Source organism: Pseudomonas sp. PARCl1, assembly GCF_947311875.1.
Lineage (GTDB): Bacteria > Pseudomonadota > Gammaproteobacteria > Pseudomonadales > Pseudomonadaceae > Aquipseudomonas > Aquipseudomonas juntendi.
Genome location: NZ_CAMZMX010000036.1, coordinates 1 through 56,399 on the forward strand (window position 1 = coordinate 1; position 56,399 = coordinate 56,399).

Below are 56,399 nucleotides of genomic sequence, written 5' to 3' on the forward strand. Positions count from 1 at the left end.
AACAGCCAAAATGCAGGACTCGAAGATCACACGGTTCCTGTGGGAGCGGGCGTGCCCGCGAACACCGGCGCAGCCGGTGCCAGACACCGCGTCGCCTGCTTCGCGGGCACGCCCGCTCCCACAATGGATCGCGCAGGCTTTTCACATTTTGAGAAAGACAGTTGCTCCTACAGGCCGTGCAGGCAGGGCATCGCTTGGCCCGTGACTTCAGCTTTTACCCAGTAGCCGGGCCAGCCCCTCGACCATCGGCGTAGCCTGCGGGAATGCAAACCGCGCCAGCAAGCGCTGGTTATCGGCCCGCGAATGACGAATATCACCGGCACGCGCCGCCGCGTAGGTCACCGCTGGCAAGCTGCCCACGACTTTCTGCAGCGCCGCGAGCATTTGGTTGATCGACGTTGCCTGGTTGAGGCCGATGTTCACCGCACCCTCCTCGACCTGCGGCTGCTCCAGCGCCTGCACCATCACTTGCACCAGGTCGCCTACATACAGGAAATCGCGGGTCTGCTCGCCATCCCCGTACACGGTGATCGGCAGGCCCTGCACAGCACGCTCGCAGAAGATGCTGATAACCCCGGAATAGGGCGAGGACGGGTCCTGGCGAGGCCCGAAGATATTGAAGAAGCGGAACACCACCGGCTCCAGCCCATGCTGACGGCGGTAGAAGTCCAGGTATTGCTCACTGGCCAGCTTGTCCACGGCATAGGGCGTCAGCGGTGCCTTGGGCGTATCCTCGGCGATCGACTCGCCCTCGCCATTGTTGCCATACACGGCGGCACTGGAGGCGAACACCACCCGGCGCAGACCGTGCACGCGCATGGCTTCACAAACATTGAGGGTGCCGATGAAATTGCTCTGGTGGGTACGCACCGGATCTTCGACCGAGGCCTGCACCGAAGCCACTGCGGCCAGGTGCACCACGGCACTGCAACCTGCCGCAGCCCGCATGACCAGAGCAGCATCGGCGACATCGCCTTCGATCAGTTCCAGCCGTGGGTGGTCGATCTGCAGGTTGTCCCGCCGGCCAGTGGACAAGTCATCGAGAATGCGTACGGCGTAGCCTTTGTCCAACAACGCATCGCACAGGTGGGAACCAATGAAGCCGGCACCGCCGGTGATCAGGATGGGGGCATCAGCCATGGCGGTAGAAACGGTCCAGTAGGGGCGGCAAGCCGGCGCGCCAGGCACGCGGCTTGATGCCAAAGGTATGAAGGATTTTCTTGCAGGCCAATACGGCATGCTGCGGCTCTTCGCTGGCATCCGGCCGCGCGGCATGCGCTTGCGCCGTGGGTGCCTGCACTGCCAGCTGGCGATATTGGCCGGCCTCGGCCAGGATCGCCTGGCCCAACACCAGCGGCGTGGTCGCCTCGTTGCCGGCGTAATGGTAGGTGCCCCATAGCGGCGCGTTGCAATCGAGTTGCTTGAGCACAGACAGGATCACCCGGGCCGCATCGTCCACAGGTGTGGGGTTGCCGCGCCGGTCATCGGCCAGCAGCAACTCGGCCGGTTGCTCGGCACGGGTGAGGAAACGACCGAGCGAGCCATCGATGCTTTCGTCCAGCAACCAGCCAAAGCGCAGCAGTACATGTTGCGGGCACGCCGCCCGCACGCTCTGCTCGATCCGCCACAAGGCCTGGCCCCGCAGCCCCAGGGGTACGGGCTCGTCCTTCTCGCTGTAGGCAGTGGCCCGCGAGCCATCGAATACCCGGTAGCTGGAAGGCTGCACCAGGGTGATCTGGTGGTGCTGGCACAGCTCTGCCAGCCGCTCGACTGCCCGCTCCTGTTGCGCCAGGCGCGGCTCGCTGACCGACTCGGCCTGGAACCAGTCGAAGTAATAGGCCAGGTTCACCAGGGCATCGGGGCGATGGTCGTCAAGCAACTGGGTCAGGCTCGCCGGCGTCCAGCCGCTCTCGGGCGGGCGCGGCGCCAGGAATGCGATGTCCTCCTCGGCCCCAAGACGAATCAGCGCTTGCCCGAGGGCATTGCCACCACCCAACAGCATTAGGCGCATACGCATAGAGTCAGCAGATCCGGAGAGGTTGATTAAGGAAAGTGGGTCATTTTGCGGTTTCCGGGCGGGGAAGTCCAACCCTGGGGCGGAGGTGGATACGTAGGGCTATTCCTACCACCGCCGAGGACATTCCTCACATGACCAAGGGAGCAGGTCCTGCATCACTGCGTAAGATTCTCTGGCTAAATTAACGGCGAACTCACAAAAAGTTCCACCTCCCCCTACATACAAGGAAAAAAACAATGATAGGGAACGTGCCTCAACGATCGACTGAGGTCATCCAGTTCGAGCTCAATGACCAGCAAGCCAATTTTCTGGACTGCGCAGCCCGCCAAGTCGGTGCGATGGGTGGCCCAGATGTCCCAGCGCCTTGATTCTGACGGCCCGATGGAACCCATCCCAAGAGCCGACAAAATTGATACCGGCACGCAATGTAATTGCAAAACTGAACGGCCTTGAAGCACTGGCGCTTTCATCGAAATCATTCTGTTTCAGTCGCAGTGAATGTTTCGTCAAGGACGACAGCGAGGACATGCTAGAACATTCCATCATCCAGTTCGACCCTCGAGGTGACTTCACCTTGCGCTACAACAGTTATCGGTACTCTGTGCACGAAAAAGCTAGCCAATTGGCGCGCCAAGCCTACTGGTCATTGAAAGATCTATTGAATCAGGCAGATTGTTACTAATTCGTTCTGCAGCCCACCTCTGCGCTGTTAATCAACAACAGCCAGGCCCTGCATGCCCGCGACATAATCAAAGATAACAGGCGACTACTGATCAGGCTGTTTGGGTATTCGCCAGATGCGCGGCCATTAATCCTGCAGCAAGACCCGTTGATAGTACGTGGCTAGTGAAAATGGAGCACAATTGAAAATGGATTCGATCTATATAGCGCTAGCAGCCGTCGCGCTGTTTGCCGGTTTCTTCGATGCAATAGCAGGCGGCGGCGGACTCCTCACTCTTCCCGCTCTATTCATCGCAGGCATCGACCCATTGGCAGCAATGGCCACTAACAAATTTCAAGCTTCCTCAGCCAGTGCGTCAGCCGTCTGGGCGTTTGCTCGAAAACGAATGATCGATTGGCGAGCAGACTGGCCTATGGCCTGCCTATCCTTTACTGGAGGCGTCACTGGCGCCATGTCAATCAGCATGCTCGACAGGTATGTCCTGGAATCTGTCGTTCCCATCATGCTGATCGCGGTCGCCGCCTAATTTGCGTTCACTCCCACGTTGAGTGGTCAGGAGCGCAAGCAACGGCTGTCGAGCGTTGCATTCACACTGGCGGTAGTGCCAGCCATCGGCTTCTATGACGGTATTTTCGGGCCAGGTACCGGTTCATTTTTCATGGTCGCATGCACCCTGCTGCTGGGACAGCCGCTCATGCAAGCAATTTGCAGAAGCAAACTCCTGAATGCTTGCTGCAACCTGGGAGCCCTGACCGTGTTTGCATGCAGTGGGGCGATCGTCTGGCTTTTGGCATTGATAATGGCCGTGTCCGCCATCATTGGTGCGCAGCTGGGCGCGCGGTGTGCGCTCCACTTCGGGCCGCGGCTGGTGAAACCGCTGCTGATCGCCGTGTGCTGCCTGATGGCAACCAAGTTGATGCTCAGTACTGGTCATCCGGTGGCGCAATGGTTGCACCGCCTATGAGTACTCAGCGGGCCTGAATTCAATTCCAGTCATCGGTCAAACCGATAGAGCGGCAGTGGCATGCCGAGTACAGCCATCCTGTCTATTCAATCTCAAACAAACTGTTGCGCAACGGCCCCACACTCAGACGTTCCCTGACGTCATCATCTATACGCGGATCATCCGGGCGGTACAGTTTGACCTGTCGGTAGGCATTGATGCGATTGATCTCCTCACCCAGGTACTCCCACACCACCCGTGTGCAGGCCGGGTTGCGCCGGTCGCCGCTGGAAACCCCGGCCTTCAGGCCGTTCAGGCGGGTGATCCGGCTTTTGAAGCTGGGAATCAGGATGGTCTGGCTCATTTCGTTGAAAGTCAGCGACTCGTAGTCGATGAGGAACACTCGGTCCTGCAACTGAAACGCCGCGCCCAGATAGCGACAACGGACTTCGGCATGCAGGTCCGTGGCGCTGGAGCGCTCCTGCCGCTCCTGGCGCTCGAACAGGAAACGCCCCCGCTCTTCCCACAGGTGCACCAGCGACACCAGGATCGTGCCGGGCACCGACATGCAGTTCGAGTACTCGAAGTAATAACCGCAATAACGCGACAGGTTGCCGGCGTGCTCATGCAGCGGGCGGAACAGTTCACTGATCGGGTCGCTGGGTTGTTCGGCCAGGGTCGAGACGCGGGCACCGATCAGGCGGGCGAACTGCTCGGCAGGCAGGTTCAGCTCGTAATCCTCGACGCCAAAGAAATCACCGATGCGTTTCAGGTTGAAAGCCGTCGGACGGCTCTGCCCGCTGAGGTACTTGTTGAACTGCGCTCGGTTGATCGAGAGCTGGCGGCAAACTTCGGAAATAGAGCGGTAGTGGCTGCAAGCCAGTTTGAGGTTGGTAGCGAAATGCTCACTCATGTGCGGAATCCAGGTGACGCGAATGACGCCATTGTAGCATCAAGTCGCATCAAGTCAGAGCAACCCGCGAAATTGTAACGACTCTTGTCATGGCCAACCATGCGCCCCAACGAATAGCGGTGCGCCTGCCGTCCGCTGATCAATCCACACGAAGAATAAGAATCGAGGTCATTTTCCAATGCTCGAAGCACTCAACGATTTCCTCTCGGGGAAACTCCTCATCGTGCTGATCGTCGGTCTCGGCGGTTACTTCACCATCCGTTCGCGGTTCGTACAGTTCCGCCATTTCGGCCACATGTTCGCCGTGTTCAAGGAATCGCTGCGTGGCCAGGCAGGCCAGTTGAGCTCCTTCCAGGCCCTGATGCTGAGCCTGGCTGGCCGCGTGGGCGCCGGTAACATCGCCGGGGTCGGCATTGCCGTGACCTTGGGCGGCCCTGGCGCGGTGTTCTGGATGTGGGTCACTGCCCTGGTCGGCATGGCCAGCAGTTTCTTCGAATGTACCCTGGCCCAGGTGTACAAGCGCGCCGATGGCGACGGCTTGTACCGTGGCGGCCCGGCCTACTACATTCAGCATGGCCTGAAGCTGAAAAGCATGGCCATCGTGTTCTCGATCCTGCTGCTGGTGACCTACGGCTTCGCCTTCATCGGCCTGCAGTCGTACACCGTTACCCATTCGCTACAAAATGCCTTCGACTTCAAGCCAAGCCACACCGGGCTGGTGCTGGCCGTGCTGTTGGCCATCACCTTCATCGGTGGCATCAAGCGCATCGCGGCGGTCTCGGACCTGCTGGTGCCGGTCAAGACCCTGGCCTACATCGGCGTGACCCTGTACGTGATCGGCACCCAGATCGACCACGTACCCGCCATGCTGGAAACCATCTTCAAGAGCGCTTTCGGCCTTGACCCTGCGTTTGGCGGCCTGCTCGGCAGCGCCATCGTCATGGGCGTGAAGCGGGGCGTGTTCGCCAACGAAGCAGGCTTGGGCAGTGCACCGAACGTTGCGGCCGTGGCGGCAGTGAAACACCCGGGCGCGCAGGGCGTGGTCCAGGCCTTCAGCGTGTTCCTCGACACCTTCGTGATCTGCACCTGCACCGCACTGCTGATCCTGCTGTCGGGCTTCTACACCCCAGGCTTCGAGGGCGACGGCATTGTCCTGACCCAGAACTCGCTGGCCGCGGTGGTGGGTGACTGGGGCCGCGTGTTCGTCAGCGTTGCACTGTCGCTGTTCGTGTTCACCTGCATTCTCTACAACTACTACCTGGGCGAGAACAGCCTGCAGTTCCTCAGCCGCAACCGCGTGGTACTGATGGTGTTCCGTTGCCTGGTACTGGCGCTGGTGGTGTGGGGTTCGATGCAAGACCTGTCGACCGTGTTCGCCTTCGCCGACATCACCATGACCTGCCTGGCCTTCGTCAACCTGATCGCCCTGGCCCTGTTGTTCAAGATTGGCCTGCGGGTGATGCGCGACTACGACGACCAGCGCAAGGCCGGTATCAAGCAGCCAGTGTTCGATTCGACCAAGTTCGCCGACCTGGACCTGGACCGCAACGCCTGGCCAGCCAACCCTCAGCTGGAAACAGCCGCTGACAAAGCAGCCGTCCAGGCCCAGCCACAGCGCTGATACCCTGCCCTGCCAAAGCCGCCCCGTCCGTGGGCGGCTTTTTTCTCCGCTCACCGCCACGGATGCTTTCCATGCGTGCAGTCAAGAATCTTCTCGTTCTCTATACCGGTGGCACCATCGGCATGCTCGAAACCCCGGAGGGCCTGGCACCGGCCGGCGGTTTCGACGGGCGGATGCGTGAACACTTCGCGCAACTGTCCGATGCCCCCCAGCTGCAGTGGACCCTGCAAGAGCTGAACCCGCTGCTGGACAGCGCCAACATGCAACAGCACAACTGGCTGGCCATGCGTGATGCCATCGTCACGGCGGTGGATGCTGGCCATGATGGGGTGCTGGTGCTGCACGGCACCGATAGCCTGGCCTATAGCGCGGCTGCCTTGTCGTTCCTGCTGCTGGGCTTGCCCGTGCCGGTACTGCTGACCGGTTCGATGCTGCCGGCCGGCGCTGCCGACAGCGACGCCTGGCCCAACCTGTGTGGCGCGCTGCGCCTGTTCGAACAAGGGCTGGAAGACGGCGTGCAGTTGTACTTCCATGGGCAGCTGGTGCACGGTTGCCGGGCTACCAAGTTGCGCAGTGAAGCGTTCGATGCGTTCGTTGCCCTGCCGCGGCATCGCGACAGCCAGCGTGCGGCAGCCATCCCGGCCGAGCTGGATTACCGCCAGCCGCGCCAGCCGGTCAACCTGGCGGTCGTGCCTGTGTTCCCCGGGCTGCAGGCCAGCCATCTGCAGGCCTTGTTGGGCAGCGGCGTGCAGGGCTTGCTGCTGGAGTGCTATGGCAGTGGTACCGGGCCGTCGGATGACCTGGCGTTGCTCGAGGTACTGCGCGCAGCGCGCCAGCGCGGTGTGCTGCTGGCGGCAATCAGCCAATGCCCTGAAGGCTCGGTGGTATTCGATACCTATGCGGCAGGCAACCGACTGCGTAGCGCGGGCCTGGTCAGTGGCGGCGGCATGACCCGCGAGGCGGCGCTGGGCAAGATGGTTGCGCTGCTGGGTGCAGGGTTGGATGTGGAGTCAGCAGAACGCTGGTTTGCCCTGGACCTGTGTGGGGAGCGGGCGTAGGCACTACCCGCACTCGCCCGGGCAAGAAAAGAAGATGGCGGAAGGCAGCGGGAGTCGAACCTGCCCGGGAACGGCTGCCGTCCCCAACCGGGTTTGAAGCCCGGCCGCGCCACCGGGCGCGATTGCCTTCCTTGAACTCAGTGCCTGGCGTACTGCTGGGCCAGGGCGCTGTCAGCGCGAATGTGACGCTGCTCGGCCATCCTGCGGGTCAGGCCGATGCGGTCGAAGTATTCCAGAATCTGCACACTGCGCTTGCGACCGATGCCCAACATATCGCGAAATGCAGCAACCTGCACTAATGAAGTGCCAGCCGCCTGCCCCAGCAGCAGCTCTGCCATGCGCTGTAGCGTCGCTGCGGGGTAGAACAGGTCGCGCACCACCTGGTGCACCACGCCCAAACGCGCCAGCTTGCGCAACAACAAACGAACGTCGGCTTCAAGGCAGTTCTCTTCTGCAGCCAATGTCCTAACCCAGGGCGGATCGAACTGCCCCGCCAGCAACCTGGGCTGCAGGCGCGCCCAAAGTGCCTCGTCGGCTTCACTCAACTGGACCTTGTGATCCGGCAAATGCAGCCAGGGCCCACTGGCGGCAATCACCCCTTCCTCTAGCAGTTCCTCAAGCAGGCTGACAAACGCAGGCCGCTCCAACGGCAATGCAGTAAAGCGCCGCAGGCGGTCACGGTCGGGGCCCAGCTGATCGGGTTCTTGCTCGTGGAAGCGGGCAAGTTGCGCCAGCACCTGCCGTTTCAGCGCCTGCCATTGGGCGCTGGCGAACAGCAGCTGGCCCTGCCGCGTGGCCACCACCAACACGTCCGCCGGTAGCTGCCAGGTTTCGCGCAGGCGATTGAACTGTCGCTCCAGGCGCTGCGGGTCGATACCACCGGGCGCGCTGGCGAGCAGTGCCGGCAGTGCCTGCTCCAGGCCCTGGGCATCCCGCAGCGCCTGCAGCTGGCGTAGACGCTCGTGGCTGCGGCGCTGGCGGCTGGGGGCAAACGGATCGAGTACCCTGCCGCCGCCCAAGGTGCGCTGAGCACGCTGGTCACGCAGTACCAGGCGGTCGCCATGCACGGCCTGCAACGGCGCATTGAGCAGTAACTGGGCAAACATGCGCTGGCCGGCGGCCAGGGTTTCACCTTCCAGCAACGCGACACGGGCCGTCACGTCCTGGGTGCCGAGGTGCACATGCACGGCACTGAAGTGCTCGAACGCCCGCAGCTCGCCCGGCAGCAGGTTCAACTCGATATCCACCCGAACACTGGGCGCGTGCAGCCACTGCGGTAGCAGCCAGTCGCCACGGTGAACTTGCTCCGCGCTAAGGCGTTCGGCTGCGATATTGAGCGCTACTCGCTGGCCGGCCTGCGCTACCAGTGCGGACTGGTTTTGTGCATGCAGGCCCCGCACCCGCACCGCCTTGCCGGCCTTGCCCAGGACCAGGGTATCGCCGGCACTCACCCGGCCGGCCAGCGCCGTGCCAGTCACCACCACCCCCGCACCGGTAACAGCGAAGGCGCGGTCGATAGCCAGGCGAAAACCGCCTTGCGCACTGCGTTGCCGCACAGCGGTTTGCGCCTGCAGCAAGGCTTGGCGCAACGCGTCGATGCCCTCCCCGCCAAGGCTCGACACCGGGAACTGCCGCGCCCCGGCATAGGGCCCTGGCGCCAGCAGCTCATTGACCTGCGCCTGCACCTGGGCCAGGCGCGCCGGCTCGACGCGGTCGCACTTGCTGATCGCCACCAGTGCCTGGGGGATACCCAACAGCTCGATGATTGCCAGGTGCTCACGTGTCTGCGGCATGACGCCATCGTCTGCCGCCACCACCAGCAGCACCACGTCTATGCCATGGGCCCCGGCCAGCATGTTGTGGATAAACCGCTCGTGGCCCGGCACATCGATGAAGCCCGTCAGCGCTGCACCTTCGGCCAGCGCCGCGTAGCGGTAACCCAGGTCGATGGTCATGCCCCGCTCACGCTCTTCCTGGCGCAGGTCACCGGCCTGGCCGGTCAGTGCCTTCAGCAGTGCGGTCTTGCCATGGTCAATGTGGCCGGCGGTACCAACGATCACTGCACCGGCCCCAACTGCAACGCCGGCAATTGCGCCAGCCATTGGGCTTCGTCGTCCAGCTGGCGCAGGTCCAGCCATAGCGCGTCGTCGTCGATGCGACCAAGCACCGGCACCGGCAGGCCCCGCAGGGCCCGCTCCAGCACATGCAGGCTGCGCCCGCGCAACTTCTTCGACACCTGCGGGCGCAGGCACAGCGCGGCACTGGGCAGGCGCGCAACCGGCTGGCTGCCACTGCCTATCATGCCCAGCGCAGGTTCTACGCTGACGACCCATTGCGCACCAAGGCGGGCCTGGAGGTCTGGCAGCAGGCGTTCGGCCTGGGCCTGGATATCGGCCTGGCCACGGGTCAACAAGCGCAAACTGGGCAGGCGCTCGGCCAACCGATCCGGGTTGCGGTACAGCGCCAGCACCGCTTCGAGTGCGGCCAGGGTGATCTTGTCGACCCGCAGCGCACGCTTGAGCGGGTTTTTCTTGATCCTGGCGATCAATGCCTTGCGCCCGACGATGATCCCGGCCTGCGGGCCGCCCAGCAGCTTGTCGCCACTGAAGGTCACCAGATCGGCGCCATCAGCCAGGGCCTGGCGCACCGTGGGCTCGGCCGGCAGGCCCCAGCGGGTGAGATCGAGCAAACTACCGCTGCCGAGGTCTTCGAGCAGTGGCAGGTCATGCTGGTGGGCGATTCGCGCCAGCTCGGCGGTGGGCACCTGGGTGGTGAAACCTTGAATGCTGTAGTTGCTGCAGTGCACGCGCATCAGTAACCCGGTTCGCGGGCCAATGGCAGCCTCGTAGTCGCGGGCATGGGTGCGGTTGGTGGTACCGATCTCGTGCAGCTTCACCCCGGCGCGGGCCATGATGTCCGGGATGCGGAAGGCGCCACCGATCTCGATCAGTTCGCCGCGCGAGATAATGCCCTCCTTGCGCGCACCCAGGCTGTTGAGCGCCAGCAGTACCGCCGCGGCATTGTTGTTGACCACGGTAACCGCCTCGGCGCCGGTCAGCTCGCGGATAAGGCCCTCGATCAGGTCGTCGCGGTCACCACGCTTGCCGCTGGCCAGGTCGAACTCCAGGTTGAGCGGGTAGCGGGCGGCGGTCTGCATGGCCTCGATGGCTTCTTCCGGCAGCAGGGCACGGCCGAGGTTGGTATGCAGCACGGTGCCGGTGAGGTTGAACACTCGGCGTACCTGGCTGCGTTGCTGGGCAGCCAGACGTTCGCCGGCGCGGCCCAGAAGGATCTCGAGAGACAGCTCGGCGGCACTGAGTTGGCCGCTGCGCGCGGGCTCCCGCAGGTCGTCCAGCAATTGGCGCAGGGCGCTCAAGACCGCATCGCGGCCGTGGCGGTCGATCAGTGGGAGGCAGGCCGGATGGCGCAGGAGGGTGTCGATGGACGGCAAGCGTGGGGTGTCGCTGGCGAGGCTGTTGGACATGCGGTACTACCTAGGATTGATCCGTCGTCGGTACTGGCCTGTTCGCGGGTGAGCCCGCCCCCACAAAAGCCTGCGCAGGTGTCTGATCCTGTACCAAGTCTTGTGGGAACCGGTTCATCCGCGAAGCAGGCGACTCGGTTTTTCAGTGTAGACACTCACCCACTAACCGGGCGCAAGCATCAGGTTGGGCGCCAGGCGATGAAAACCTTCCTCGTCCAGGCGCATGTCCAGCGCAAGGCTGGCCAGGTCGTCGGCCAAGGGCTCGGCCGCTGCGTCGTTTTCGAGGTAGTTCTGCTTGAGGTAGCTTTCACACCCCGGGCAGCACTCGGCCCGCAGGGGCGCCTTGCCGGGTAGATGGCGGTCATTCTCAAGGCTGGTATAGCGCAAGTCCTTGCTCGACTCGCAGTACACGCACTTGACCCGCACCACATGCCATTCACAGGCGCACAACGCGCACACCAGATAGCGCAGGCCGTTGTGCTTGCCACGGTTGCGTACCACCCCGGCCATCGCCGGCGAGCCGCAGGCCGGGCACTGGGCCAGGCTGCCAGCGGGTTTGAGTTCAGGCGCCGGCAATGCCAGCAGCCAGCTGGACCAGGCCGCCTGCAACGCAGCCCCGAGCAATGGCACCAGTGCGGGCGGCACCGCGTCATACTGCCCTGCCAGCAACGCGCCCCCCCAGCCTTTGCGCTGGTTGTCATCACTGCCACGCAGCACCTGCAAGGCCTCCGCCAACGGACCCTGGGGTTCGTCGCCAAAGTGACCGAGCAAGGCCTGCAGCCAGACCAGCCAAGCCCCGTCACGTACCAGGCTGTCTGCCGCCAGCGGCGGCAAACCATGGCTTATGCACAGGCGCTGGCGCGCCTCAGCCACCGGCAGGGCGCCAGGGGGGTTATCCACAAGCTGCTGCTGCACACGGCACAACCGCGCAACCAGCCTCAGGTAGTCGCCCAGGGCATTGCCCTGGGCCAGCGTGTCCAAACGCGCAGCCCGCACTTCAAACAGGTTGGCCGGCGGCAGGTGCAGAAACGGCGGCATCACCGCCGACGCTTCGATCTGCCCAGGTTCGAGTATCGTGCTCAAGCGCTCATCCTTCTTTTCGTCCGTGATGACTCGGCGGCTTGTCGCCAGTCACCTCGCGGTACCACAGTTCATGGTGCTTGCGTGCCCAGGCGCGGCTTACCCAGCCGTGCAGCATGGCGCCAATCGAGCCTTTGATCCAGATACCGGCGTAGATGTGCACGATAATGCTGAGGATCAGCACGAAGGCCGCCAGTGCATGCAGCAACGCCGACAGGCGAATTACCTCGATGCCGAACCAGTGGCTGAAATACGCTCGCCAGATCACCACACCACTGACCAGCAAGACCAGCATGCACACCAGCAGGGTCCAGAACAGCAGCTTCTGCCCGGCGTTGTACTTGCCGATTGGCGGTACGCCCTCCTCCTGGTTACGCATTACCCGGTCAACCCGCCGCAGCCAGAGGCGATCATTCGCGGTGATGAAGTTGGCCCGCCAGAAGCGCACCACCAGGCCAACGAAAAACACGAACATCGCCACCCCCAGAAACGGGTGCAGGATGCGCGTCCACGGCCCACCGCCAAACAGGTTGCTGAGCCAGAACAGTGCCGGGTGAAACAGCGCCAACCCCGACAGCCCGGCGAGAAAGAACAGGATCGCCACCAGCCAGTGGTTGCTGCGCTCGTTGGCGTTGTAGCGCAAGATGGGTTTGTTGTCGTTCATGGCCGCTGCTCCCCTTGCCCACCGGGCTTGCTCGGATCATAGACATGCACTGCAGGGTCCACTGTCTGCACGCTCGGGTCGGCTGCGGCCGGGTGTTCGTCCTCCTCCACCCGCTGTGGGCCGACCCGCACATAGTGGAAGAACCCGGCCAGCACCGCTGCGCCCATCGCCAACAACGCCAGGGGCTTGGTAAAGCCCTTCCACAACCCTACCAGCGGGCTGATCACTGGCTGGTCCGGCAGGCCGGCATACAGCTTGGGGGTATCGGCATGGTGCAACACGTACATCACGTGGGTACCGCCGACGCCATCCGGGTCATACAACCCGGCGTTGTCGTAGCCACGCGATTTCAGGTCGACGATGCGTTCGGCGGCATGCACCTTCATCTCGTCCTTGGTGCCGAACACAATTGCCCCGGTCGGGCAGGTTTTCACACAGGCCGGCTCCAGGCCCACGGTCACGCGGTCGGAGCACAGGGTGCACTTGTACGCCTTGTGGTCTTTCTGCGAGATGCGCGGAATGTTGAACGGGCAGCCGGTGATGCAATAGCCACAGCCAATACAGTGGTCCTGGTTGAAGTCGACGATACCGTTGGCATGCTTGATGATCGCCCCTGGGCTTGGGCACGCCTTGAGGCAGCCTGGCTCGGCACAATGCATGCAGCCGTCCTTGCGGATCAGCCATTCCAGGTTGCCGTCGTCGCGCTCGTGCTCGGTAAAGCGCATCAGCGTCCAGGTCTCGGCAGTGAGGTCCAGGGGGTTGTCGTAGGTGCCGTGGTTGTGGCCGACCTCGTCACGCAGTTCGTTCCACTCCGAACACGCCACCTGGCAAGCCTTGCAGCCGATGCACTTGGTGGTGTCGATCAGCTTGGCGACTTCCTGCTGCTGGCGTACCGAGGGCGGCACGGTGGTGGTGGCCGAGCGGGCGATGATGTCTTGGCTGGCCATCAGAGTTTCTCCACTTTGACGAGGAACGACTTGGACTCTGGCGTCTGCGTGTTGCCGTCACCCAGGAATGGCACCAGGGTGTTGGTCAGGTAGCCATGCCGGGTTGCGCCGGTGAAGCCCCAGTGCAGCGGAATGCCGATCTGGTGCACGGTCTGGTTGTTGACCTGCAGCGGGCGAATCCGCTTGGTCACGACCGCCACCGCGTCGATGTGGCCACGCTTGCTCGACACCCGCACCCGGTCGCCAGCCTTGATGCCTTTTTCATTGGCCAGCACCTCGCCGATCTCGACGAACTGCTCGGGCTGGGCGATGGCGTTGAGCCGGCAATGCTTGCTCCAGAAGTGGAAGTGCTCGGTCAGCCGGTAGGTGGTCGCCGCGTACGGGAATTCATCGTGCTTGCCGAGGGTGTCCCATACCGAGTCGAAGATGCGCCCGGCCGGGTTGCTGATCGCCTTCTTGTTCTGCGGGTGCAGCGGGTTGATGCCAATCGGTGTTTCGAACGGCTCGTAGTGCTCGGGGAACGGGCCTTCGGCCATCTTGTCGATGGCGAAGAACCGCGCCACGCCCTCGGGGTTCATGATGAACGGGTTCATCCCCGCCTCGGGTGGCGAGTCGACCTTGAAGTCGGGCACGTCGGTCCCGGTCCAGGTCTTGCCGTTCCACCACACCAGGCGTTTCTTTTCCGGATCCCAAGGCTGGCCTTGCGGGTCGCTGGAGGCACGGTTGTAGAGGATGCGGCGGTTGGCCGGCCAAGCCCAGGCCCAGTTCTGCACCTGGTGCATGCCGTACGGGTCGCTGTTGTCGCGGCGAGCCATCTGGTTGCCCTGCTCGGTCCAGCAGCCGGCAAAGATCCAACACCCCGATGCCGTGCTGCCATCGTCCTTGAGTTGACCGAAGCCCGACAATTGCTGGCCAGCCTTGAGGGCTGCACCGGCAGCATCGGTAAGGTCGGTGACCGCCCAGCCGTTCATTTCCTTGGCCAGTTCCTCGGGGGATGGCTCATCAGCAATCTTGTACGGCCAGCTGATGTTCATGATCGCATCAGGGTAGGTACCGCCCTCGGTCTGGTAACGCTGACGCAGGCGCAGGAACAGCTCGCTCATGATCTGCACGTCGGTGCGGGTTTCGCCCGGCCCGTCGGCACCTTTCCAGTGCCACTGCAGCCAGCGGCTGCTGTTGACCAGCGAGCCATCTTCCTCAGCGAAGCAGGTGGTGGGCAGGCGGATCACTTCGGTCTGGATGTTGGCCGTGTCCACGTCGTTGAACGGCCCCATGTTGCGCCAGAACTCCGAGGTTTCGGTGGCGAGCGGGTCCATGACCACCAGCCACTTGAGCTTGGCCAAAGCCGCGGTGACGCGGTTCTTGTCCGGCAGCGCGGCGATGGGGTTGAAGCCTTGGCACATGTAGCCGTTGACCTTGCCCTGGCCCATCATCTCGAACATGCGCAGCACATCGTAAGCCGGCACATCGAGCTTGGGCAGCCAGTCATAGCCCCAGTTGTTTTCAGCCGTGGCGTTGGCACCGTACCAGGCCTTCATCAGGCTGACATGGAACTTGCCGTAGTTCTGCCAGTAAGACAGCTGCCCCGGGCGCAGCGGTTTGGAGGCGCGCTTGTCGATATAGGCGGCGTAATCCTGTTCGGCATCGCCGGCCAGCGTCAGGTAGCCCGGCAGCGAATTGGACAGCAGGCCAAGGTCGGTGAGGCCCTGGATGTTGGAGTGGCCGCGCAACGCGTTGACCCCACCACCGGGCATGCCCACGTTACCGAGCAGCAACTGCACCATGGCGGCACTGCGGATGATTTGCGCACCGATCGAGTGTTGCGTCCAACCCAGGGCGTAGAGAATCGTCATGGTCTTGCCCGGGACCGAGCAGCTGGCGATCTCTTCCCAGACTTTCATCATGGCGTCCTGCGGCATGCCACAGGTCATGCTCGCCAACGCCGGGGTATAGCGGCTGTAGTGCTGCTTCATCAGCTGGAACACGCAGCGCGGGTGCTGCAGTGTCGGGTCGACCTTGGCGTAGCCATCCTCACCCAGCTCATAACCCCAGCCGGACTTGTCGGCATACACGCGCTTGGCCTCGTCGTAGCCGCTGAACAGCCCGTCTTCGAAGCCATAGTTCTCTTTGACGATGAACGACACGTCGGTGTAATTGCGCACGTATTCGTGCTGGATCTTGTCGTTGCTCAGCAGGTAGTTGATCAGCCCACCCATGAAGGCGATGTCGGTACCGGTACGGATTGGCGCGTAGTAGTCGGCCACCGAAGCCGTTCGGGTAAATCGCGGGTCGACCACGATAAGCCGCGCCTTGTTGTGCGCTTTGGCCTCGGTCACCCATTTGAAGCCGCACGGATGCGCTTCTGCTGCGTTGCCACCCATCACCAGGACCAGATTCGCGTTGGCGATATCTGACCAGTGGTTGGTCATGGCGCCACGGCCGTACGTCGGGGCAAGACTTGCCACCGTCGGGCCATGTCAGACACGTGCTTGGTTATCGAACCCCAGCATGCCTGTTGCGCGGATGACCTTGTGGGTCAGGTAGCCCGCCTCGCTGGAGGCGGCGGAGGCAGCGAGAAAACCGGTGGTGAGCCAGCGGTTGACGGTTTGCCCCTGGGCGTTCTTCTCGATGAAGTTGGCGTCACGGTCCTGCTTCATCAGGTCGGCAACGCGGTCCAGAGCCTCGTCCCAGCTGACCCGTACCCATTCCTGGCTGCCTGGCTTGCGCACCTCTGGGTACTGCAGGCGGCTCGGGCTGTGGATAAAGTCCAGCAGGCCGGCACCTTTCGGACAGAGGGTGCCACGGTTGACCGGGTGGTCAGCGTCACCTTCGATATGAATGATGTTCTGTTTGACGTTCTTGCCCGCATCGCCCTGGCTGTACAGGATCAGGCCGCAGCCGACCGAACAGTACGGGCAGGTATTTCGGGTCTCTTTGGTGTGCGCCAGCTTGAAGTGGCGCACCTGCTCGGCAAAGGCTGGCGTGGGGGCCATGCCCAACGCCGCCAGGCTCGAGCCTCCAAGGCCGATAGCGGCGACCTTGAAGAATTGCCGACGGTTCAGGTCCATCGTGCACTCCTGATCAGGTTTGGACGCACGAAACATTGCCGGCGCCTCTTGGTAGTCACGGTGGCGGGCCAAATTCTGCTCGCCAATGGATAAGACTAGTCAAGAATCGAGAAGGTGCGATGACATGTGTCAGGTAGAGAGCACTATGCCGGGTTACTGGGTTCATCACTTTCGGAAATGGACTACATAACTCCGCTCAGTCGTCATCAGCATCATCAGCGGCGCAACGCCGGAGCTGGATGCGCAGTTCACCCGGGTGGCGCTTGAAGAACTGGGTGGTGAAAGCACCCTCTGAGGTGACTGCGCTGGCCTGCCGCATTCATAAAAAAACCCAGGGCCAAGGCCCTGGGTTTCTGGTTTCGCTAGCCGCCTGATGTTCTGATCAGAACGGAATATCGTCATCGAAGCTATCGAAGTCTGCAGCCGGCTGAGGCGCTGGCTGCTGTGGCGCCGGGCGCTGAGGGGCCTGTTGCGGGCGCTGGGCCTGCTGGCGCGGCGGGGCCTGGTTGTACTGCTGTTGACCACCACCCTGGTTGTAGTTGCCGCCACCCTGGTTGTACGGATCACCGCCTTGCTGCTGGCCCTGCGGGCGCCCGCCGAGCAGCTGCATGGTGCCGTTGATGTCGACGATGATCTCGGTGGTGTAACGCTTGATGCCGTCTTTTTCCCACTCGCGGGTCTGCAGCTTGCCTTCGATGTAGCACTGCGAACCTTTACGCAGGTACTCGCCGGCAATTTCGGCAACCTTGCCGAACAGCGACACACGGTGCCACTCGGTACGCTCGACCTTCTGGCCCGACTGCTTGTCAGTCCACTGCTCGCTGGTAGCCAGGCTCAGGTTGGTCACGGCGTTACCGTTGGGCAGGTAGCGGACTTCGGGATCCTGGCCACAAGTGCCGACCAGAATGACTTTGTTAACCCCACGGGCCATAACGTTCTCCTAGGCTTCGCACGCCGAAGAGGCTGGATTCACCAGTCGCTCGAGGGTCGCACGGTCCAAAATTTTCGTATCCAGTTTGATATAGATGGCCGCTTCTTCAGCAACCACCACAGCGTCGGTCACACCCGGCACGGCCATCAGTCGCTCGGTCAGGCCGGCTTCCCGGGCTGCCTCTGGCGTCAGCGGCATGCGCAAGCTGGTCACATACGGCGGCTCGTTCATGGACAACGCGACGATCAGCCAGATTGCACACAACACCGCGCAGCCCAGGAATACCGTGTCCAACCCACCGTGCTGGAACAGCCAGCCACCCAGAATTCCACCCAGTGCCGCACCAAGGAACTGGCTGGTGGAATAAACCCCCATTGCCGTGCCCTTGCCACCGGCAGGCGACACCTTGCTCACCAGCGAAGGCAGCGAGGCCTCCAGCAGGTTGAATGCGGTAAAGAATACCACGGTGCCAATCACCAGTCCGCGCAAACCGTCAGCCCACTCCCAGAAGTATATCTCTGTCAGCAGCAGGACACTGACTGCACCGGCCAACACACGCTTCATCTTGCGCTTTTTTTCGCCGTAGATGATGAACGGCACCATTGCAAAAAATGAGATGAACAGTGCGGTCAGGTAGACCCACCAGTGCTGCTCTTTTGGCAGCCCGCCACGCTCGACGAAGGCCAGGGGCAGCGCGACGAAGCTGGCCATGAGGACGGCATGCAGCACGAAGATGCTCACGTCCAGGCGCAAAAGGTCCGGATGACGCAGGGTCGGGCCGAGTGCTTTGCGCGCCACACCCGACTCGCGGTGCTGCAGAAGGCTGTGGGTACTGGGCACGACGAAGGCGATCAGCAGGATGCCGACCAGGGCAAGCCCGGCAGTGGCAAGGAACAATCCTGACAAACCAAAAGCACTTGTCAGCAGTGGCCCGACGACCATGGCCACGGCAAACGACAGGCCGATGCTCATGCCGATCATGGCCATGGCCTTGGTCCGGTGTTGTTCACGGGTCAGGTCCGAGAGCAGCGCCATGACGGCAGCCGAAATTGCCCCGGCACCTTGCAGGATGCGCCCCGCGATCACCCCCCAGATAGAGTCGGCCTGGGCCGCCAGGACACTGCCCAGGGCAAAGATCACCAACCCCAGGTAGATGATCGGACGCCGCCCGATGCGGTCGGAAATCATCCCGAACGGAATCTGCAATACCGCCTGGGTCAGGCCATAGGCCCCGATGGCCAGGCCAATCAGCGCAGGTGTGGCACCGGCCAGGTCCATGCCGTAGGTGGCCAGTACCGGCAAGACCATGAACATGCCCAGCATACGAAAGGCAAAGACCAGGGCCAGGCCACCAGCAGCGCGGGTTTCGCTGCTGCTCATGCGCTCGTTGTGGGTGTCATGCATGGCGTAACCTCGTGTGAACCGGCGGCGATTCTATCAGTCCGACAGCTTGACGGCATCTACGCGACGCTTTGCCGCGTACTGGCAGGGGGCCGTATAATTCTTTGTTTATGCCCGCCAAGCGAGGCCGCAGTGGACAAGATCCTGATTCGTGGGGCACGTACCCACAACCTGAAGAACATCGACCTGACCTTGCCCCGGGACAAGCTGATCGTGATCACCGGCCTGTCCGGTTCCGGCAAGTCTTCGCTGGCGTTCGATACCCTGTACGCCGAAGGCCAGCGCCGCTACGTGGAATCGTTGTCGGCCTACGCCCGGCAATTCCTGTCGATGATGGAAAAGCCCGACGTCGACACCATCGAAGGTCTGTCCCCGGCAATCTCCATCGAACAGAAATCGACGTCGCATAACCCGCGCTCGACGGTCGGCACCATCACCGAGATCTACGACTACCTGCGCCTGCTGTACGCCCGCGTCGGTACCCCACGCTGCCCGGACCACGACATTCCGCTGGAGGCGCAAACCGTCAGCCAGATGGTCGACCTGGTGCTGGAGCGCCCCGAAGGCAGCAAGCTGATGCTTCTGGCGCCGGTGGTGCGCGAGCGCAAGGGCGAGCACCTGGCAGTGTTCGATGAAATGCGCGCGCAGGGTTTCGTGCGCGCCCGGGTCAACGGCAAGCTCTATGAGCTTGATGAGTTGCCCAAGCTGGACAAGCAGAAGAAGCACAGCATCGATGTGGTAGTAGACCGCTTCAAGGTGCGCGCCGACCTGCAGCAGCGCCTGGCCGAATCGTTCGAAACTGCGCTGAAACTGGCCGACGGGATTGCCCTGGTGGCACCGATGGACGACGAGCAAGGCGAAGAGACGATCTTCTCCGCCCGTTTCGCCTGCCCGGTGTGCGGCCACGCGATCAGCGAGCTGGAGCCCAAGCTGTTTTCCTTCAACAACCCGGCGGGTGCCTGCCCGACTTGCGACGGCCTGGGTGTGAAGCAGTTCTTCGACACCAAGCGCCTGGTCAATGCCGAGCTTACCTTGGCCGAGGGCGCCATCCGCGGCTGGGACCGTCGCAACGTGTACTACTTCCAGATGCTCGGCTCACTGGCGGCACACTACGGCTTCAGCCTGGAAGAGCCGTTTGGCGAGCTGTCTGCCGAACACCAGAAGGTGATCCTGCAAGGCAGCGGCAAGCACAGTGTCGACTTCAAGTACCTCAACGACCGCGGCGATATCGTCAAGCGCTCGCACCCGTTCGAAGGCATTGTGCCGAACCTGGAGCGCCGCTACCGCGAGACCGAATCGGCCACCGTGCGTGAAGAACTGGCCAAGTTCCTCGGCACCCAGCCCTGCCCGGACTGCCGCGGCACCCGCCTGCGTCGCGAAGCGCGCCACGTGTGGGTTGGCGAGAAAACCCTGCCGGCGGTCACCAACCTGCCCATCGGCGATGCCAGCAGCTATTTTGCCGAACTGACCCTAACCGGCCGCCGCGGCGAAATTGCCTCGAAAATCCTCAAGGAAATCTGCGAACGTCTGCAGTTCCTGGTCAACGTCGGCCTCGACTACCTCACCCTGGACCGCAGTGCCGACACCTTGTCGGGGGGCGAGGCCCAGCGTATCCGCCTGGCCAGCCAGATCGGCGCAGGCCTGGTGGGGGTGATGTACATTCTCGACGAACCGTCGATCGGCCTTCATCAACGCGACAACGACCGCCTGCTGGCGACGCTCAATCACCTGCGCGACCTGGGTAACACGGTCATTGTGGTGGAGCATGATGAAGACGCCATCCGCCTGGCGGACTACGTAGTGGACATCGGCCCAGGTGCGGGCGTACATGGCGGGCAGATCGTTGCCGAGGGTTCGCCGCAGGAGGTCATGGACCATCCTGACTCGCTGACGGGCAAATACCTGTCGGGGCGCAAGAAGATCGTCGTGCCCGCCAAGCGCACGCCGCGCAACAAGAAGCTGCAACTCAAGCTGAAGGGGGCACGCGGCAACAACCTGCAGAATGTTGACCTCGAGGTGCCGATTGGCTTGTTGACGTGCGTGACCGGGGTATCTGGCTCGGGCAAGTCGACGCTGATCAACAACACCCTGTACCCGCTGGCAGCGTCCGCCCTGAATGGCGCGAGCAGCATCGAGGCGGCGCCCCACAGCAGCATGGACGGCCTGCAGCACCTGGACAAGGTCGTGGATATCGACCAGAGCCCGATTGGCCGTACCCCGCGTTCGAACCCGGCTACCTACACCGGCATTTTTACTCCGATCCGTGAGCTGTTCTCCGGCGTGCCCGAGTCGCGCTCCCGCGGTTATGGCCCTGGGCGCTTCTCGTTCAACGTCAAGGGCGGCCGCTGCGAGGCCTGCCAGGGCGATGGCTTGATCAAGGTGGAAATGCACTTCCTGCCGGACATCTACGTACCCTGCGACGTGTGCAAGAGCAAGCGCTACAACCGCGAGACCCTGGAGATCAAGTACAAGGGCAAGAACATCCACGAGGTGCTGGAGATGACCATCGAGGATGCCCGCGAGTTCTTCGATGCGGTGCCGGCGTTGGCGCGCAAGCTGCAAACACTGATGGACGTGGGTTTGTCCTACATCAAGCTGGGGCAGTCGGCGACCACCCTTTCCGGTGGTGAGGCGCAACGGGTCAAGCTATCCCGCGAGCTGTCCAAGCGTGACACCGGCAAGACCCTGTATATCCTCGACGAGCCGACCACTGGCCTGCACTTTGCCGATATTCAGCAGTTGCTGGACGTGCTGCACCGCCTGCGCGACCACGGCAACACCGTGGTGGTGATCGAGCACAACCTGGATGTGATCAAGACGGCCGACTGGCTGGTGGACCTGGGGCCAGAGGGTGGCTCCAAGGGTGGGCAGATCATTGCCTGCGGTACGCCGGAAGAACTGAGCGAGATGAAACAGTCGCATACCGGGCATTACTTGAAACCGCTGCTGGAGCGGGATCGGGCCTAAGGCATTTGGGGGCGCTTTGCGCCCCATCGCGACACAAGGCCGCCCCTACAGGCGATCGCATGAACCTTTGGGTTGCGCTCTCGCCTGTAGGGGCGGCCTTGTGTCGCGATGGGCTGCAAAGCAGCCCCCCGGCTACTACATCTGCGATTGCAGGTAGTTCTCCAGGCCAATGGCCTTGATCAGCCCCTGCTGCTTTTCCAGCCAGTAGGTATGATCTTCTTCAGTGTCGGCCAACTGCGCACGCAGAATGTCGCGGCTGACATAGTCCTTGTGCAATTCGCACAACTCGATGCCTTTGCACAACGCAGCGCGCACTTTGTATTCAAGCTTGAGGTCGGCTTCGATCATTTCCGGCACGGTGCTGCCGACTTCCAGGTCGTCTGCACGCATGTCAGGCGTACCTTCCAGCATGAGGATACGACGCATCAGCGCATCAGCGTGTTGCGCCTCTTCTTCCATCTCGTGGTTGATGCGCTCGTAGAGTTTGGACAGGCCCCAGTCTTCGTACATGCGCGAATGAATGAAGTACTGGTCGCGTGCCGCCAGTTCGCCCTTCAGCAGCGTGACGAGGTAGTTGATTACGTCCGGATGGCCTTGCATCGCCCTGTTTCTCCATGTGGAAGCTTCTATGCCGCATAGTGTGAACCAGCTTTTGCCGAAGGTCACTGGAAAAGGCGCAATCCGGGCAAAAAATCGGCTAAACAGTAGTGATATTCATTGAAAAACCGCCCAAATGAGGGCGGTTCTTCTTATCACTTCGAGTTAAGCGAGATTCACGCCCAACGCCTTGGCGATACCTTCGCCATAGGCCGGGTCAGCCATGAAGAAATACTGCAACTGGCGCTGGATGACATCGTCACTGACCCCTGCCATCGCCCCGGCGATGTTGCTGATCAGCAGCGCCTTCTGCTCGTTGCTCATCAAGCGGAACAGCGCGCCGGCGTGGCTGTAGTAGTCGTTGTCCTCACGGTGATCATGGCGGTCCGCTGCACCGGTGAGCGCCAGTGCAGGTTCAGCGTGACGCGGTGACTGCTTGGGAGCGTCGGCGTAGCTGTTAGGCTCGTAATTCGGCGCCGCACCATAACTGCCGGTCGCCATGGAGCCGTCGCGCTGGTAGCTGTTCACAGCGCAGCGCGGTGCATTCACCGGCAGTTGCTGGTGGTTGGTACCGACACGGTAGCGGTGGGCGTCAGCGTAGGCGAATACGCGGCCCTGCAGCATGCGGTCGGGTGACAGACCAACGCCAGGCACCATGTTGCTAGGCCCAAACGCTGCTTGCTCGACTTCAGCGAAATAGTTGAGCGGGTTCCGGTTAAGCTCCAGCACCCCCACCTCGATCAGCGGGTAGTCCTTCTGCGACCAGGTTTTGGTGACGTCGAACGGGTTTTCCTTACGGCTCGCCGCCTCCGCTTCGCTCATGACCTGCATGCACACGGTCCAACGCGGGTAGTCACCACGCTCGATGGCTGCAAACAAGTCGCGCTGCGCATAGTCCGGATCGGTACCGGCCAGGCGTGCCGCTTCTGCGGGGGCGAGGTTCTTGATGCCTTGCTGGGTCTTGAAGTGCCACTTCACCCAGGTGCGCTCGCCTTTCTGGTTGATCAGGCTGTAGGTGTGGCTGCCAAAGCCGTGCATATGGCGATAGCCATCAGGGATGCCTCTATCCGAGAACAGAATGGTGACCTGATGCAGCGCTTCAGGCGAATGCGACCAGAAGTCCCACATCATCTGGGCATTCTTGAGGTTGGTCTGTGGGTGGCGCTTCTGGGTGTGGATAAAGTCCGGAAACTTCAACGGGTCGCGAATGAAGAACACGGGGGTGTTGTTGCCCACAATGTCCCAGTTGCCTTCTTCGGTATAAAACTTTACAGCGAAGCCACGCGGGTCACGCTCGGTATCGGCTGAACCACGCTCGCCACCGACGGTGGAAAAACGCAGGAAGGTTTCGGTTTGCTTGCCGATTGCGCCGAAAAGCTTGGCGCTGGTGTAGGCCGTTATATCGCGGGTGACGGTGAAGGTGCCGTACGCACCCGAACCCTTGGCGTGTACGCGGCGCTCCGGAATGTTCTCGCGATTGAAATGGGCGAGCTTCTCGATGAGGTGGAAGTCGTCGAGCAACAATGGGCCACGTGGGCCGGCGGAGCGGGAGTTCTGGTTGTCGGCTACTGGTGCACCGCTGGCGGTGGTAAGAGTCTTGCTCATGGGCTCTCCTTATCGGTCTTGGAACGCCGGCTGATCGGCTATGGGGAGAGTATCGATGAGCCGGACTACGAGAACAAATTCATTAGATGACTTGTATCAATAGAAATAAACAATAGTTGCAGCCACAAAAAACCGGGCACTAGGCCCGGTTCTTTGTAGCAGACAGAACGTCTTACTCAGCAGCTTCTACAGCACCGCCGACAGGACGATCAACCAGCTCGACGTACGCCATAGGCGCGTTGTCGCCAGCGCGGAAACCGCACTTCAGGATGCGCAGGTAGCCGCCCTGACGGGTGGCGTAGCGCTTGCCCAGGTCGTTGAACAGTTTGCCAACAGCGGACTTCGAACGGGTACGGTCGAAGGCCAGACGACGGTTAGCAACGCTGTCTTCCTTGGCCAGGGTGATCAGCGGCTCGGCAACGCGGCGCAGTTCCTTGGCTTTCGGCAGGGTGGTTTTGATCAGCTCGTGCTCGATCAACGACACTGCCATGTTCTGGAACATAGCCTTGCGGTGAGAGCTGGTACGGCTCAGGTGACGTCCACTTTTACGATGACGCATGATTCATTCCTTACCAAACACTACGTTCGGTGATTACGACGATCAGGCGGTCGCCTTGTCGTCTTTCTTAAGACTTGCAGGCGGCCAGTTGTCGAGGCGCATGCCGAGAGACAGACCACGAGAGGCCAGGACGTCCTTGATTTCAGTCAGGGACTTCTTGCCGAGGTTAGGAGTTTTCAACAGCTCTACTTCGGTACGCTGAATCAGGTCGCCGATGTAGTAGATGTTCTCCGCCTTCAGGCAGTTGGCCGAACGTACAGTCAGTTCCAGGTCGTCAACCGGACGCAGCAGGATCGGATCGATCTCGTCTTCCTGCTCGACTACGACAGGCTCGCTGTCACCTTTGAGGTCGACGAACGCGGCCAGCTGCTGTTGCAGGATGGTCGCAGCGCGGCGGATAGCCTCTTCAGGGTCCAGGGTGCCGTTGGTTTCCAGATCAATGACCAGTTTGTCCAGGTTGGTACGCTGTTCAACACGGGCGTTCTCGACCACATAGGCGATACGACGCACCGGGCTGAACGAAGCGTCCAACTGCAGACGGCCAATGCTACGGCTTTCGTCTTCGTCGGTTTGACGGGAGTCGGCCGGCTCGTAACCACGACCACGAGCTACAGTGAGCTTCATGTTCAGGGCGCCGTTCGACGCCAGGTTCGCGATTACGTGATCGGGGTTGACGATCTCGACATCGTGATCCAGCTGAATATCGGCAGCGGTAACCACCCCCGAACCCTTTTTCGACAAGGTCAGCGTAACTTCGTCACGACCGTGCAGTTTGATAGCCAGGCCTTTCAGGTTCAACAGGATTTCAATGACGTCTTCCTGAACACCTTCGATCGCGGAGTACTCATGGAGTACGCCATCGATCTCGGCCTCGACTACTGCACAGCCAGGCATGGAGGACAACAGGATGCGGCGCAGCGCGTTGCCCAGGGTATGGCCGAAACCACGCTCGAGAGGCTCGAGCGTAATCTTGGCGCGGGTCGGACTGACTACCTGCACATCAATATGGCGGGGAGTCAGGAACTCATTTACCGAAATCTGCATGGATGCACCTATTTTCTAGCCCTTACTTGGAGTAGAGCTCGACAATCAGGTTCTCGTTGATGTCGGCAGACAGGTCGCTGCGAGCAGGAACGTTCTTGAAAACGCCCGACTTTTTGGCAGCATCCACGTCAACCCACTCAACGCGGCCACGCTGGGCGCAGAGTTCAAGGGCTTGAACAATGCGCAGCTGGCTCAGCGACTTCTCGCGAACCGCGACCACGTCACCCGGACGAACTTGGTAGGATGGAATGTTTACAGTCTTACCGTTGACGCTGATCGCTTTGTGCGAAACCAGCTGACGGGACTCGGAACGAGTCGAGCCGAAGCCCATACGGTAAACGACGTTATCCAGACGGCACTCGAGCAGTTGCAGCAGGTTCTCACCGGTTGCGCCTTTTTTCGAGGCAGCAGCTTGGTAGTAACCGCGGAACTGACGCTCCAGAACACCGTAGATACGACGAACTTTTTGTTTCTCACGCAGCTGGGTGCCGTAGTCGGACTGACGGCCACGGCGCTGGCCGTGGATACCTGGGGCTGCTTCGATGTTGCACTTCGATTCCAGAGCGCGAACGCCGCTCTTCAGGAACAGGTCAGTGCCTTCACGACGAGACAGTTTGCATTTTGGACCAATGTAACGTGCCATTCTTCTGTCTCCTGATTACACGCGACGCTTCTTCGGCGGACGGCACCCGTTGTGCGGGATAGGCGTCACGTCGGTGATGCTGGCGATCTTGTAGCCGCAGCTGTTCAATGCACGAACGGCGGACTCACGACCTGGACCTGGACCCTTGACGTTTACGTCGAGGTTTTTCAGACCGTATTCCAGCGCAGCTTGACCAGCACGCTCAGCAGCAATCTGAGCTGCGAACGGGGTGGATTTGCGCGAACCACGGAAACCCGAACCACCGGAGGTCGCCCAGGACAAAGCATTGCCCTGACGGTCGGTGATGGTCACGATGGTGTTGTTGAAAGATGCATGGATGTGGGCGATGCCATCAACCACTGTCTTTTTAACTTTTTTACGAGGACGAGCAGCAGGTTTTGCCATGTCTATATTCCTGGGCGATTACTTGCGGATCGGCTTACGCGGGCCCTTACGGGTGCGTGCGTTGGTCTTGGTGCGCTGACCGCGAACCGGCAGACCTTTACGATGACGCAGGCCGCGGTAGCAACCCAGGTCCATCAAGCGCTTGATCTTCATGTTGACGTCACGACGCAGGTCACCTTCAGTGGTGAACTTCGCGACTTCGCCACGCAGGGTTTCGATTTGCTCGTCGCTCAGATCCTTGATCTTTGCGGCTGGATTTACACCAGCGTCTACACAGATCTTCTGTGCAGTTGTGCGACCGACACCATAGATGTAGGTCAGCGAGATAACAGTATGCTTGTTATCTGGAATGTTGACGCCTGCAATACGGGCCATTCAGTGGGACTCCAATTGACAGCTACCTACGCCCCGGAAGCCAAGAAATAGGGCGCGAGATAATATCGCTGTAGAAACGAATAATCAACCCAGCAGCACACTAGCTGCTGGGTTTGAAGCGCAGATCACACTCAGCCTTGGCGCTGTTTGTGACGCGGTTCCGCGCTGCAGATCACTCGTACGACGCCTTCGCGACGGATGATCTTGCAGTTACGGCACAGCTTTTTCACCGATGCACGAACTTTCATTACCGACTCCTCGAACCTTAGGGGCGTATCAGCGCAGCAGGCCGCTGCCACCGTAGCCTTTCAGGTTGGCTTTCTTCATCAGGGATTCGTACTGGTGCGAAACGAGGTGCGATTGTACTTGGGACATGAAGTCCATCACAACCACTACCACAATCAGCAACGAGGTCCCGCCAAGGTAGAACGGCACATTTGCTGCCACCACCAGGAACTGGGGCAGAAGGCAGACGGCCATCATGTAAAGAGCACCGAACATGGTCAAACGGGTCAGTACGCCATCAATGTAGCGTGCCGACTGCTCACCAGGACGGATACCCGGAATAAAGGCACCGGACTTCTTCAGGTTTTCCGCTACGTCTTTCGGGTTGAACATCAACGCTGTGTAGAAGAAGCAGAAGAAAATGATCCCTGCACTAAACAGCAGAATGTTCAACGGCTGACCAGGAGCGATCGACTGCGAGATGTCCTGCAGCCAGCCCATACCTTCGGACTGACCGAACCAGGCACCCAGCGAAGCCGGGAACAGCAAAATGCTGCTCGCGAAAATGGCCGGGATAACCCCCGCCATGTTCACCTTCAACGGCAAGTGGCTGGTCTGCGCAGCGAAGACCTTGCGGCCCTGCTGACGCTTGGCGTAGTGAACGGCGATACGACGCTGACCACGCTCAATGAACACCACGAAACCGATAATCGCTACTGCCAGCAAACCGATTGCGACCAGGGCGAAAATGTTGATATCGCCTGTGCGTGCAGACTCGAAAGACTGCCCGATTGCTCTCGGAAGACCGGCAACGATACCCGCGAAGATCAACATCGAGATACCGTTGCCCACACCGCGCTCGGTGATCTGCTCGCCCAGCCACATCATGAACATCGCGCCCGCCACGAAGGTGGAGACGGCGACGACATGGAAGCCCAGGCCTACAGAAAACGCCACGCCCTGGTTGGCCAGGCCAATGGACATGCCAATGGCTTGAACCAGTGCCAGGATAACGGTGCCGTAGCGGGTGTACTGGCTGATCTTGCGACGGCCAGCTTCACCTTCCTTCTTCAACTGCTCCAGTTGCGGGCTGACCGCAGTCATCAGCTGCATGATGATCGATGCCGAGATGTACGGCATGATCCCCAGTGCAAAGATGCTCATGCGCTCGAGCGCGCCACCGGAAAACATGTTGAACAAGCTAAGAATGGTCCCCTCATTCTGCCGAAACAGATCCGCCAGACGGTCCGGATTGATGCCAGGCACCGGGATATGTGCGCCTATCCGATAGACGATGATCGCCATGAACAGAAAGCGCAGACGAGCCCAGAGTTCCGACATCCCGCCCTTACCGAGCGAAGAGAGAGCACCTTGCTTAGCCATTTATTCCTCGAATTTGCCGCCAGCTGCTTCGATAGCCGCACGCGCACCCTTGGTGGCTGCGATACCCTTGATGGTGACTGCGCGAGTAACTTCGCCAGACAGCATGATTTTCACACGCTGAATGTGCTGGTTGATCACGTTGGCATCCTTCAGGGATTGCACGGAGATCACGTCGCCTTCCACTTTGGCCAGCTCGGACAGACGCACTTCAGCGCGGTCCATGGCTTTCAGGGAAACGAAGCCGAACTTCGGCAGACGACGGTGCAGCGGCTGTTGACCGCCTTCGAAGCCAGGAGCGATCGAACCACCCGAACGGGAAGTCTGACCTTTGTGGCCACGGCCGCCGGTCTTACCCAGACCGCTACCGATACCACGACCTGGACGATGCTTCTCGCGACGGGAACCCGGCGCTGGACTCAGATCATTGAGTTTCATCGATTAGCCCTCGACCTTCAGCATGTAGTAAGCCTTGTTGATCATCCCGCGGTTCTCGGGAGTATCCTGGACTTCTACAGTGTGACCGATGCGACGCAGACCCAGGCCTTTAACACACAGTTTGTGGTTAGGCAGACGGCCCGAGACGCTCTTGATCAGCGTTACTTTTACGGTTGCCATGATCAGAAGATCTCCTCGACGCTCTTGCCGCGCTTGGCAGCAATGGATTCAGGAGATTGCATGGCTTTCAGACCCTTGAAGGTGGCGTAAACCACGTTCACTGGGTTGGTCGAACCGTAGCACTTGGCCAGAACGTTCTGAACACCAGCAACTTCCAGGACAGCACGCATTGCGCCACCGGCGATGATACCGGTACCTTCCGAAGCAGGCTGCATGTAAACCTTCGAGGCGCCGTGGGCAGCCTTGGTGGCGTACTGCAGGGTAGTGCCCTTCAGGTCAACCTGGATCATGTTGCGACGGGCAGCTTCCATGGCTTTCTGGATCGCGGCTGGCACTTCGCGCGATTTGCCACGGCCGAAGCCGACACGACCTTTACCATCACCTACCACGGTCAACGCGGTGAAGGTGAAGATACGGCCGCCTTTTACGGTTTTGGCAACGCGGTTAACTTGAACCAGCTTCTCGATGTAGCCTTCGTCGCGCTTTTGATCGTTATTTGCCATAACTTAGAACTCCAGCCCGCCTTCACGAGCAGCATCAGCCAGCGCTTTGACGCGGCCATGGTACTTGAAGCCGGAACGGTCAAAGGCAACTTGAGATACACCGGCGGCTTTCGCACGCTCAGCTACCAGCTTGCCAACCTTAGTGGCCGCGTCGATGTTGCCAGTGGCGCCATCACGCAGTTCTTTGTCCAAGGTCGAGGCGCTTGCCAGAACCTTGCTGCCGTCGGCCGAAATGACCTGGGCGTAGATGTGCTGCGAGGAGCGGAACACGCACAGGCGCACGACTTCGAGTTCGTGCATCTTGAGACGTGCTTTGCGAGCGCGACGCAGTCGAATAACTTTTTTGTCGGTCATTTACTAGGCCCTACTTCTTCTTGGCTTCTTTACGACGGACTACTTCGTCCGCGTAACGCACACCTTTACCTTTGTAAGGCTCTGGCGGACGGAAGTCGCGGATTTCAGCGGCCACCTGACCCACCAGCTGCTTGTCGATACCCTTGATCAGGATGTCGGTCTGGCTTGGGGTTTCAGCGGTGATACCGGCTGGCAGTTCGTAGTCCACTGGGTGCGAGAAGCCCAGAGCCAGGTTCAGGACGGTGCCTTTAGCCTGTGCCTTGTAACCAACACCGACCAGCTGGAGCTTGCGCTCGAAGCCTTGGCTTACGCCTTGGACCATGTTGTTCACCAGAGCGCGGGTGGTACCGGCCATGGCGCGAGCTTGCTGGTCACCGTTGCGAGCGACGAAACGCAGCTCGCCAGATTCTTCGGTAACTTCAACAGACGAGTGAACGTTCAGTTCGAGAGTGCCTTTGGCACCCTTCACCGAAAGCTGCTGGCCGGCGAATTTGACTTCGACGCCTGCTGGCAGCTTAACGGGGTTCTTAGCGACGCGAGACATGCCTATCTCCCCTTAGAACACTGTGCACAGAACTTCGCCGCCGACACCGGCAGCGCGCGCAGCGCGATCAGTCATCACACCTTTGTTGGTGGAGACGATAGACACGCCCAGACCGCCACGTACTTTCGGCAGCTCTGCGACGGACTTGTACTGGCGCAGGCCTGGACGGCTGGAGCGTTTCAGTTCTTCGATGACCGGACGGCCTTCGAAATACTTCAGTTCGATCGACAGGGAAGGCTTGGCCTCACCAGTTACCTGGTAGCCAGCGATGTAACCTTCGTCTTTCAGAACTTTGGCAACCGCGACCTTCAGGGTGGAGGAAGGCATGCTTACGACGGACTTTTCAGCCATCTGGGCATTACGGATGCGAGTTAGCATGTCCGCTAACGGGTCCTGCATACTCATGGGCTAGATGCTCCTGATACAAGAATTATTAGCCTTGCGGCTATCACAACCACCCGAACAGGCAGGGGAAAACCCCAGGCTCAGGTGAGCCGGTCATTCTAGACACAAGGTAGAAACGAAACAAGCCCCATGTAGGGGCTTGTTTGATGGCAAGGTCACCGGCGGTCGGAAGATTGCTCCCCTTGCGCCGGGATCTTGCCTGCAGCGATTACCAGGAGGCCTTGACCAGACCTGGTACGTCACCGCGCATTGCAGCTTGACGCAGCATGTTACGGCCCAGGCCGAACTTACGGTATACACCGTGAGGACGACCGGTCAGGCGGCAACGGTTGCGCAGGCGCGAAGCGCTAGCGTCGCGTGGCTGCTTCTGCAGAGCGACTACGGCAGCGAAACGCTCTTCAGGAGAGGCGTTGACGTTGACGATGGTCGCTTTCAGTTCAGCACGCTTCTTAGCGAACTTGGCTACCGTGAGCTGACGCTTCAGCTCGCGGTTTTTCATGCTCTTCTTGGCCATTTTCCTACTCCAATCAGTTGCGGAACGGGAACTTGAAAGCACGCAGCAGAGCGCGGCCTTCGTCGTCCGAACGAGCAGTGGTGGTCAGGGTGATGTCCAAACCGCGCAGAGCATCGATCTTGTCGTAGTCGATTTCCGGGAAGATGATCTGCTCTTTCACGCCCATGCTGTAGTTGCCACGGCCATCGAAGGACTTGGCATTCAGGCCGCGGAAGTCGCGGACCCGAGGCAGGGAGATCGCCAGCAGGCGGTCCAGGAATTCGTACATCTTGTCGCTACGCAGGGTCACCTTGACGCCGATCGGCCAGCCTTCGCGGACTTTGAAGCCAGCGATGGACTTGCGAGCGAAAGTCACAACCGGCTTTTGACCGGTGATCTTTTCCAGGTCGGCAACAGCGTGCTCGATGACTTTCTTGTCGCCGATCGCTTCGCCCAGACCCATGTTCAGGGTGATCTTGGTAACGCGCGGAACTTCCATCACGTTCGACAGCTTAAGTTCTTCCTTAAGCTTAGGAGCGATTTCGTTCCGGTAAATCTCTTTCAGTCGTGCCATGGTCTTCTACCTAGCAGTGTTCAAGCATCAACCGCTTTTTGGGTCGACTTGAAGACACGAATTTTTTTACCGTCTTCTACTTTGAAGCCAACGCGATCAGCCTTGTTGGTTTCACCGTTGAAGATGGCAACGTTGGAAGCGTGCAGAGGCGCTTCTTTCTCGACGATACCGCCCTGTACGCCCGCCATCGGGTTAGGCTTGGTATGACGCTTGACCAGGTTCACGCCACCGATGACCAGACGGTCATCAGCCAGAACCTTCAGCACCTTACCGCGCTTACCTTTGTCTTTGCCGGCGATCACGATGATCTCGTCGTCACGACGAATCTTTTGCATGTCGGATCTCCTTACAGCACTTCAGGGGCGAGCGAGACGATCTTCATGAACTTCTCGGTACGAAGTTCACGGGTCACTGGCCCGAAGATGCGAGTGCCGATCGGCTCTTGCTTGGTGTTCAGCAGAACAGCAGCGTTGCCGTCGAAACGAATGATGGAACCGTCAGCGCGACGTACACCGTGACGGGTACGGACGACAACAGCAGTCATCACCTGGCCTTTTTTGACCTTACCGCGCGGAATTGCTTCCTTGACGGTTACTTTGATGATGTCACCGATGCCGGCGTAACGGCGATGCGAGCCGCCGAGCACCTTGATGCACATGACGCGACGAGCGCCGCTGTTATCGGCCACATCGAGCATGGATTGAGTCTGAATCATAAAATTTCTCCGACCCCTAGCCCTTAGACTTCAACAGCGCGTTCGAGGACTTCAACCAGTGCCCAGGACTTGGTCTTGGCCAGCGGACGGGTTTCGGTAATGGAAACCTTGTCGCCGATTTTGCACTGGTTGGTTTCGTCGTGCGCGTGCAGCTTAGTCGAACGCTTAACGTATTTACCGTAGATCGGGTGCTTGACGCGACGCTCGATCAGAACGGTGATGGTCTTGTCCATTTTGTCGCTGACGACACGGCCAGTCAGCGTACGGACGGTTTTTTCAGCTTCAGCCATGATCACTTACCTGCCTGCTGGTTGAGCACAGTTTTCACGCGAGCGATGTCACGCTTAACTTGCGAGAGCAGGTGCGACTGCCCCAACTGGCCAGTTGCTTTCTGCATACGCAGATTGAACTGGTCGCGCAGCAAGCCGAGCAGTTGCTCGTTCAGTTGCTGTGCCGATTTTTCACGAAGTTCATTCGCTTTCATCACATCACCGTCCGCTTAACAAAGGAGGTGGCGAGAGGCAGCTTTGCAGCAGCCAGGGCGAAAGCTTCGCGCGCCAGCTCTTCAGAAACACCCTCGATCTCGTACAGGACTTTGCCTGGCTGGATCTGGGCAACCCAGTACTCCACGGAACCCTTACCTTTACCCATACGAACCTCGAGAGGCTTCTTGGAGATCGGCTTGTCCGGGAACACACGGATCCAGATCTTGCCGCCACGCTTAACGTGACGGGTCAGCGCACGACGTGCGGACTCGATCTGGCGAGCGGTGAGGCGACCGCGAGCAACAGCTTTCAGGGCGAATTCGCCGAAGCTGACTTTGCTACCGCGCAGTGCCAGACCACGGTTGTGGCCAGTCATCTGCTTGCGGAATTTTGTACGCTTTGGTTGCAACATTTGGCGTACCCCTTACTTAGCAGCTTTTTTACGAGGCGCTGGTGCTTGTGGTTTCAGTTCTTCTTGGCGACCACCAATAACTTCGCCTTTGAAGATCCAAACCTTCACACCGATCACACCGTAAGTGGTGTGAGCTTCGTAGGTGTTGTAGTCGATATCGGCACGCAGGGTGTGCAGTGGCACACGACCTTCGCGATACCACTCGGTACGAGCAATCTCAGCACCGCCGAGACGACCGCTCACCTGGATCTTGATGCCCTTGGCACCAATACGCATGGCGTTCTGTACGGCGCGCTTCATGGCGCGACGGAACATTACGCGGCGTTCCAGCTGCTGAGCTACGCTCTGCGCAACCAGCATAGCGTCGAGTTCCGGCTTGCGGATCTCTTCGATGTTGATGTGCACAGGCACACCCATCTGCTTGGTCAGGTCCTGACGCAGCTTCTCGACATCTTCACCTTTCTTCCCGATAACGATACCTGGACGAGCGGTGTGGATGGTGATGCGTGCAGTTTGAGCCGGACGATGAATATCGATACGGCTTACGGACGCGCTTTTTAGTTTGTCTTGGAGGTACTCACGCGTTTTCAGATCCTTCAACAGGTAATCTGCGTAAGTAGCACCGTCTGCGTACCAGACGGAGGTGTGCTCCTTGACGATTCCCAGGCGAATGCCAGTGGGATGTACTTTCTGACCCATCTGATCGACTCCGTTACTTGTCCGCAACCTTGACAGTGATATGGCAAGACCGCTTGACGATGCGATCAGCACGGCCTTTGGCACGTGGCATGATGCGCTTCAGCGAACGCCCTTCGTTGACGAAGACGGTGGAGACCTTCAGGTCATCAACGTCTGCGCCTTCGTTGTGTTCGGCGTTGGCTACGGCCGACTCGAGGACTTTCTTCATGATTTCAGCAGCTTTTTTGCTGCTGAAGGCCAACAGGTTGAGCGCTTCGCCCACCTTCTTCCCGCGGATCTGGTCGGCGACCAAGCGGGCTTTCTGGGCGGAGATTCGAGCGCCCGACAACTTAGCGGCTACTTCCATTTCCTTACCCCTTAACGCTTGGCTTTCTTGTCAGCCACGTGCCCGCGATAGGTGCGGGTACCGGCGAACTCGCCCAGTTTGTGGCCGACCATGTCTTCGTTCACCAGAACTGGGACATGTTGACGACCGTTGTGTACCGCGATGGTCAGACCGACCATTTGTGGCAGGATCATCGAACGACGCGACCAGGTTTTAACTGGCTTGCGATCATTCTTCTCCACCGCCACTTCGACCTTCTTCAGCAGGTGAAGATCGATAAAAGGACCTTTTTTCAGAGAACGTGGCACTGTCGTATCCCTCTAGTTACTTGCGACGACGGACGATCATGTTGTCGGTACGCTTATTACCACGGGTTTTAGCACCCTTGGTTGGGAAGCCCCATGGCGATACCGGATGACGACCACCGGAGGTACGACCTTCACCACCACCGTGTGGGTGGTCAACCGGGTTCATGGCAACACCACGAACGGTTGGGCGAACGCCGCGCCAGCGTTTGGCACCAGCTTTACCCAGCGAACGCAGGCTGTGCTCGGAGTTCGAGACTTCGCCCAGGGTCGCACGGCACTCAGCCAGGACTTTACGCATTTCACCAGAGCGCAGACGCAGGGTCACGTAGACACCTTCGCGAGCGATCAGCTGAGCCGAAGCACCAGCGGAACGAGCGATCTGTGCACCTTTACCCGGCTTCAGTTCGATGCCGTGGATGGTGCTACCTACTGGAATGTTGCGCAGCTGCAGGGAGTTACCGGCCTTGATTGGGGCCAGTGCACCTGCGATCAGCTGGTCGCCAGCGCTCACGCCTTTAGGGGCGATGATGTAGCGACGCTCACCGTCTGCGTAGCACAGCAGGGCGATGTGAGCAGTACGGTTCGGGTCGTATTCGATACGCTCGACAGTGGCTGGAATGCCATCTTTGTCGTTGCGACGGAAGTCGACCAGACGGTAATGCTGCTTATGACCACCACCAACGTGACGAGTGGTAATGCGGCCATTGTTGTTACGACCACCAGACTTCGATTTTTTCTCGATCAGCGGTGCGTGAGGAGCGCCTTTGTGCAGCTCCTTGTTGACCACCTTGACCACGAAACGGCGGCCAGGGGAAGTCGGTTTGCATTTAACGATTGCCATGATGCACCCCTTCCTTACTCAGCACTGCTGCTGAAATCGAGATCTTGGCCTGGCTGAAGGGAGACGATCGCCTTCTTCCAGTCATTACGCTTGCCCAGACCACGTGCGGTACGCTTGGTTTTACCCAGAACGTTAACAGTCGACACGTTTTCAACTTTTACGTTGAACAGGCCTTCGACAGCTTTCTTGATTTCCAGCTTGGTTGCATCGGTAGCAACCTTGAATACGAACTGGCCTTTTTTCTCAGCCAGAACGGTAGCCTTCTCGGAAACGTGCGGGCCAAGGAGGACTTTGAATACGCGTTCCTGGTTCATCCCAGCAGCTCCTCGAATTTCTTCACGGCCGAGACAGTGATCAACACTTTCTCGTATGCGATCAGACTGACCGGGTCGGAACCTTGTACGTCACGTACATCGACGTGCGGCAGGTTACGAGCAGCCAGGTACAGGTTCTGATCAACAGCGTCGGAAACGATCAAAACATCGCTCAGACCCATGCCGTTCAGCTTGTTCAGCAGATCTTTGGTTTTTGGCGCTTCAACAGCGAAGTCCTGAACCACGACCAGACGGTCGCTACGCACCAGCTCAGCGAGGATGGAGCGCAGTGCTGCGCGGTACATCTTCTTGTTGAGCTTCTGCGAGTGATCTTGAGGGCGAGCTGCGAAGGTTACACCACCGCCACGCCAGATCGGACCACGAGTGGTACCAGCACGAGCACGGCCAGTACCCTTCTGACGCCATGGGCGCTTACCGCCACCAGCCACGTCAGAACGGGTCTTCTGCTGCTTGGTACCCTGACGGCCGCCAGCCATGTAGGCCACGACTGCTTGGTGAACCAGCGTCTCGTTGAATTCGCCACCGAAAGTCAGTTCGGAAACTTCGATCGCCTGAGCGTCATTTACATTAAGTTGCATGTCAGTTTCCCCTTAACCGCGAGCCTTGACAGCTGGACGTACAACCACGTCGCCACCAGTAGCGCCAGGTACGGCACCTTTGATCAGCAGCAGGTTGCGTTCAGCGTCTACGCGAACTACTTCCAGGGACTGAACAGTCACGCGCTCGGCGCCCATGTGACCGGACATTTTCTTGCCCTTGAACACACGACCAGGAGTCTGGCACTGGCCGATGGAACCAGGAACACGGTGCGACACGGAGTTACCGTGGGTGTTGTCCTGACCACGGAAGTTCCAGCGCTTGATGGTACCGGCAAAGCCTTTACCTTTGGACTGACCAGTAACGTCAACCAGCTGGCCTGCAGTGAAGAGTTCAGCTTTGATCAGATCGCCAGCCTGGAAATCGCCTTCTTCAAGACGGAACTCCCAAACACCGCGACCAGCGGCAACGTTGGCCTTGGCGAAGTGGCCTGCCTGAGCGGCAGTCACACGCGAAGCACGACGCTCGCCGACAGTGACTTGCACTGCACGGTAGCCATCGGTTTCTTCAGTTTTGAACTGGGTGACGCGATTCGGCTCGATCTCAATGACCGTGACCGGAATGGAGACACCTTCTTCGGTGAAAATGCGGGTCATACCGCACTTGCGACCGATTACACCAATAGTCATGTTGTAAACCTCATGAGTGTACGGGGCTTTCACCCGCTATGGCCGCCCATTTCAGAGCGTTACACGACTAGACCGAAGTCTTAGCCGAGGCTGATCTGTACTTCCACACCTGCCGCCAGATCAAGCTTCATCAGCGCGTCAACGGTTTTATCCGTTGGCTGGACGATGTCCAGAACACGCTTATGAGTGCGGATCTCGTACTGGTCACGCGCGTCTTTGTTGACGTGCGGGGAAACCAGAACGGTGAAACGCTCTTTGCGGGTAGGCAGTGGAATTGGACCACGCACTTGTGCACCAGTACGTTTCGCGGTTTCCACGATTTCCTGGGTGGATTGGTCGATCAGGCGATGGTCGAAAGCCTTCAACCTGATACGGATTTGCTGATTTTGCATTGGATTTCAGACTCCAGGCTGTTCCCAACGGACGCACTACGCCCGCTAAAAGGAGGCGTGATTCTATAGACGCCCCCATTTAGTGTCAACCCAATAAAAAAAACCCCCGCTGAGCGGGGGTTTTTTCAATCGGTCGAGAGATTACTCGATGATTTTGGCTACGACGCCGGCGCCGACGGTACGACCGCCTTCACGGATAGCGAAGCGCAGACCGTCTTCCATTGCGATGGTCTTGATCAGGGTAACAGTCATCTGAATGTTGTCACCTGGCATTACCATTTCAACGCCTTCCGGCAGTTCGCAGTTACCGGTCACGTCAGTGGTACGGAAGTAGAACTGAGGACGATAGCCTTTGAAGAACGGAGTGTGACGGCCGCCTTCTTCCTTCGACAGAACGTAGACTTCTGCGGTGAACTTGGTGTGCGGCTTGACCGAACCTGGCTTGACCAGAACCTGGCCACGCTCAACGTCGTCACGCTTGGTACCACGCAGCAGAACGCCGCAGTTCTCGCCAGCACGACCTTCGTCCAGCAGCTTGCGGAACATCTCAACACCGGTGCAGGTGGTGGTGGAGGTGTCACGCAGACCAACGATTTCCAGCGGATCCTGAACGCGGACGATACCACGCTCGATACGGCCGGTAACAACGGTACCACGACCCGAGATCGAGAATACGTCTTCGATTGGCATCAGGAATGGCTGGTCGATGGCACGAACTGGCTCAGGGATGTAGGCATCCAGAGTTTCTACCAGCTTCTTGACAGCGGTAGTGCCCATTTCGTTGTCGTCTTTGCCTTCCAGCGCCATACGAGCCGAGCCGATGATGATCGGGGTGTCGTCGCCTGGGAAGTCGTAGGTGGACAGCAGGTCGCGAACTTCCATCTCGACCAGTTCCAGCAGCTCAGCGTCGTCTACCAGGTCAGCCTTGTTCAGGAAGACCACGATGTACGGAACGCCAACCTGACGGGACAGCAGGATGTGCTCACGGGTTTGTGGCATCGGACCATCGGCGGCCGAGCAAACCAGGATCGCGCCGTCCATCTGGGCAGCACCGGTGATCATGTTCTTCACGTAGTCAGCGTGACCTGGGCAGTCAACGTGAGCGTAGTGACGAATGTTCGAGTTGTACTCGACGTGAGCGGTGTTAATGGTAATACCGCGCGCTTTTTCTTCCGGAGCCGAGTCGATCTTGTCGAACTCAACGACTGCCGAACCGAAAACTTCGGAGCAGACGCGAGTCAGAGCTGCGGTCAGAGTGGTCTTACCGTGGTCAACGTGGCCGATGGTGCCGACGTTAACGTGGGGAAGGGAACGATCAAATTTTTCTTTAGCCACGACAGTGAACCTCTTGCCTAAAGGGGATTAGCCTTGTTTTTTAACGAGTGCTTCGACGATGTTCGACGGAGCTTCGGCGTATTTGGAGAATTCCATGGAGTAGCTTGCGCGACCCTGAGACATGGAACGAACGTCGGTTGCATAACCGAACATTTCTCCGAGTGGTACCTCAGCAGTGATTACCTTGCCGGACACCGAGTCTTCATTACCCTGGATCATCCCACGACGACGGCTCAGGTCACCCATCACGTCACCCAGGTAGTCTTCCGGGGTTACAACTTCGACCTTCATGATCGGCTCAAGCACCACGCCACCGCCCTTCTGGGCCAGTTGCTTGGTCGCCATCGAAGCGGCGATCTTGAACGCCATTTCGTTGGAGTCGACGTCGTGGTACGAACCGTCGAACACTGTAGCCTTCAGGCCGAGCAGCGGATAGCCGGCAACAACGCCGTTTTTCATCTGCTCTTCGATACCCTTCTGGATCGGGGCGATGAATTCCTTCGGAATCACACCACCAACGACTTCGTTGGTGAAGACCAGACCTTCGGTGATGTTGCCCTTCTCGTCGACGTCTGGCTCCGAGAAACGGATCCAGCAGTGACCGAACTGACCACGACCACCCGACTGACGAACGAACTTGCCTTCGATCTCGACGTTGGACTTGGTGATCTTCTCGCGGTACGAAACCTGCGGCTTGCCGACGTTGCACTCGACGTTGAATTCGCGCTTCATGCGGTCAACGAGAATGTCCAGGTGCAGCTCACCCATACCGGAGATGATGGTCTGGCCGGTTTCTTCGTCGGTCTTGACGCGGAACGACGGGTCTTCCTGGGCCAGCTTGCCCAGTGCGATACCCATCTTCTCCTGGTCAGCCTTGGTTTTCGGCTCTACGGAGAGCGAAATTACCGGCTCAGGGAAGTCCATACGCTCAAGGATGATCGGCTTGTCGAGGTTGCACAGGGTATCACCGGTGGTGACGTCCTTCATCCCGATCAGAGCAGCGATGTCGCCTGCACGTACTTCCTTGATTTCTTCACGCTGGTTGGCGTGCATCTGCACCATACGGCCAACGCGCTCTTTCTTGCCCTTGACCGAGTTGATGACGGAGTCACCAGAGGTCAGGAAGCCCGAGTAAACGCGGACGAAGGTCAGGGTGCCCACGAACGGGTCGGTAGCGATCTTGAACGCCAGAGCCGAGAACGGCTCGTCGTCGTCAGCAGGACGCTCGTCGTACTGTTCTGGCTTGACTTCATCCTTCGGCACGTCGATCAGATCAGGGTGGATACCCTTGATCGCAGGGATCTCGGTTGGCGCAGGCAGGTAGTCAATGACGGCATCGAGAACCAGGGGAACGCCCTTGTTCTTGAACGAAGAACCGCAGACAGCAGGAACGATCTCGCTCGCCAGAGTACGGGCGCGCAGACCAGCCTTGATGTCTTCGACGGACAGGTCACCTTCTTCAAGGTACTTGTTCATCAGCTCTTCGCTGGCCTCGGCAGCAGCCTCGACCATGTTGCTGCGCCATTCGTTGGCCAGATCCACCAGCTCGGCAGGAATTTCTTCCTCGCGATAGGTGGTGCCTTTGTCGTCGTCGTTCCAGTAGATGGCTTTCATCTTGATCAGGTCAACCTGACCCTGGAAGTCATCTTCTGCACCGATGGCCAGCTGAACCGGAACCGGGGTGTGACCCAGACGGTTCTTGATCTGACCTACAACGCGCAGGAAGTTGGCACCGGCACGGTCCATCTTGTTCACGTAGACAACACGTGGAACGCCGTACTTGTTGGCCTGACGCCATACGGTTTCGGACTGCGGCTCAACGCCGGAGGTACCGCAGAACACAACGACCGCGCCGTCGAGTACGCGCAGCGAACGCTCTACTTCAATGGTGAAGTCAACGTGGCCGGGGGTATCGATGACGTTTACGCGGTAGTTGTCGTACTGACCACGGGAACCTTTCCAGAAGGTGGTAACGGCAGCGGAGGTAATGGTGATACCCCGCTCCTGCTCCTGCACCATCCAGTCGGTGGTCGCGGCGCCGTCATGCACCTCGCCCATCTTGTGGCTCAGACCTGTGTAGAACAGGATCCGCTCGGTAGTGGTAGTCTTGCCCGCGTCAACGTGGGCACAGATACCGATGTTACGGTAGCGGTTAATTGCTGTAGTACGAGCCATAAAGCCCTCGCGAAATGATTGATGCTTGAATTAGAAGCGGTAGTGCGAGAACGCTTTGTTGGCTTCAGCCATACGGTGCACGTCTTCACGCTTCTTGACTGCAGCACCCTTGCCTTCGGCAGCATCCAGCAGTTCGCCGGCCAGACGCAGAGCCATCGACTTCTCGCCGCGCTTGCGGGCGTAGTCTACGAGCCAGCGCATTGCCAGAGCGTTACGACGGGATGGACGAACTTCAACCGGAACCTGGTAAGTAGCACCGCCTACACGGCGGGACTTGACTTCGACCAGCGGAGCGATGGCGTCGAGAGCTTTCTCGAAGATTTCCAGGGGGTCGCTGTTCTTGCGTGCTTTGACGGTATCCAGGGCACCGTAAACGATGCGCTCGGCTACGGCCTTCTTGCCGCTTTCCATCACGTGGTTCATGAACTTGGCGAGGATCTGGGATCCGTACTTCGGATCGTCAAGGATCTCACGTTTTGCTGCTACACGACGTCTTGGCATGATAAGCCCTCAAACGGTCTTCAGGTTAGCCCGGGACGCGGGTCTTCGACCCCTGCCCGACCTTACTCTTATCGACTCAAAAAAATGGATGTCTGCAAACGGCCGATTACTTCGGACGCTTGGTACCGTATTTCGAACGACCCTGGTTACGGCCTTTGACGCCCGAAGTATCCAGAGAGCCGCGAACGGTGTGGTAACGAACACCTGGCAAGTCTTTTACACGGCCGCCACGGATCAGGACGACGCTGTGCTCTTGCAGGTTGTGGCCTTCACCACCGATGTACGAGGAAACCTCGAAACCGTTGGTCAGACGCACACGGCATACTTTACGCAGTGCCGAGTTAGGTTTTTTCGGCGTGGTGGTGTACACACGGGTGCACACGCCACGACGTTGCGGGCAGTTCTGCAGCGCAGGAACGTCGGACTTCTCGACCGAACGCTTACGCGGCTGACGTACCAGCTGGTTGATAGTTGCCATCTACTAGCTCCACTGATTGTCTTGCGACTCTATTGTCTTGCAAGAAAGCCAAAAATTGGCGAGACGGAGCCTCACCAAATTTAAGGGTACAAAAGTCTAAAGAGGATCTTGCACCCAGTCAAGACAAGGCCCCGGCCCTCCTCGCCCGATCATCGGCAACATTTCATGTCACCGATGCCCGTTCGAGGGTAGCCGGGGCCCCGCCCTGGACTTAGTTACCGCTGGAATTCAGCGCTTCGGTCAGTGCGGCTTCCACCTCACTGGCGCTGACACGCAACGGTTTGTCGGCATCACGGCGACGCTTGCGCTCGCTGTGGTAAGCCAGACCAGTACCGGCTGGGATCAAACGACCCACAACCACGTTCTCCTTCAGGCCGCGCAGGTAGTCGCGCTTGCCGGTTACCGCCGCTTCGGTCAGTACGCGGGTGGTTTCCTGGAAGGAAGCCGCGGAGATGAACGACTCGGTCGACAGCGAGGCCTTGGTGATACCCAGCAGCACACGGGTGAACTTGGAGATGAACTTGTCCTCGCTGGCGAGACGCTCGTTCTCTACCAGTACCTGGGTCAGTTCCATCTGGTCGCCCTTGATGAAGCTGGAATCGCCCGACTCGGAGATCTCGACCTTGCGCAGCATCTGACGCAGGATGGTCTCGATGTGCTTGTCGTTGATCTTCACGCCTTGCAGACGGTAAACGTCCTGGATCTCGTTGACGATGTACTTCGCCAGCGCGCTGACACCCAGCAGACGCAGGATGTCGTGCGGATCGCTCGGGCCGTCGGAGATAACTTCACCGCGGTTTACCTGCTCACCTTCGAACACGTTCAGGTGGCGCCACTTCGGAATCAGCTCTTCGTACGGATCGCTACCGTCGGTCGGAGTGATCACCAGGCGACGCTTGCCCTTGGTCTCTTTACCGAATGCGATGGTGCCGCTGACTTCAGCCAGAATCGAGGCTTCTTTCGGACGACGCGCTTCGAACAGGTCGGCAACGCGCGGCAGACCACCGGTGATGTCACGGGTCTTCGACGTTTCTTGCGGGATACGCGCAATAACGTCACCGACACCGATCTGGGCACCGTCAGCCACACCCACGAGGGCGTTGGCCGGCAGGAAGTACTGGGCAGGTACGTCGGTACCTGGCAGGTACAGATCCTTGCCAGCGGCATCGACCATCTTGATTGCCGGACGGATTTCCTTGCCTGCGGCAGGGCGATCCTTCACGTCCAGTACTTCAATGTTGGTCAAGCCGGTCAGTTCATCGGTCTGACGCTTGATGGTGATGTTTTCTTCCATGCCCACGAAGGTCACGGTACCTTTCAGCTCGGTCACGATCGGGTGGGTGTGCGGGTCCCACTTGGCGACGATGGCGCCAGCTTCGACCTTTTCACCTTCCTTGACCGAAATCACTGCACCGTAAGGCAGCTTGTAGCGCTCACGCTCACGGCCGAATTCGTCGGCAATGGCCAACTCACCGGAACGCGATACGGCAACCAGGTTGCCGTCGGCACGCTCGACCTGCTTCAGGTTGTGCAGACGCACCATGCCGCCGTTCTTCACCTGGACGCTGTCGGCAGCCGAAGTACGGCTTGCAGCACCACCGATGTGGAACGTACGCATGGTCAGCTGGGTACCCGGCTCACCGATCGACTGTGCAGCGATAACGCCGACAGCTTCACCGATGTTCACCTGGTGACCGCGAGCCAGGTCACGACCGTAGCACTTGGCGCAGATGCCGTAGCGGGTTTCGCAGCTGATCGGCGAACGCACGATCACTTCGTCGATGCTGTTCAGCTCGATGAACTCGACCCACTGCTCGTCGACCAGGGTACCGGCCGGAACGATCACGTCCTCGGTGCCTGGCTTGAACACGTCGCGGGCGATGACACGACCCAGTACACGCTCACCCAGCGGCTCTACAACGTCGCCGCCTTCGATGTGCGGAGTCATCAGCAGGCCTTGGTCGGTGCCGCAGTCGATCTCGGTAACCACCAGATCCTGGGCAACGTCCACCAGACGACGCGTCAGGTAACCCGAGTTCGCAGTCTTCAAGGCGGTATCCGCCAGACCCTTACGAGCACCGTGGGTCGAGATGAAGTACTGGAGTACGCTCAGACCTTCACGGAAGTTCGCGGTGATCGGCGTCTCGATGATCGAGCCGTCCGGCTTGGCCATCAGGCCACGCATACCAGCCAGCTGACGGATCTGTGCTGCGGAACCCCGCGCACCCGAGTCAGCCATCATGTACATCGAGTTGAAGGACTCTTGCTCGACTTCCTTGCCCTCGCGGTCGATGACCTTCTCTTTCGAGAGGTTGGCCATCATCGCCTTGGACACTTCGTCGTTCGCCTTGGACCACAAGTCGATGACCTTGTTGTACTTCTCGCCCTGGGTTACCAGGCCGGAGGCGTACTGGCTCTCGATTTCCTTCACTTCATCGGTAGCGTTACCGATGATGCGGGCTTTCTCGTCCGGGATAACGAAGTCGTTAACACCGATGGAAACACCGGAAATGGTCGAGTAGGCGAAACCGGTATACATCAACTGGTCAGCGAAGATGACGGTCTCTTTCAGACCAACCACGCGGTAGCACTGGTTGATCAGCTTGGAGATCGCCTTTTTCTTCATTGGCTGGTTGACCACATCGTACGGCAGGCCTGCCGGTACAACCTGGAACAGCAGCGCACGGCCGACGGTGGTGTCGACGATACGGGTGTTCTTGACCACCGAGCCATCACGCTCTTTCACGGTTTCGTTGATACGAACCTTGATTTTCGCGTGCAGGGCAGCTTCGCCGGCGCGGAATACGCGGTCGACTTCCTGCAGGTCGGCGAATACGCGACCTTCGCCCTTGGCATTGATGGCCTCACGGGTCATGTAGTACAGACCCAGTACAACGTCCTGCGACGGAACGATGATTGGCTCACCGTTGGCTGGCGACAGAATGTTGTTGGTCGACATCATCAGCGCGCGCGCTTCGAGCTGGGCTTCCAGCGTCAGCGGCACGTGAACGGCCATCTGGTCACCGTCGAAGTCGGCGTTGTACGCGGCGCAGACCAGCGGGTGCAGTTGGATGGCTTTACCTTCGATCAGAACCGGTTCAAAGGCCTGGATACCCAGACGGTGCAGGGTTGGCGCACGGTTGAGCAGTACGGGGTGTTCGCGGATCACCTCGGCGAGAACGTCCCATACCTCTGGCAGCTCGCGCTCGACCATCTTCTTGGCAGCCTTGATGGTGGTCGCCAGACCACGCATTTCCAGCTTGCCGAAAATGAACGGCTTGAACAGCTCGAGGGCCATCTTCTTCGGCAGACCGCACTGGTGCAGACGCAGGGTCGGGCCTACGGTAATTACCGAACGGCCGGAGTAGTCCACACGCTTACCGAGCAAGTTCTGACGGAAGCGACCTTGCTTACCTTTGATCATGTCGGCCAGGGACTTCAGCGGACGCTTGTTCGAGCCAGTGATGGCGCGACCGCGACGGCCGTTGTCCAGCAGGGCGTCGACCGCCTCCTGCAGCATGCGCTTTTCGTTGCGCACGATGATGTCCGGCGCCGACAGATCCAGCAGGCGCTTCAGACGGTTGTTACGGTTGATCACCCGACGATACAGGTCGTTCAGGTCGGAGGTCGCGAAGCGGCCACCATCCAGCGGCACCAGCGGACGCAGGTCCGGCGGCAGTACTGGCAGAACGGTCAGCACCATCCACTCAGGCAGGTTGCCCGAGCCCTGGAAAGCTTCCATCAGCTTCAGGCGCTTGGACAGCTTCTTGATCTTGGTTTCCGAGTTGGTCTGCGGAATTTCTTCGCGCAGGCGGCCGATCTCGTGCTCCAGGTCGATAGCGTGCAGCAGTTCGCGGACAGCCTCGGCCCCCATGCGGGCGTCGAAGTCGTCACCGAACTCTTCCAGCGCTTCGAAGTACTGCTCGTCGTTCAGCAGCTGGCCCTTTTCCAGGGTGGTCATGCCCGGGTCGATAACGACGTAGCTCTCGAAGTAGAGCACGCGCTCGATGTCACGCAGGGTCATGTCCATCAGCAGGCCGATACGGGACGGCAGCGACTTCAGGAACCAGATGTGGGCGACCGGCGAGGCCAGCTCGATGTGCGCCATGCGCTCACGACGCACTTTGGCCAGGGCAACTTCAACGCCGCACTTCTCGCAGATTACGCCACGGTGCTTGAGGCGCTTGTACTTGCCGCACAGGCACTCGTAGTCCTTGACTGGGCCAAAGATCTTGGCGCAGAACAGGCCGTCACGCTCAGGCTTGAACGTACGGTAGTTGATGGTTTCCGGCTTCTTAACTTCACCGAACGACCACGAACGGATCATTTCAGGCGACGCCAGACCGATGCGGATGGCGTCGAACTCTTCGACTTGACCCTGGTTTTTCAGCAAATTCAGTAGGTCTTTCAAGGCCTTTCCTCCTGGCGGAGCAGGGAGCGGGCATTACCTGCCCCACTCCCCTTCGCGTCACGTGTTATTCGGTTTCCAGATCGATATCGATACCGAGGGAACGGATCTCTTTGATCAACACGTTGAAGGACTCGGGCATGCCCGGCTCCATACGGTGATCGCCATCCACGATGTTCTTGTACATCTTGGTACGGCCGTTCACGTCGTCCGACTTCACTGTGAGCATTTCTTGCAGGGTGTATGCCGCGCCGTATGCTTCCAGCGCCCACACTTCCATCTCCCCGAAACGCTGACCACCGAACTGCGCCTTACCACCCAGCGGCTGCTGGGTAACCAGGCTGTAGGAACCAGTGGAACGCGCGTGCATCTTGTCGTCCACCAAGTGGTTCAGCTTGAGCATGTACATGTAACCAACGGTCACCGGACGCTCGAACTTGTTGCCGGTACGGCCATCGAACAGCACCATCTGGCCGCTTTCTGGCAGGTCTGCCAGTTTCAGCATGGCCTTGATCTCGCGCTCCTTGGCACCATCGAAGACCGGAGTAGCCATAGGCACACCTTTCTTCAGGTTGTGCGCCAGGGCCAGGATCTCGGCGTCGGAGAACTCGTCGAGGTTTTCCTGACGACCACCGATCTCGTTGTAGACCTCGGTCAGGAACACACGCAGCTCAGCGGCTTTGCGCTGCTCTTCGAGCATGCGGTCGATCTTCTCGCCCAGGCCTTTGGCCGCAAGGCCCAGGTGGGTTTCGAGGATCTGACCAACGTTCATACGCGAAGGTACGCCCAGCGGGTTCAGTACGACGTCGACCGGAGTACCGTTGGCGTCGTGCGGCATGTCTTCAACCGGCATGATAACCGAGACAACACCTTTGTTACCGTGACGGCCGGCCATCTTGTCACCCGGCTGGATGCGACGGCGGATTGCCAGGTAAACCTTGACTATCTTCAGTACGCCTGGTGCCAGGTCATCGCCCTGCTGCAGCTTGCGCTTCTTGTCTTCGAACTTGTCGTCCAGCAGACGGCGACGGTCAACGATGTACTGCTGAGCCTTTTCCAGCTGCTCGTTCAGTGCATCTTCAGCCATGCGCAGCTTGAACCACTGGCCGTGCTCCAGACCGTCCAGTACTTCGTCGGAGATCACGGTGCCTTTCTTCAGGCCCGCGCCACCGTCGACCACTTGGCCGCCCAGGGCAGAACGCAGACGCTCGAAGGTTGCGCCTTCGACGATGCGGAACTCTTCGTTGAGGTCCTTGCGGATCTCGTCCAGCTGCATCTTCTCGATGGCCAGGGCGCGGCTGTCGCGCTCCACGCCATCACGGGTGAAGACCTGTACGTCGATGACAGTGCCCTTGGTGCCGGTTGGCACGCGCAGGGAAGTGTCCTTAACGTCGCTGGCTTTTTCGCCGAAGATGGCGCGCAGCAGTTTTTCTTCCGGAGTCAGCTGGGTTTCGCCTTTTGGCGTAACTTTACCGACCAGGATGTCACCCGCGCCGACTTCCGCACCCACGTAGACGATACCGGCTTCGTCCAGCTTGTTCAGTGCGGCTTCACCCACGTTCGGGATGTCCGCAGTGATTTCCTCTGGGCCAAGCTTGGTATCACGCGCCACACAGGTCAGTTCCTGAATGTGGATCGTGGTGAAGCGGTCTTCCTGCACCACACGTTCGGACAGGCAGATGGAGTCTTCGAAGTTGAAGCCGTTCCACGCCATGAAGGCGATACGCATGTTCTGACCCAGTGCCAGCTCACCCATGTCGGTGGACGGGCCGTCGGCCATGATGTCGCTGCGCTGAACCTTGTCACCCTTGCTGACCAGCGGACGCTGGTTGATGCAGGTGTTCTGGTTGGAACGGGTGTACTTGGTCAGGTTGTAGATGTCCACACCGGCTTCACCGGTCTCGACTTCATCGTCATTGACGCGAACGACGATACGGCTGGCGTCGACCGAGTCGATCACGCCACCGCGGCGAGCAACCACGCAGACACCGGAGTCACGGGCAACGTTGCGCTCCATGCCGGTACCTACCAGCGGCTTGTCGGCACGCAGGGTCGGTACAGCCTGACGCTGCATGTTCGAACCCATCAGTGCACGGTTGGCGTCGTCGTGCTCGAGGAACGGGATCAGCGAGGCAGCGACGGAAACAACCTGCTTCGGCGACACGTCCATCAGGGTGACGTCTTCCGGCGCCTTGACGGTGAATTCGTTCAGGTGACGGACCGCTACCAGCTCATCGATCAGCTGCTTCTTGTCGTTCATCGCGGCCGAAGCCTGGGCGATAACGTGATCGGCTTCTTCAATGGCCGACAGGAACACGATGTCGTCGCTGACCACACCTTCTTTCACCACGCGGTACGGGCTTTCCAGGAAGCCGTACTGGTTGGTGCGGGCATAGGCTGCCAGGGAGTTGATCAGACCGATGTTCGGACCTTCAGGGGTCTCGATCGGGCACACACGGCCGTAGTGGGTCGGGTGCACGTCACGGACTTCAAAGCCAGCACGCTCACGGGTCAGACCGCCAGGGCCGAGTGCAGAGACGCGGCGCTTGTGGGTGATCTCGGAGAGCGGGTTGTTCTGGTCCATGAACTGGGACAGCTGGCTGGAACCGAAGAACTCTTTCACCGCCGCCGCAACCGGCTTGGCGTTGATCAGGTCTTGCGGCATCAGGCCTTCGCTTTCCGCCATCGACAGACGTTCCTTGACCGCGCGCTCTACACGCACCAGGCCAACGCGGAACTGGTTCTCGGCCATCTCGCCGACGCAACGAACGCGACGGTTACCCAGGTGGTCGATGTCGTCGACAATGCCTTTGCCGTTACGGATATCGACCAGGGTCTTCAGGACCTCGACGATATCTTCCTTGCTCAGCACGCCCGAACCCTCGATCTCGGTACGACCGATACGACGGTTGAACTTCATGCGGCCAACGGCGGACAGATCGTAACGCTCGGCGCTGAAGAACAGGTTGTTGAACAGGGTCTCGGCGGCGTCCTTGGTCGGCGGCTCGCCTGGACGCATCATGCGGTAGATTTCGACCAGGGCTTCCAGCTGGTTGCTGGTGGTGTCGATCTTCAGCGTGTCGGAGATGAACGGACCGCAGTCGATGTCGTTGGTGTACAGGGTCTCGATACGGACAACCTGCGCCTTGGCGACCTTGATCAGCAGCTCGGTGGTCATCTCGGTGTTGCACTCGGCGAGGATCTCACCGGTAGCCGGATGCACGATAGCCTTGGCGGTGGTGCGGCCCAGGACGTATTCCATAGGAACGTCCAGCTGCTTGACGCCGGCCTTTTCGATCTGGTTGATGTGGCGCGCGGTAATACGGCGGCCTTGCTCGACGATGACTTTGCCGGTTTCGTCATGGATGTCCATGACAGCAACTTCACCACGCAGACGCTGTGGCACCAGTTCCAGGCTAAGTTTTTCGCCGGAAATGTGGAACACGTTGGTGGTGTAGAAGGTATTCAGCACTTCTTCAGTGCTGTAGCCCAGGGCACGCAGCAGCACCGAGGCCGGCAGTTTGCGGCGACGGTCGATACGCACGAACACGCAGTCCTTCGGGTCGAACTCGAAGTCCAGCCAGGAGCCGCGGTAAGGGATGATGCGAGCGGAGTACAGCAGCTTGCCGGAGCTGTGGGTCTTGCCACGGTCGTGGTCGAAGAACACACCAGGCGAACGGTGCAGCTGGGAAACGATCACACGCTCGGTACCGTTGATTACGAAGGTACCGTTTTCAGTCATCAGGGGGATTTCACCCATGTAGACTTCTTGCTCTTTGATGTCCTTGATCGCTTTGTTCGACGATTCCTTGTCGAAGATGATCAGGCGCACCTTGACCCGCAGTGGTACCGCGAAGGTCACACCACGCAGGACACATTCCTTCACATCGAAGGCGGGTTCGCCCAGGCGATAGCCTACGTACTCCAGGGCAGCATTGCCGGAGTAGCTGATGATCGGGAATACCGATTTGAAGGCCGCGTGCAGGCCGACGTCGCGGAAGTTATCCTTGGATGCTCCCGCTTGCAGGAATTCGCGATACGAATCCAGCTGGATGGCCAGGAGGTAAGGCACATCCATGACGTCCGGCAACTTGCTAAAGTCCTTGCGGATACGTTTTTTCTCAGTGTATGAGTAAGCCATCAGCGTTCCCCAGCTTGGTCACCTGCTTGTTTGGCTTCTCCCGGCGGGAGCAGCCAGAAAATCGTGCAAACCCCTTGGTTTGCGCCACCCACATGGGTGTCTTGCAGCTTGTTATCGGGGCCGGCATGACCGGCCACCAATAACGGAAAAAGGCCGGTGGCATAAGCCACCAGCCATCAGCCTTTTGCTCAACGCTCAGGCTGGCATCGCAAGGTCGAGATTACTTCAGCTCGACTTTAGCGCCTGCTTCTTCCAGCTTCTTCTTAGCGTCTTCAGCGGCTTCTTTCGAAACGCCTTCAGCTACAACCTGAGGAGCGCCATCGACTTTCTCTTTGGCTTCTTTCAGGCCCAGACCGGTCAGCTCGCGAACGGCTTTGATCACGTTCACTTTCTTGTCGCCGGCTTCAACCAGAACAACGTTGAACTCGGTCTGCTCTTCAACAACGGCAGCAGCAGCAGCTGGGCCAGCAGCGGCAACAGCAGCGGTAACGCCGAAGGTTTCTTCCATTGCTTTGATCAGCTCAACAACTTCCAGAACGGTTTTCTGGCCGATTGCTTCGATGATTTGTTCGTTAGTCAGGGACATGACTTAAATCCTGTATTGGGGTGACAGCCTACGCAGCCATCAAATTAAACGTATGATTTTGAAAGAATTCGCACGCCTTAGGCGGCGGTAGCTTCTTTCTGGTCGCGAATGGCTGCCAGAGTACGAGCCAGCTTGCTGGTGGCGCCTTGAATAACGCTCATCAGTTTCGCAATAGCTTCGTCGCGGGTCGGCAGGGTAGCCAACACGTCGATCTGGTTCGCTGCAATGAAATTGCCGTCAAACGCAGCTGCCTTGATCTCGAACTTGTCCTGACCCTTGGCGAACTCTTTGAACAGACGAGCAGCAGCGCCCGGGTGTTCGTTGGAGAAAGCAATCAGGGTCGGGCCTTTGAACGCGTCGTTGAGGATCGAAAATTCGGTGCCTTCAACAGCGCGCTTGAGCAGGGTGTTACGTACGACACGTACATAAACGCCAGCTTCGCGGGCCTCTTTACGGAGTCCGGTCATTGCGCCTACAGTCACACCACGGGCATCAGCCACGACAGCGGACAGAGCGACTTTGGCAGCCTCGTTGACTTCAGCGACGATGGCCTTCTTGTCTTCGAGTTTAATTGCCACGGGTTTACTCCTGGTTTTTACCGTTTCATCTGGCCGAAGCCTGATGTCGTTTTGGTGTCTGATTCGGTAACGAATCGGGAGCACCATCTGCGTGGGCTGGGTTTTTAAGGCTTGCGCCGCCTACGGTCTTGGATAGCCCCCGCCAGGCAGGGACCCCAATTTTTGCTGGTGGCGCGACATGTCGCACCACCATGTTCTTACACGTTCAGCGAGCTCTGATCGATGACCAGACCTGGGCCCATGGTGGTGCTCAGGGTAACGCGCTTAACGTAGATACCTTTCGAAGAAGCTGGCTTGATACGCTTCAGGTCAGCGATCAGGGCTTCAACGTTTTCCTTCAGCTTGCCAGCTTCAAAGCCGACCTTGCCAACGGAGGTGTGGATGATACCGTTCTTGTCGGTACGGTAGCGAACCTGACCAGCCTTGGCGTTTTTCACGGCAGTGGCTACGTCTGGAGTCACGGTACCAACTTTCGGGTTAGGCATCAGGCCGCGAGGACCCAGAACCTGACCCAGCTGACCTACAACGCGCATGGCATCAGGCGATGCGATGACGACGTCATAGTTCAGGTCGCCGCCTTTCATTTCGGCAGCCAGATCGTCCATACCTACGCGGTCAGCGCCTGCAGCCAGAGCAGCTTCAGCAGCTGGGCCCTGGGTGAAAACGGCAACGCGAACGGTCTTGCCAGTGCCGTGCGGCAGCACAGTAGCGCTACGTACGACCTGGTCGGATTTACGCGGGTCAACACCGAGGTTTACGGCGATGTCGTAGGACTCGACGAACTTGGCAGCAGGCAGCGAGGCCAGCAGAGTTGCCGCTTCTTCGAAGTTGTAGGCCTTGCCTGCTTCGATTTTCTCGGCGATTGCCTTTTGGCGTTTGGTCAGCTTAGCCATTACACACCCTCCACGTTCAGGCCCATGCTGCGGGCAGAGCCAGCGATGGTGCGTACAGCAGCGTCCAGGTCAGCGGCAGTCAGGTCAGCCTGTTTGGCTTTCGCGATGTCTTCCAGCTGAGCACGGGTAACGGTACCGACTTTAACGGTGTTCGGGCGAGCCGAACCACTGGTCAGGCCAGCAGCTTTCTTCAGCAGAACCGAGGCAGGGGTGCTCTTGGTCTCGAAGGTGAAGCTACGGTCGCTGTAGACAGTGATGATCACTGGAGTCGGCAGGCCGGCTTCTTGACCCTGGGTACGGGCGTTGAAGGCCTTGCAGAATTCCATGATGTTCACACCATGTTGACCCAGTGCTGGACCAACGGGTGGGCTTGGGTTGGCCTGGCCGGCCTTAACTTGCAGCTTGATGTAAGCCTGAATCTTCTTAGCCATGAGCTACTCCAAAATCGGGTACGAACGCCTGCTGGCTCCCCGGATGACTTGCGTTTTATCCCAGTGACGACAAAACCCCGCAGCACACAGGGCTGCGGGGTATGGGATGCTTTGTCCGCCTAGACCTTTTCGACCTGGCTGAACTCGAGCTCCACCGGAGTAGAGCGACCGAAAATGAGCACTGCAACCTGCAGGCGGCTCTTTTCGTAGTTAACCTCTTCGACACTGCCATTGAAGTCAGCGAACGGACCGTCAATGACACGAACCACTTCACCTGGCTCGAACAGCGTCTTCGGCTTCGGCTTGTCGCTACCGTCGGCAACGCGACGCAGGATAGCCTCGGCTTCTTTATCAGTGATCGGCGCAGGCTTGTCTGCAGTACCACCAATAAAGCCCATCACACGAGGGGTGTCCTTGACCAAGTGCCAAGTCCCTTCGTTCATCTCCATCTGGACCAGCACATAGCCAGGGAAGAATTTGCGCTCACTTTTGCGCTTCTGGCCGTTACGCATTTCGACGACTTCTTCGGTCGGAACCAAGATCTCGCCGAAACCGTCTTCCATGCCAGCCAGCTTGACGCGCTCAATCAGGGAGCGCATTACATGCTTCTCGTAACCCGAGTAAGCATGCACAACATACCAACGCTTAGCCACGGGACACCTTTAGCCAACGATCAGGGAGACCGCCCAGCCGAGCAGGGAGTCGAGCCCCCACAGCAGCAGTGCCATAACCAGCACAACAGCCACGACAATCAGCGTGGTCTGGGTGGTTTCCTGGCGGGTCGGCCACACGACTTTACGAATCTCGGCACGAGCTTCCTTCGCCAACGTAAAGAACGACTTGCCCTTCGCAGTCTGCAGAGCTACAAAGCCCGCGACAGCAGCCAGGACGAGAAGTGCGAGAACGCGATACAGGATTGGGGAGGCGGAGTAATACTGGTTACCCACTACGCCAACAACCACCAAAGCCACTACAGCCAGCCACTTGAACAGATCAAAACGCGATTCTTGGGCTTCAGTTTTGGGGGTCATCGAGGAGGATCCTGTAAGAAGAAAGCCATCACACCGAGGTGAAATGGCAGGTCAGGAGGGAATCGAACCCCCAACCTACGGTTTTGGAGACCGTCGCTCTGCCAATTGAGCTACTGACCTGTAACGCTGTATCAGGCCGGCCATTATACCGGCCTGATCAAGTAAATCAACTACTTATTCAATAATTTTTGCTACGACGCCGGCGCCGACGGTACGACCGCCTTCACGGATAGCGAAGCGCAGACCGTCTTCCATTGCGATGGTCTTGATCAGGGTAACAGTCATCTGAATGTTGTCACCTGGCATTACCATTTCAACGCCTTCCGGCAGTTCGCAGTTACCGGTCACGTCAGTGGTACGGAAGTAGAACTGAGGACGGTAGCCTTTGAAGAACGGAGTGTGACGGCCGCCTTCTTCCTTCGACAGAACGTAGACTTCTGCGGTGAACTTGGTGTGCGGCTTGACCGAACCTGGCTTGACCAGAACCTGGCCACGCTCAACGTCGTCACGCTTGGTACCACGCAGCAGAACGCCGCAGTTCTCGCCAGCACGACCTTCGTCCAGCAGCTTGCGGAACATCTCAACACCGGTGCAGGTGGTGGTGGAGGTGTCACGCAGACCAACGATCTCCAGCGGATCCTGAACGCGGACGATACCACGCTCGATACGGCCGGTAACAACGGTACCACGACCCGAGATCGAGAATACGTCTTCGATTGGCATCAGGAATGGCTGGTCGATGGCACGAACTGGCTCAGGGATGTAGGCATCCAGAGTTTCTACCAGCTTCTTGACAGCGGTAGTGCCCATTTCGTTGTCGTCTTTGCCTTCCAGCGCCATACGAGCCGAACCGATGATGATCGGGGTGTCGTCGCCTGGGAAGTCGTAGGTGGACAGCAGATCGCGAACTTCCATCTCGACCAGTTCCAGCAGCTCAGCGTCGTCTACCAGGTCAGCCTTGTTCAGGAAGACCACGATGTACGGAACGCCAACCTGACGGGACAGCAGGATGTGCTCACGGGTTTGTGGCATCGGACCATCGGCGGCCGAGCAAACCAGGATCGCGCCGTCCATCTGGGCAGCACCGGTGATCATGTTCTTCACGTAGTCAGCGTGACCTGGGCAGTCAACGTGAGCGTAGTGACGAATGTTCGAGTTGTACTCGACGTGAGCGGTGTTAATGGTAATACCGCGCGCTTTTTCTTCCGGAGCCGAGTCGATCTTGTCGAACTCAACGACTGCCGAACCGAAAACTTCGGAGCAGACGCGAGTCAGAGCTGCGGTCAGAGTGGTCTTACCGTGGTCAACGTGGCCGATGGTGCCGACGTTAACGTGGGGAAGGGAACGATCAAACTTTTCCTTAGCCATCGATACAACCCTCGCAGAAGAATAGTCTTGCGCTGATAAAACAAAGGCAGATATTTTCATATCTGCCTTGTTTGTATGGAGCTCTTGAGCGGACTTGAACCGCTGACCTCACCCTTACCAAGGGTGTGCTCTACCAACTGAGCTACAAGAGCGAAACACTTTGTGCAAAACCCAGCAAACTTGGAGCGGGTAGCGGGAATCGAACCCGCATCATCAGCTTGGAAGGCTGAGGTTCTACCACTAAACTATACCCGCGGAGCTTGTGGCTCTCGCTAAAACTGGTGGAGGGAGAAGGATTCGAACCTTCGAAGCTCTCGCAACGGATTTACAGTCCGTCCCCTTTGACCGCTCGGGAATCCCTCCAGATGTGGCCGGCATTCTATTTGTCTGCCGTCCTAGTGTCAAGCGTTTTTTTCAAATTTTTTCAATCAAATCTGAAACTTAGCTGCTTTGACACCGCTTCCAGCTCTACCACCTAAATGGTGTTCCCTGTGAAGCGGGCGCCATTCTATCAAGCTATTCGTCAGTTGCAATACCCTGGCAGAAAATAATTTTATGTTTTAAGTCTTTGAAATCATTGGAAAGAGATGAGAGCACCGTTTCATCCAGCAATCGCTCGCTTTCCGGGGCTACCTT

General features: G+C 59.3%; 59 protein-coding genes, 5 tRNA genes and 1 pseudogene (1 of these 65 running past the window's edge). 4 read left to right on the forward strand and 61 right to left on the reverse strand.

From position 1 onward, the window contains the following. Positions 1-207: 207 nt before the first annotated feature. From QME24_RS17810 to QME24_RS17820, 3 genes are all read right to left on the reverse strand, one after another. On the reverse strand, positions 208-1,140 hold the full coding sequence (locus QME24_RS17810; RefSeq protein WP_054904987.1) for an NAD-dependent epimerase/dehydratase family protein: 933 nt from the start codon (positions 1,138-1,140) through the stop codon (positions 208-210). Beyond that, positions 1,133-2,017, reverse strand: coding sequence for a sugar nucleotide-binding protein (locus tag QME24_RS17815; protein WP_080709155.1), 885 nt, complete (start codon positions 2,015-2,017; stop codon positions 1,133-1,135). The genes QME24_RS17810 and QME24_RS17815 overlap by 8 nt, the downstream gene beginning before the upstream one ends. 285 nt (positions 2,018-2,302) lie before the next feature. Further along, positions 2,303-2,545 carry a hypothetical protein gene (locus QME24_RS17820; protein ID WP_280091658.1) on the reverse strand — a complete coding sequence of 81 codons (243 nt, stop codon included), beginning with the start codon at positions 2,543-2,545 and terminating at the stop codon, positions 2,303-2,305. A 341-nt stretch (positions 2,546-2,886) separates the two neighbouring features. On the opposite strand from QME24_RS17820, the pseudogene QME24_RS17825 reads away from it, so the two are divergent. Beyond that, positions 2,887-3,663 (forward strand): annotated as a pseudogene (locus QME24_RS17825) (TSUP family transporter). 82 nt (positions 3,664-3,745) lie between these two features. Here the strand turns inward: QME24_RS17825 and QME24_RS17830 are convergent. After that, entirely contained in the window at positions 3,746-4,555 is an 810-nt protein-coding gene (locus QME24_RS17830; protein WP_029885046.1) for a helix-turn-helix transcriptional regulator, read from the reverse strand. Positions 4,556-4,733: 178 nt separating this feature from the next. Between QME24_RS17830 and QME24_RS17835 the strand changes: the two genes are divergently transcribed. After that, entirely contained in the window at positions 4,734-6,176 is a 1,443-nt protein-coding gene (locus QME24_RS17835; protein WP_047149796.1) for a sodium:alanine symporter family protein, read from the forward strand. Between the two features lie 62 nt (positions 6,177-6,238). Continuing rightward, entirely contained in the window at positions 6,239-7,234 is a 996-nt protein-coding gene (locus QME24_RS17840; protein WP_197886119.1) for an asparaginase, read from the forward strand. 35 nt (positions 7,235-7,269) lie between these two features. Here QME24_RS17840 and QME24_RS17845 read toward each other — a convergent pair. The 9 genes from QME24_RS17845 to QME24_RS17885 all read right to left on the reverse strand — a co-directional run bounded on the left by QME24_RS17845 (position 7,270) and on the right by QME24_RS17885 (position 18,812). Beyond that, a tRNA-Sec gene (locus tag QME24_RS17845) sits at positions 7,270-7,365 on the reverse strand. A gap of 6 nt (positions 7,366-7,371) precedes the next feature. After that, positions 7,372-9,294 (reverse strand): selenocysteine-specific translation elongation factor, encoded by a 1,923-nt coding sequence (gene selB / locus QME24_RS17850; RefSeq protein WP_232892727.1) that lies wholly within the window; start codon positions 9,292-9,294, stop codon positions 7,372-7,374. Further along, on the reverse strand, positions 9,291-10,718 hold the full coding sequence (gene selA / locus QME24_RS17855) for an L-seryl-tRNA(Sec) selenium transferase (RefSeq protein ID WP_009685690.1): 1,428 nt from the start codon (positions 10,716-10,718) through the stop codon (positions 9,291-9,293). The genes selB and selA overlap by 4 nt, the downstream gene beginning before the upstream one ends. Positions 10,719-10,880: 162 nt before the next feature. Further along, positions 10,881-11,801, reverse strand: coding sequence for a formate dehydrogenase accessory protein FdhE (gene fdhE / locus QME24_RS17860; protein WP_280091657.1), 921 nt, complete (start codon positions 11,799-11,801; stop codon positions 10,881-10,883). A gap of 4 nt (positions 11,802-11,805) precedes the next feature. Next, positions 11,806-12,462: a formate dehydrogenase subunit gamma gene (locus QME24_RS17865; protein WP_009685688.1), complete on the reverse strand. Its 657-nt coding sequence runs from the start codon at positions 12,460-12,462 to the stop codon at positions 11,806-11,808. Beyond that, complete coding sequence (fdxH, locus tag QME24_RS17870) at positions 12,459-13,409, reverse strand: formate dehydrogenase subunit beta (RefSeq protein ID WP_280091656.1); 951 nt, start codon at positions 13,407-13,409, stop codon at positions 12,459-12,461. The genes QME24_RS17865 and fdxH overlap by 4 nt, the downstream gene beginning before the upstream one ends. Next, positions 13,409-16,477, reverse strand: a complete 3,069-nt coding sequence (fdnG, locus tag QME24_RS17875; protein WP_146226816.1) for a formate dehydrogenase-N subunit alpha — start codon at positions 16,475-16,477, stop codon at positions 13,409-13,411. The genes fdxH and fdnG overlap by 1 nt, the downstream gene beginning before the upstream one ends. Positions 16,478-16,859: 382 nt before the next feature. Further along, positions 16,860-17,408, reverse strand: a complete 549-nt coding sequence (locus QME24_RS17880; protein WP_009681967.1) for a single-stranded DNA-binding protein — start codon at positions 17,406-17,408, stop codon at positions 16,860-16,862. A gap of 9 nt (positions 17,409-17,417) precedes the next feature. Next, a complete protein-coding gene (locus QME24_RS17885) occupies positions 17,418-18,812 on the reverse strand; it encodes an MFS transporter (protein ID WP_009681966.1) in 1,395 nt (464 codons plus the stop codon). Between the two features lie 129 nt (positions 18,813-18,941). On the opposite strand from QME24_RS17885, the gene uvrA reads away from it, so the two are divergent. Next, the gene (gene uvrA, locus QME24_RS17890; protein ID WP_280091654.1) at positions 18,942-21,776 is read left to right on the forward strand and encodes an excinuclease ABC subunit UvrA; all 2,835 of its coding nucleotides are present in this window, start codon (positions 18,942-18,944) and stop codon (positions 21,774-21,776) included. Positions 21,777-21,911: 135 nt separating this feature from the next. Here uvrA and bfr read toward each other — a convergent pair whose 3' ends face one another. From bfr to QME24_RS18130, 48 genes are all read right to left on the reverse strand, one after another. Then, positions 21,912-22,376 carry a bacterioferritin gene (bfr, locus tag QME24_RS17895; protein WP_009681979.1) on the reverse strand — a complete coding sequence of 155 codons (465 nt, stop codon included), beginning with the start codon at positions 22,374-22,376 and terminating at the stop codon, positions 21,912-21,914. A 162-nt stretch (positions 22,377-22,538) separates the two neighbouring features. Further along, positions 22,539-23,978, reverse strand: a complete 1,440-nt coding sequence (locus QME24_RS17900) for a catalase (protein WP_192441559.1) — start codon at positions 23,976-23,978, stop codon at positions 22,539-22,541. Between the two features lie 172 nt (positions 23,979-24,150). Continuing rightward, entirely contained in the window at positions 24,151-24,537 is a 387-nt protein-coding gene (rplQ, locus tag QME24_RS17905) for a 50S ribosomal protein L17 (protein ID WP_003255451.1), read from the reverse strand. Positions 24,538-24,579: 42 nt separating this feature from the next. Continuing rightward, complete coding sequence (gene rpoA, locus QME24_RS17910; protein WP_003255452.1) at positions 24,580-25,581, reverse strand: DNA-directed RNA polymerase subunit alpha; 1,002 nt, start codon at positions 25,579-25,581, stop codon at positions 24,580-24,582. A gap of 22 nt (positions 25,582-25,603) precedes the next feature. Then, on the reverse strand, positions 25,604-26,224 hold the full coding sequence (rpsD, locus tag QME24_RS17915) for a 30S ribosomal protein S4 (protein ID WP_009681977.1): 621 nt from the start codon (positions 26,222-26,224) through the stop codon (positions 25,604-25,606). Positions 26,225-26,239: 15 nt separating this feature from the next. After that, complete coding sequence (gene rpsK, locus QME24_RS17920) at positions 26,240-26,629, reverse strand: 30S ribosomal protein S11 (RefSeq protein WP_003255454.1); 390 nt, start codon at positions 26,627-26,629, stop codon at positions 26,240-26,242. A gap of 18 nt (positions 26,630-26,647) precedes the next feature. Further along, positions 26,648-27,004: a 30S ribosomal protein S13 gene (gene rpsM, locus QME24_RS17925; protein WP_009681976.1), complete on the reverse strand. Its 357-nt coding sequence runs from the start codon at positions 27,002-27,004 to the stop codon at positions 26,648-26,650. 131 nt (positions 27,005-27,135) lie between these two features. Continuing rightward, positions 27,136-27,252, reverse strand: a complete 117-nt coding sequence (gene rpmJ / locus QME24_RS17930) for a 50S ribosomal protein L36 (protein ID WP_002555468.1) — start codon at positions 27,250-27,252, stop codon at positions 27,136-27,138. Positions 27,253-27,280: 28 nt separating this feature from the next. After that, on the reverse strand, positions 27,281-28,612 hold the full coding sequence (secY, locus tag QME24_RS17935; RefSeq protein ID WP_003257108.1) for a preprotein translocase subunit SecY: 1,332 nt from the start codon (positions 28,610-28,612) through the stop codon (positions 27,281-27,283). Further along, positions 28,613-29,047 carry a 50S ribosomal protein L15 gene (gene rplO, locus QME24_RS17940; RefSeq protein WP_003255461.1) on the reverse strand — a complete coding sequence of 145 codons (435 nt, stop codon included), beginning with the start codon at positions 29,045-29,047 and terminating at the stop codon, positions 28,613-28,615. Between the two features lie 3 nt (positions 29,048-29,050). Continuing rightward, positions 29,051-29,227, reverse strand: coding sequence for a 50S ribosomal protein L30 (gene rpmD, locus QME24_RS17945; protein WP_003255463.1), 177 nt, complete (start codon positions 29,225-29,227; stop codon positions 29,051-29,053). A gap of 2 nt (positions 29,228-29,229) precedes the next feature. Then, positions 29,230-29,730 (reverse strand): 30S ribosomal protein S5, encoded by a 501-nt coding sequence (gene rpsE, locus QME24_RS17950; protein WP_003255465.1) that lies wholly within the window; start codon positions 29,728-29,730, stop codon positions 29,230-29,232. A 3-nt stretch (positions 29,731-29,733) separates the two neighbouring features. After that, positions 29,734-30,084, reverse strand: a complete 351-nt coding sequence (gene rplR / locus QME24_RS17955) for a 50S ribosomal protein L18 (RefSeq protein ID WP_009681973.1) — start codon at positions 30,082-30,084, stop codon at positions 29,734-29,736. A gap of 10 nt (positions 30,085-30,094) precedes the next feature. Further along, on the reverse strand, positions 30,095-30,628 hold the full coding sequence (gene rplF / locus QME24_RS17960) for a 50S ribosomal protein L6 (protein WP_009681972.1): 534 nt from the start codon (positions 30,626-30,628) through the stop codon (positions 30,095-30,097). A 12-nt stretch (positions 30,629-30,640) separates the two neighbouring features. Continuing rightward, positions 30,641-31,033: a 30S ribosomal protein S8 gene (gene rpsH / locus QME24_RS17965; protein ID WP_009681971.1), complete on the reverse strand. Its 393-nt coding sequence runs from the start codon at positions 31,031-31,033 to the stop codon at positions 30,641-30,643. A 208-nt stretch (positions 31,034-31,241) separates the two neighbouring features. Next, positions 31,242-31,547 carry a 30S ribosomal protein S14 gene (rpsN, locus tag QME24_RS17970; RefSeq protein ID WP_009681970.1) on the reverse strand — a complete coding sequence of 102 codons (306 nt, stop codon included), beginning with the start codon at positions 31,545-31,547 and terminating at the stop codon, positions 31,242-31,244. A 13-nt stretch (positions 31,548-31,560) separates the two neighbouring features. Continuing rightward, positions 31,561-32,100: a 50S ribosomal protein L5 gene (gene rplE / locus QME24_RS17975; protein WP_003255474.1), complete on the reverse strand. Its 540-nt coding sequence runs from the start codon at positions 32,098-32,100 to the stop codon at positions 31,561-31,563. Between the two features lie 20 nt (positions 32,101-32,120). Further along, positions 32,121-32,435 (reverse strand): 50S ribosomal protein L24, encoded by a 315-nt coding sequence (gene rplX, locus QME24_RS17980; RefSeq protein WP_003255476.1) that lies wholly within the window; start codon positions 32,433-32,435, stop codon positions 32,121-32,123. An 11-nt stretch (positions 32,436-32,446) separates the two neighbouring features. Beyond that, positions 32,447-32,815 carry a 50S ribosomal protein L14 gene (rplN, locus tag QME24_RS17985; protein WP_008089810.1) on the reverse strand — a complete coding sequence of 123 codons (369 nt, stop codon included), beginning with the start codon at positions 32,813-32,815 and terminating at the stop codon, positions 32,447-32,449. A 23-nt stretch (positions 32,816-32,838) separates the two neighbouring features. Continuing rightward, the gene (gene rpsQ / locus QME24_RS17990; protein ID WP_023534981.1) at positions 32,839-33,105 is read right to left on the reverse strand and encodes a 30S ribosomal protein S17; all 267 of its coding nucleotides are present in this window, start codon (positions 33,103-33,105) and stop codon (positions 32,839-32,841) included. A gap of 2 nt (positions 33,106-33,107) precedes the next feature. Continuing rightward, positions 33,108-33,299 carry a 50S ribosomal protein L29 gene (gene rpmC / locus QME24_RS17995; protein WP_002555481.1) on the reverse strand — a complete coding sequence of 64 codons (192 nt, stop codon included), beginning with the start codon at positions 33,297-33,299 and terminating at the stop codon, positions 33,108-33,110. Then, on the reverse strand, positions 33,299-33,712 hold the full coding sequence (gene rplP, locus QME24_RS18000) for a 50S ribosomal protein L16 (RefSeq protein WP_003255479.1): 414 nt from the start codon (positions 33,710-33,712) through the stop codon (positions 33,299-33,301). Before rplP ends, rpmC begins: the two co-directional genes overlap by 1 nt. A gap of 12 nt (positions 33,713-33,724) precedes the next feature. After that, positions 33,725-34,411 (reverse strand): 30S ribosomal protein S3, encoded by a 687-nt coding sequence (rpsC, locus tag QME24_RS18005; protein ID WP_003255481.1) that lies wholly within the window; start codon positions 34,409-34,411, stop codon positions 33,725-33,727. Between the two features lie 13 nt (positions 34,412-34,424). After that, positions 34,425-34,757, reverse strand: coding sequence for a 50S ribosomal protein L22 (gene rplV, locus QME24_RS18010; protein ID WP_003103908.1), 333 nt, complete (start codon positions 34,755-34,757; stop codon positions 34,425-34,427). A gap of 11 nt (positions 34,758-34,768) precedes the next feature. Beyond that, entirely contained in the window at positions 34,769-35,044 is a 276-nt protein-coding gene (rpsS, locus tag QME24_RS18015) for a 30S ribosomal protein S19 (protein WP_003255482.1), read from the reverse strand. A 16-nt stretch (positions 35,045-35,060) separates the two neighbouring features. Beyond that, positions 35,061-35,885 carry a 50S ribosomal protein L2 gene (rplB, locus tag QME24_RS18020; RefSeq protein WP_003255483.1) on the reverse strand — a complete coding sequence of 275 codons (825 nt, stop codon included), beginning with the start codon at positions 35,883-35,885 and terminating at the stop codon, positions 35,061-35,063. 14 nt (positions 35,886-35,899) lie between these two features. Next, positions 35,900-36,199 carry a 50S ribosomal protein L23 gene (rplW, locus tag QME24_RS18025; RefSeq protein WP_003255484.1) on the reverse strand — a complete coding sequence of 100 codons (300 nt, stop codon included), beginning with the start codon at positions 36,197-36,199 and terminating at the stop codon, positions 35,900-35,902. Next, positions 36,196-36,798, reverse strand: coding sequence for a 50S ribosomal protein L4 (gene rplD / locus QME24_RS18030; RefSeq protein ID WP_003255485.1), 603 nt, complete (start codon positions 36,796-36,798; stop codon positions 36,196-36,198). The genes rplW and rplD overlap by 4 nt, the downstream gene beginning before the upstream one ends. Before the next feature lie 12 nt (positions 36,799-36,810). Beyond that, positions 36,811-37,446 carry a 50S ribosomal protein L3 gene (rplC, locus tag QME24_RS18035; protein WP_003255486.1) on the reverse strand — a complete coding sequence of 212 codons (636 nt, stop codon included), beginning with the start codon at positions 37,444-37,446 and terminating at the stop codon, positions 36,811-36,813. A gap of 80 nt (positions 37,447-37,526) precedes the next feature. After that, positions 37,527-37,838 carry a 30S ribosomal protein S10 gene (gene rpsJ, locus QME24_RS18040; RefSeq protein WP_003186070.1) on the reverse strand — a complete coding sequence of 104 codons (312 nt, stop codon included), beginning with the start codon at positions 37,836-37,838 and terminating at the stop codon, positions 37,527-37,529. Positions 37,839-37,979: 141 nt separating this feature from the next. Further along, a complete protein-coding gene (tuf, locus tag QME24_RS18045; RefSeq protein WP_054881963.1) occupies positions 37,980-39,173 on the reverse strand; it encodes an elongation factor Tu in 1,194 nt (397 codons plus the stop codon). Positions 39,174-39,200: 27 nt separating this feature from the next. Continuing rightward, a complete protein-coding gene (gene fusA / locus QME24_RS18050) occupies positions 39,201-41,348 on the reverse strand; it encodes an elongation factor G (protein WP_009681248.1) in 2,148 nt (715 codons plus the stop codon). A gap of 30 nt (positions 41,349-41,378) precedes the next feature. Further along, positions 41,379-41,849, reverse strand: a complete 471-nt coding sequence (gene rpsG / locus QME24_RS18055) for a 30S ribosomal protein S7 (protein WP_003246741.1) — start codon at positions 41,847-41,849, stop codon at positions 41,379-41,381. A gap of 106 nt (positions 41,850-41,955) precedes the next feature. Next, positions 41,956-42,327, reverse strand: coding sequence for a 30S ribosomal protein S12 (rpsL, locus tag QME24_RS18060; RefSeq protein WP_003255492.1), 372 nt, complete (start codon positions 42,325-42,327; stop codon positions 41,956-41,958). 211 nt (positions 42,328-42,538) lie between these two features. Then, positions 42,539-46,738 (reverse strand): DNA-directed RNA polymerase subunit beta', encoded by a 4,200-nt coding sequence (gene rpoC / locus QME24_RS18065; protein ID WP_009681247.1) that lies wholly within the window; start codon positions 46,736-46,738, stop codon positions 42,539-42,541. Between the two features lie 64 nt (positions 46,739-46,802). Then, positions 46,803-50,876: a DNA-directed RNA polymerase subunit beta gene (gene rpoB / locus QME24_RS18070; protein WP_232892724.1), complete on the reverse strand. Its 4,074-nt coding sequence runs from the start codon at positions 50,874-50,876 to the stop codon at positions 46,803-46,805. Positions 50,877-51,096: 220 nt separating this feature from the next. Next, entirely contained in the window at positions 51,097-51,462 is a 366-nt protein-coding gene (gene rplL / locus QME24_RS18075; RefSeq protein WP_003255496.1) for a 50S ribosomal protein L7/L12, read from the reverse strand. Between the two features lie 77 nt (positions 51,463-51,539). Further along, positions 51,540-52,040 carry a 50S ribosomal protein L10 gene (rplJ, locus tag QME24_RS18080; protein WP_009681245.1) on the reverse strand — a complete coding sequence of 167 codons (501 nt, stop codon included), beginning with the start codon at positions 52,038-52,040 and terminating at the stop codon, positions 51,540-51,542. A 197-nt stretch (positions 52,041-52,237) separates the two neighbouring features. Continuing rightward, positions 52,238-52,933, reverse strand: coding sequence for a 50S ribosomal protein L1 (gene rplA / locus QME24_RS18085; protein WP_009681244.1), 696 nt, complete (start codon positions 52,931-52,933; stop codon positions 52,238-52,240). Continuing rightward, entirely contained in the window at positions 52,933-53,364 is a 432-nt protein-coding gene (gene rplK / locus QME24_RS18090; protein WP_003255500.1) for a 50S ribosomal protein L11, read from the reverse strand. The genes rplA and rplK overlap by 1 nt, the downstream gene beginning before the upstream one ends. Positions 53,365-53,483: 119 nt before the next feature. Further along, the gene (gene nusG, locus QME24_RS18095; RefSeq protein WP_003255501.1) at positions 53,484-54,017 is read right to left on the reverse strand and encodes a transcription termination/antitermination protein NusG; all 534 of its coding nucleotides are present in this window, start codon (positions 54,015-54,017) and stop codon (positions 53,484-53,486) included. A 9-nt stretch (positions 54,018-54,026) separates the two neighbouring features. Further along, entirely contained in the window at positions 54,027-54,395 is a 369-nt protein-coding gene (gene secE / locus QME24_RS18100; protein WP_009681243.1) for a preprotein translocase subunit SecE, read from the reverse strand. Between the two features lie 44 nt (positions 54,396-54,439). Further along, positions 54,440-54,515: transfer RNA gene (locus tag QME24_RS18105), tRNA-Trp, on the reverse strand. A gap of 54 nt (positions 54,516-54,569) precedes the next feature. Next, on the reverse strand, positions 54,570-55,763 hold the full coding sequence (tuf, locus tag QME24_RS18110; protein WP_054881963.1) for an elongation factor Tu: 1,194 nt from the start codon (positions 55,761-55,763) through the stop codon (positions 54,570-54,572). Positions 55,764-55,839: 76 nt separating this feature from the next. Then, positions 55,840-55,915, reverse strand: a tRNA-Thr gene (locus tag QME24_RS18115). A 29-nt stretch (positions 55,916-55,944) separates the two neighbouring features. After that, positions 55,945-56,018 (reverse strand) — tRNA-Gly (locus tag QME24_RS18120). A gap of 24 nt (positions 56,019-56,042) precedes the next feature. Continuing rightward, positions 56,043-56,126, reverse strand: a tRNA-Tyr gene (locus QME24_RS18125). Positions 56,127-56,279: 153 nt separating this feature from the next. Further along, positions 56,280-56,399, reverse strand: partial view of a hypothetical protein gene (locus QME24_RS18130; RefSeq protein ID WP_009681394.1) — the final stretch only. Its footprint extends 306 nt past the window's final position; the window shows 120 of its 426 coding nt (coding positions 307-426); its start codon lies off the right edge, out of view; the stop codon is at positions 56,280-56,282.

What these genes read in the sequence shown, in the direction of transcription:
- QME24_RS17810 (WP_054904987.1), bottom strand. Translation starts at nt 1,140, where the DNA reads ATGGCTGATGCCCCCATCCTGATCACCGGCGGTGCCGGCTTCATTGGT.
- QME24_RS17815 (WP_080709155.1), bottom strand. Translation starts at nt 2,017, where the DNA reads ATGCGTATGCGCCTAATGCTGTTGGGTGGTGGCAATGCCCTCGGGCAA.
- QME24_RS17820 (WP_280091658.1), bottom strand. Translation starts at nt 2,545, where the DNA reads ATGTCCTCGCTGTCGTCCTTGACGAAACATTCACTGCGACTGAAACAG.
- QME24_RS17830 (WP_029885046.1), bottom strand. Translation starts at nt 4,555, where the DNA reads ATGAGTGAGCATTTCGCTACCAACCTCAAACTGGCTTGCAGCCACTAC.
- QME24_RS17835 (WP_047149796.1), top strand. Translation starts at nt 4,734, where the DNA reads ATGCTCGAAGCACTCAACGATTTCCTCTCGGGGAAACTCCTCATCGTG.
- QME24_RS17840 (WP_197886119.1), top strand. Translation starts at nt 6,239, where the DNA reads ATGCTTTCCATGCGTGCAGTCAAGAATCTTCTCGTTCTCTATACCGGT.
- selA (WP_009685690.1), bottom strand. Translation starts at nt 10,718, where the DNA reads ATGTCCAACAGCCTCGCCAGCGACACCCCACGCTTGCCGTCCATCGAC.
- QME24_RS17865 (WP_009685688.1), bottom strand. Translation starts at nt 12,462, where the DNA reads ATGAACGACAACAAACCCATCTTGCGCTACAACGCCAACGAGCGCAGC.
- fdxH (WP_280091656.1), bottom strand. Translation starts at nt 13,409, where the DNA reads ATGGCCAGCCAAGACATCATCGCCCGCTCGGCCACCACCACCGTGCCG.
- QME24_RS17880 (WP_009681967.1), bottom strand. Translation starts at nt 17,408, where the DNA reads ATGGCCCGTGGGGTTAACAAAGTCATTCTGGTCGGCACTTGTGGCCAG.
- QME24_RS17885 (WP_009681966.1), bottom strand. Translation starts at nt 18,812, where the DNA reads ATGCATGACACCCACAACGAGCGCATGAGCAGCAGCGAAACCCGCGCT.
- bfr (WP_009681979.1), bottom strand. Translation starts at nt 22,376, where the DNA reads ATGCAAGGCCATCCGGACGTAATCAACTACCTCGTCACGCTGCTGAAG.
- QME24_RS17900 (WP_192441559.1), bottom strand. Translation starts at nt 23,978, where the DNA reads ATGAGCAAGACTCTTACCACCGCCAGCGGTGCACCAGTAGCCGACAAC.
- rplQ (WP_003255451.1), bottom strand. Translation starts at nt 24,537, where the DNA reads ATGCGTCATCGTAAAAGTGGACGTCACCTGAGCCGTACCAGCTCTCAC.
- rpoA (WP_003255452.1), bottom strand. Translation starts at nt 25,581, where the DNA reads ATGCAGATTTCGGTAAATGAGTTCCTGACTCCCCGCCATATTGATGTG.
- rpsD (WP_009681977.1), bottom strand. Translation starts at nt 26,224, where the DNA reads ATGGCACGTTACATTGGTCCAAAATGCAAACTGTCTCGTCGTGAAGGC.
- rpsK (WP_003255454.1), bottom strand. Translation starts at nt 26,629, where the DNA reads ATGGCAAAACCTGCTGCTCGTCCTCGTAAAAAAGTTAAAAAGACAGTG.
- rpsM (WP_009681976.1), bottom strand. Translation starts at nt 27,004, where the DNA reads ATGGCCCGTATTGCAGGCGTCAACATTCCAGATAACAAGCATACTGTT.
- rpmJ (WP_002555468.1), bottom strand. Translation starts at nt 27,252, where the DNA reads ATGAAAGTTCGTGCATCGGTGAAAAAGCTGTGCCGTAACTGCAAGATC.
- secY (WP_003257108.1), bottom strand. Translation starts at nt 28,612, where the DNA reads ATGGCTAAGCAAGGTGCTCTCTCTTCGCTCGGTAAGGGCGGGATGTCG.
- rplO (WP_003255461.1), bottom strand. Translation starts at nt 29,047, where the DNA reads ATGAAACTCAATGATCTGAGTCCAGCGCCGGGTTCCCGTCGCGAGAAG.
- rpmD (WP_003255463.1), bottom strand. Translation starts at nt 29,227, where the DNA reads ATGGCAACCGTAAAAGTAACGCTGATCAAGAGCGTCTCGGGCCGTCTG.
- rpsE (WP_003255465.1), bottom strand. Translation starts at nt 29,730, where the DNA reads ATGGCAAATAACGATCAAAAGCGCGACGAAGGCTACATCGAGAAGCTG.
- rplR (WP_009681973.1), bottom strand. Translation starts at nt 30,084, where the DNA reads ATGACCGACAAAAAAGTTATTCGACTGCGTCGCGCTCGCAAAGCACGT.
- rplF (WP_009681972.1), bottom strand. Translation starts at nt 30,628, where the DNA reads ATGTCTCGCGTCGCTAAGAACCCCGTTAAGCTGCCAGCAGGCGTCGAA.
- rpsH (WP_009681971.1), bottom strand. Translation starts at nt 31,033, where the DNA reads ATGAGTATGCAGGACCCGTTAGCGGACATGCTAACTCGCATCCGTAAT.
- rpsN (WP_009681970.1), bottom strand. Translation starts at nt 31,547, where the DNA reads ATGGCCAAGAAGAGCATGAAAAACCGCGAGCTGAAGCGTCAGCTCACG.
- rplE (WP_003255474.1), bottom strand. Translation starts at nt 32,100, where the DNA reads ATGGCACGACTGAAAGAGATTTACCGGAACGAAATCGCTCCTAAGCTT.
- rplX (WP_003255476.1), bottom strand. Translation starts at nt 32,435, where the DNA reads ATGCAAAAGATTCGTCGTGACGACGAGATCATCGTGATCGCCGGCAAA.
- rplN (WP_008089810.1), bottom strand. Translation starts at nt 32,815, where the DNA reads ATGATTCAGACTCAATCCATGCTCGATGTGGCCGATAACAGCGGCGCT.
- rpsQ (WP_023534981.1), bottom strand. Translation starts at nt 33,105, where the DNA reads ATGGCTGAAGCTGAAAAAACCGTCCGTACGCTGACTGGCCGTGTCGTC.
- rpmC (WP_002555481.1), bottom strand. Translation starts at nt 33,299, where the DNA reads ATGAAAGCGAATGAACTTCGTGAAAAATCGGCACAGCAACTGAACGAG.
- rplP (WP_003255479.1), bottom strand. Translation starts at nt 33,712, where the DNA reads ATGTTGCAACCAAAGCGTACAAAATTCCGCAAGCAGATGACTGGCCAC.
- rpsC (WP_003255481.1), bottom strand. Translation starts at nt 34,411, where the DNA reads ATGGGTCAGAAAGTACATCCCACTGGCATTCGCCTGGGAATCGTCAAG.
- rplV (WP_003103908.1), bottom strand. Translation starts at nt 34,757, where the DNA reads ATGGAAGTAGCCGCTAAGTTGTCGGGCGCTCGAATCTCCGCCCAGAAA.
- rplB (WP_003255483.1), bottom strand. Translation starts at nt 35,885, where the DNA reads ATGGCAATCGTTAAATGCAAACCGACTTCCCCTGGCCGCCGTTTCGTG.
- rplW (WP_003255484.1), bottom strand. Translation starts at nt 36,199, where the DNA reads ATGAACCAGGAACGCGTATTCAAAGTCCTCCTTGGCCCGCACGTTTCC.
- rplD (WP_003255485.1), bottom strand. Translation starts at nt 36,798, where the DNA reads ATGCAACTTAATGTAAATGACGCTCAGGCGATCGAAGTTTCCGAACTG.
- rplC (WP_003255486.1), bottom strand. Translation starts at nt 37,446, where the DNA reads ATGACTATTGGTGTAATCGGTCGCAAGTGCGGTATGACCCGCATTTTC.
- rpsJ (WP_003186070.1), bottom strand. Translation starts at nt 37,838, where the DNA reads ATGCAAAATCAGCAAATCCGTATCAGGTTGAAGGCTTTCGACCATCGC.
- fusA (WP_009681248.1), bottom strand. Translation starts at nt 41,348, where the DNA reads ATGGCTCGTACTACAGCAATTAACCGCTACCGTAACATCGGTATCTGT.
- rpsG (WP_003246741.1), bottom strand. Translation starts at nt 41,849, where the DNA reads ATGCCAAGACGTCGTGTAGCAGCAAAACGTGAGATCCTTGACGATCCG.
- rpsL (WP_003255492.1), bottom strand. Translation starts at nt 42,327, where the DNA reads ATGGCAACTATCAACCAGCTGGTACGTCAGCCGCGTAAGCGTTCGGTC.
- rpoB (WP_232892724.1), bottom strand. Translation starts at nt 50,876, where the DNA reads ATGGCTTACTCATACACTGAGAAAAAACGTATCCGCAAGGACTTTAGC.
- rplL (WP_003255496.1), bottom strand. Translation starts at nt 51,462, where the DNA reads ATGTCCCTGACTAACGAACAAATCATCGAAGCAATCGGCCAGAAAACC.
- rplA (WP_009681244.1), bottom strand. Translation starts at nt 52,933, where the DNA reads ATGGCTAAGCTGACCAAACGCCAAAAGGCAATCGCCGAGAAAATCGAA.
- rplK (WP_003255500.1), bottom strand. Translation starts at nt 53,364, where the DNA reads ATGGCTAAGAAGATTCAGGCTTACATCAAGCTGCAAGTTAAGGCCGGC.
- secE (WP_009681243.1), bottom strand. Translation starts at nt 54,395, where the DNA reads ATGACCCCCAAAACTGAAGCCCAAGAATCGCGTTTTGATCTGTTCAAG.
- tuf (WP_054881963.1), bottom strand. Translation starts at nt 55,763, where the DNA reads ATGGCTAAGGAAAAGTTTGATCGTTCCCTTCCCCACGTTAACGTCGGC.